This is a genomic window from Mageeibacillus indolicus UPII9-5, from assembly GCF_000025225.2.
GTDB classification, from domain to species: domain Bacteria; phylum Bacillota; class Clostridia; order Saccharofermentanales; family Fastidiosipilaceae; genus Mageeibacillus; species Mageeibacillus indolicus.
The window spans coordinates 1,672,474-1,730,144 of the sequence record NC_013895.2 but is presented as its reverse complement, the minus strand read 5'-3'; the positions used below and the strand labels follow the sequence as shown (position 1 = coordinate 1,730,144).

Here is a 57,671-nt window from a genome sequence, read left to right as displayed (position 1 = left end):
AAGCGGAAACCCTCGGCAAGTTGGATAATCTGGAGACGGCCGACAAAGCGGATAAGACTGGCAAGCCGGAGAAGGCCGACAAGGCGGAGAAGACTGGCAAACTGGAGAAGGCCGACAAGCCGGAGAAGGCCGGCAAGCCGGAGAAGGCCGACAAAGCGGAGAAGGCCGGCAAACCGGAGAAGGCCGACAAGCTGGAGAAGGCCGGCAAACCGGAGAAGGCCGGCAAGGCGGATAAGACTGGCAAACCGGAGAAGGCCGACAAGGCGGAGAAGGCCGACAAAGCGGAGAATTCCGACAAGGCGGATAACTTTCAAAAGTAGGAAGAGCAGGACGGGTGGCACTTAACTTGGCGAAAATGACTGAAAATGATAAAAATAATAGAAGCTTATAAATCATTTGGTTAATTATTTGTTAACTGAAAAGCTAAGAAAAGCTTTTTTATGAATTGACACGTTCAGATATAATGGGTATGCTTTTTATTGACTTAACCGGCGAGGCCGGAATGGAGAGGTAAAACATGGATTCTAAAAATCAAAAGAAAAATGTTGAAGAGTGGAAGCAAGAAACGCAACGACGTGAGCGTGAGGAGCGTATAGCAGCAATGAAGACTGCTGATGGTGATAAGAAACCGATTAAAAATAGAAAAACGGCAACATCGATAATTTTTCCGGTTATCGCTTGTGTGCTTATAATCGCTGTCTTGGCTTGGGGAACTTTTGCGCTGGGCTTGCCTCAAAAATTTATCTCACCGATGAAGGTCGGGAGCAGATCCGTATCCGCATTAGAGTATAGCTACTTTTATAACTCAACATATCAGCAATATTTGCAATATGCTAAGCGCGGCATCATTGCAAGGGGATCTAACGGTCAGTTTGATATGAATGCCTTGACCGGTATTCCTGAGTATGAGAATCTTACTTGGGGTGAATACTTAGATTCAGTAGTACAAAAGCAAATTCAACGCTTAGAAATTTTACTTGCCGGTGCGGAAGCTAAGGGCGTTACGTTGAGCGCACAGAATAAATTGAAACTCGATAAGCAATTTGACCAGCTGGTTAAGAACTATGGGAATTTGAATGATGTCGAGAATGAACTGGTTAAGGTTTATGGGCGTGGCGTTACTGTTGACGGTTTGCGTAAAATTGTAGGAAAAATAATGCTGGCGGAGCAATATGCCGTAAGCTTGCCGGATACAATTGATGTACCGGCCTCAGATGTTGAAAAATACTACAAGGAACATGAGAGTGAATTTAAACAGGCAACATATCGCAACTTCGTTTTTGCGTTGCCTGAACCTTCTGAAGAGGATAAGAAAGCGGCTCCCGGTGTTTTACAGAAAAAACAGGCCGAAAACATGTCCAAGATGAAGGAAAGTGTAGACATGTTTAAGGCAGCTGTTAAAACTGAGCAGGACTTTATAAATCAGGCTAAGAAATTTGCCAAGGAAAAAGATAAAGCCGCCTACGATGACGCGAAGAAGACTTTGCGTAGTAATGTACCCAGTTCGTCTATTGGTAATAAGCAAATTTCTGATTGGTTGATGGCACCGGAACGCAAGACCGGGGACATTGAAGTTTTTGCCGGACCGAATAACTATCAGGTAATTTATTTCTTAAAGGCAGATAAGGATACTAATAAATATCCTGCGGTCGGACGTATTCTGTTCTCTATGAAGACGGATTCTGAGAAAAAGTCGGCGCAGGATTTAGAGGCGAAGAAAAAGGCCCAAGAAGCTTTGGTGGCTACCGCTGAAAAGGTTTTGCCGGAAATTAAGGATAAGGACAGTTTGGAAGCTGTTGGATCTAAGTTGGCCGAAGATGGTGAAAATGCCAAGGCTTATTGGATTCAGCAACAGACAACCGCTAAGCTGGATCAAGCTTTGGCGGCCTGGATCGATGATCCTGCTCGTAAGCCTGGCGATAAAACTGTGATAAAAACTGAGAAGGGCTGCGAAATTTTGTTCTACGGTGAAAAGGGAACAAAAGAAGCTTGGTATGTAGCTGCGGAGCAAGTTATTAAGAGCGAGCGTTTAAAGGAAGATATTGAGAAGAAGGCTAATGATGCTCAATATAAAGTTCATATAAGCAAAATTGGTATGTGTTTTGTTGATAAGTTAGCTAAGAACACGAAGACGGGTGCTGAGATCATAGAGGCCTCAAAGGCTGCAGCAACCGCTGAAAATAATGCTAAACCTTCGGTTATGCCGTCTGCGTCAGCCGCAAATCCTGCTTCTGATGGAGCTGCCAAGGCTTCTTCGACGGCGGCCGGCGGTAACAATTGAGCTTTGAACAAAATTTTACTAATGTCGGACTGAACAACCTTACTGATGTTTTTGCGGTAAGGTTGTTTTAATGTCTGGTTGAATGGATTGGAAAGGTTAACTACTGTGACGGCACTTAATTATACGATCGATTTTGATAAAAAATATGCTACGCAGGATTGGCTCGGTACTAGGTATAATCCTGAAGCAACTGAATTTCGTCTGTGGGCGCCGACGGCGCAAAAGGTAGAGTTGATAATTTACCGAGGCGGGGATAAGTGTATTTACCCTATGCAGGTTATTAATGAGTATGGTGTTTATTCAACTAAAATATCCGGAGATTTTCTTCGGGCAGAATATGTTTTTTTGATTTGCCACGCAGACGGAACGGAGGTTAGCACTGTTGATCCATATGCCAAGGCGGTTACTGTTAATGGGGAGCGTGGCGTAGTTGCTGATCCGAGGCCTACGGATGTGCCGTGGCCGCAAGCGTTGGTTGGCGGTTCTTTGGTCGGTATGGCGGCTCCGTCACCGTCAGTTTCGGCGGATAAGGCGGTTTCATCTGTTCCGGTGACTATCCCGGTTATTTATGAGTTACATGTGCGAGACTTTTCGATTGCAGAAAATTCGGGAATGGAAAATAAAGGCAAATTTTTGGCGTTGATCGAGAAGGGGTGCCGAGCGGCCGGAGGCGTAGATCAAATAACTGGCCTTGATTACTTGAAGTCGCTTGGGGTTACTCATATTCAATTAATGCCTATCGCAGATTTCAGTTCGGAGTCGGTGGACGAAAGTAACATTAAGGCTAAGTATAACTGGGGCTATGATCCTCAGAATTACAATGCGATTGAAGGCTCGTATGTTGCGGATTTATCTGATCCACTCAGCCGGATACGTGAATTACAGACGGTTATCGATATTTTGCACGAAAATGGCTTAGGGGTAATAATGGATGTTGTATATAACCATGTTTATAAGCCGGCTGATCATCCGTTTGAACAGACAGTGCCGGGATATTATTTCCGTCTAAATCAGGACGGGAGTTTTCATGCTGGTACAGGGGTTGGCAATGAAACGGCTTCTGAGCGTTGGATGATGCGAAAATATATGATTGATTCGATTACCTATTGGGTGCGAACTTTTAAGCTGGACGGACTCAGATTTGATTTAATGGGGACTCATGATTATGGTACTATGAATGAAATTTTGCTGGCGGTAAGGGCGATTAATCCGCACATCATTGTTCTTGGGGAAGGCTGGAACATGCCGATGGCTTTGCCGGAGGATCTACGGGCAACTCAGAGGAACGCATCGAAAATGCCGGGAATAGCGTTTTTTAATGACAATATTCGGCAGCTGATAAAAGGGGGGAGTGATGATGCTTCGAGTGGTTTTGTCAGCGGTGCATTTGGGGCAGAAGTTCAGCTTCTAAACAATATTAGAGGCGGGCAAAATATTGCGGAGCCTTATGTTTCGGCTGGGCAGGTTATTCAATATGTGGCGGCGCATGATAATTTGACGCTTTGGGATAAGCTGAGCAAGAGTCGGCCGGGGGAAAGCGAAGATACTCGTTGTAAGCGGCAAAATTTGGCGAATGCGATTGTTTTGTTGGCATTTGGGACAGCTTTTATCCATGCGGGGCAGGAATTTTGTCGAACTAAGGGGGGCGATTGCAACTCTTACAAATCTTCCGATGCAGTGAATCAGTTTGATTGGGAACGAGTTGCAAAGTTCAGCAATGTTGGCCTGTATTTGCGTGAATTGATAAAAATTAGGCGTAGTATCGGCGAATTTGCACTGACGGATTTTAAGAAAATAAATCATATTTTTAAAACAATTGTTGCTAAAAATGGGCTAATAGGGTATAAGATCCTTTTGAATGCGGGATGTGAGCAAGGCGAATTTTCTGCGTTGTATGTGTTTCATAATGGTCGGGAAGAAGCGGCTGAGGTGTTTTTGGCTGAGGGAATGTACAAAGTCTTGGTGCGTGACCAAAAGGCATCCGTCGATGGCCTGGCTGACCTTGCTGTTGGCGGCGGTGCTGTGAAAATTGAGCCGTTGTCATCTTTGGTGTTGCTTAAACTTTGCCGTGACGATGCCGCGGATGGCGAAGGCGCGGATAAGCTACCTTGGTTTGCTAAAGCGGTCGGCTATGAAATTTTTCCATATAGTTTTTATGATTCGAACAGCGACGGCTATGGTGATTTGAACGGGGTAAGAGCAAAATTACCTTATTTGCAGGAATTGGGGATAAATTTGCTTTGGCTGACGCCGATATATGATTCTCCGCTAGTAGATAGCGGTTATGATATTCGTTGTCATGACAAGATTGCGGAAAAATTGGGGACGATGGAGGATTTTAAGCAGTTGCTCATTGAGGCACATCAGCATGGAATCCGAGTTATAGTCGATCTTGTACTTAATCATACATCTGATGAACATATTTGGTTCAAGGAAGCTATTAAAAGTAAGGATAATCCTTATCACAATTATTACTACTTTTTTGATCCCGTGTATAAAGATGGGAAGCGGTATCCGCCATGCAACTGGAAAGGTTTTTTTAGCGAAAGCGCTTTTACCTATGTGCCGGGGCTGGATCAATATTATTTGCATATTTTTGACAAGAAAATGCCTGACTTGAATTATACTAACCCGGCTGTTTTGCGGGATATGGCGGCGATGGCTCAGCGGTATATTGACATGGGGGTTGACGGTTTCAGACTTGACGCAATATCTCATTTATCGAAAGATTTGAGTTTTTCTGACAGTGTGGGCGAAGCAGATGAGCATGGTTTGGTTTATGATCCAAGTCGGTTTTCCAATCGTCCGAAGTTGTTTGATTATTTGAAAAAATTTAAGGAACTTGTGTTTGCTCCCAATCAAATATTTACGATTGGTGAAGTTGGGGGCGGTTGTTCGCCTGAAGATGCTTTGAAATACGCTGATCGAGATGATGGCTGCATCAATATGGTATTCAATTTTGATACTTGCTGGGAAAACGGCGCATTTTGGTCGATTGACAAGACGGATGCGGAGATTAAGCCGAATGTTGTCAACTTAAAGCGTTTATTCAGGCGGTGGTATGAGGCTTGTCATGACCGGGCTTGGATGCCGGTGTATTGGCTGAATCATGACCATCCGAGGGTGGTGTCGCAATATGGGAATGTCGATCGGCGGTTTGAATCGGCTACAATGTTGGCTACGGTATTATTATTTTTATATGGAACGCCGTTTATTTATCAGGGCGAGGAACTTGGGCTGTCGAATGTGACTTACGATTCTTTGGCGGATTTTACTGATGTCGGGGACGTGAATTTTTTGCGCAGCGAAGGGAATAAATATGGGGAAAAGGAGCTAATTCGTTTTTTGCGGCGAAAGACGAGATTGAGTGCACGCGCTCCTATTCCGTGGTCGAAAAAAATGATTGAAGACTGGAAAAAGCATGCGCCGTTGCCGGTGTATAAGCCTAATTCTCGTGATTTTGCGTTCAATGAGGCTGAACAGGAAGCATCGGCTGTGTCTATCCTGAAGTATTTTAAAGCGGCGATTGGGGTGAGACGGGCGCATACAAAGCTGATCATCAGTGGTATGACGGAATGGCCGGCTTTTGAGGATGAGCGGATTTTTGCCGTGCGGCATCAGTTGGACAGTGAAGATTTGCTTATGGTGGCGAACTTTACGGGGGAAGAGGCGTACTTTGAGCCGGTGCCAGATATTAATTTTTCGGAATACGATATTTTGTTGAATAATTGTCCGAGAGATGAGGCAGCTGGCCGAGGTATAAAGTTTTGTGACGGCAAGCTTAATTTGCCGCCATATGCCGTGTATGTTTTCTACAAAGAGTAGGCTGGTATGGCTGTAAGATTAAGTGAGGAGGGGTGTTCTTGACGGGCCAATCCTCACTTTTTGTTCGTTGCGCAGACGAAATATATGCTAAACAAGTATATGAATATCAGCGTTATTTTCATCGTACGAAAAAATTATCAGTATGAAAGATTATGCGAGCAATTGTAAATAAGTCCTTGCTGAGAACATGTTGTAGTGCGCAAAATTATAATCAATAACTAAACTGACGAAATTAAGGGGATATCACTTGCCATGGCACCGCATATATTCGACTAAAAAATTAAAAAACAAAGTTTCCTTCAGCTAAATTATATATTATTGTTTAATTCTTACAAAAAAATCGCCAAAAATGTTGATTTTTTTTGTAATATAGCTTACAATTTAGCCATAAATGCTTTTCTATTGAAGGAGGAGATTCGAATGAAAAAATTACTATCTGTATTGCTTACAGGTGCGATGGTAATGGGTTTGGTTGCTTGTAATAAAGAGCCGGCCAAAGAGGGCGGCGAAGCCAAAGCATCTGCTGCGCCTGCAAAGAAAGAAAAAGTTTCCTTGAAAGTTTGGGGTTCCCAAGACGATCAGGAATTCTTAAAAGAGCGTGTTGAAGCTTTTAAAGCTGCACACAAAGATCAACAGTTTGACATTCAGCTCGGCGTAGTCGGCGAACCGGAGGCCCAGAGCAAATATTTGGAAGATCCGACGGCGGCTGCTGATGTTTTCGCTTTCCCGAACGATCAACTAAAAGAATTAGTTAAAGCAGGTGGCTTATATCAAGTAACCCGTCCTGAAGATGTTAAATATATTAAAGAAGAAAATACCGGCGCAGATGCCTTTACTGAAGATGGCAAACTGTACGCTTTCCCATTTGCTGCAGATAACGGTTACTTCATGTACTATGATAGCCGCGTATTCTCTAAGGATGATGTAAAAGACTTGGATACAATGTTGGCCAAAGCAAAGGCTGCTGGTAAGAAAGTCTTTATGGACGTATCTAATGGTTGGTACATCGCTTCGTTCTTCCTTGGCAACGGCGGTAAGTTCTCCATCGACGACAAGGGAATTCAAAAGGTAGACTTCAACAACGCCAATGGTTTGGCAGCCGGTGAAGCTATTAAAGCTTTCACTGCAAATGAAGCATTTACTACCGGTGATGACAACGTTTTGAAAGCCGGCTTTACTGACGGAACTATTGCAGCCGGTGTTTCCGGAACTTGGAACGCAGCTGATATTAAGGGTATCTTGGGCGACGGTTATGCTGCTACCAAATTACCTGAATACACTGCTGGCGGTAAAAAAGTACAGATGGGATCTTTTGCCGGTTACAAAGGTTATGGAATCAGTGCTCACACCAAGAGCCCTGTTGAAGCTATGGATCTGGCGAGATTCTTGACTTCTGAAGAATCTCAAGCTAAACGTTTTGCAATGCGTGGTACAGGCCCGTCCAACAAAAAGGTTGCTGAAAGTGAACCGGTTAAGAAAGATATCGCTTTAGCTGCTCTCCTTGAACAATCCAAGTTCGCAGTTTCACAAAACGGCGTACTCGGTACCTTCTGGACTCCGGCAGAAGCATTTGGAACCGCTATGGAAAGCAAAGATTACAGCAAGTCTGTACAGGAATTGTTGGATGCGATGGTTGAGCAAATTCAAGTTGCCGACACAGCTAAAAAGTAATGTAACTGTTGAAGCAAGCCTCCGACTCGGGGCTTGCTTCTTCTGTATCAAGAGGGGGCTGGCATTATGGCTAACCGAGCCAACGGGTTCACAAGTGGAATTGGTAAAGTGCTTAAGTATATAGGGAACTTTTTTGCCAATTACGTAAAATATTTTGCCAAGGGAAATTATAAGACTCGCTTATCTTATGTAGTAATGGGTGCAGGTTGTTTCCTGAATAAGCAGGTTGTCCACGGCCTACTATATTTATTGGCGGAAGTCGTATTTATTTTTTACATGCTGTTCTCGGGGGCACATTATTTGCGAATGCTGTCCTCTTTAGGTATTAAAACTCAAGGGGAAGTTTGGGACGAAGCGGCAGGTATTTTTCGAGTTCAGCAAGGCGATAACTCGATGTTGATTCTTTTGTTCGGTGTCATTGCGATTGTAATATGTATTTGTTTCGTTGCTCTACATTATGCGAGCGTGAAGCACGCTTACCAAAATCAGAAACTAATTGAGACTGGCGTTACTCCGCTTAATTTTGTAAAAGAGTGGAAGAGCCTGTTTAATGAAAAATTTCATATAACTGTTCTGTCACTGCCGATTTTGCTGACAACTCTGTTTACGGTTTTGCCGCTGATTTTTATGATTTTGATGGCTTTCACCAATTTCGATAAGAATCACCAACCGCCGGGGAATTTGTTCAGTTGGGTCGGACTGACCAACTTCAAACAAGTTTTTTATGGCAATCCGCTGTGGGCGAAAACCTTTACGCGGTTATTCAGTTGGACGATGGTATGGGCTTTCTTTGCCACCTTTCTTAACTACATTCTTGGCATAATTTTAGCTTTGGTTATCAACAAGAAGGGTGTCCGCTTTAAAAAGTTCTGGCGTACTATGTTCGTCATTACTATTGCTGTCCCTCAGTTCGTATCATTGCTTTTGTTATCAAAACTATTAGCTGATAAAGGTCCGTTGAATGGTTTGCTGTTGCAATTGGGATGGATCAAGGATTTCATTCCGTTCTTGTCTCATGCGACTGTTGCTAAGATAACGGTTATTATCGTTAACTTGTGGGTAGGTATTCCGTATACGATGTTAATTTGTTCGGGGATTTTGATGAACATTCCGCAGAACCTATATGAGGCATCCAGAATTGACGGAGCTAACCCGGTGCGTCAGTTTATCTCGATTACGATGCCTTACATGCTTCAAGTGACTACGCCTTACCTGATAACACAATTTATCGGTAACATTAATAACTTTAACGTTATCTACTTATTGACAGGCGGCGATCCTAAGACACTTGATTTGTTCCAGGCCGGCGAAACGGATTTGCTGGTAACATGGTTATACAAGTTGACGGTTTCAGAGAAAAACTATGCATTGGCCAGCACAATCGGTATTATTATCTTCTTAATTACGGCGATAATCAGCTTGATTACTTATAACCGAACTAAGGCCGTGCGTGAGGAGGAACAGTTCCAATGACCAGTAGCTCTTCATATAAATTAAAAAAAGGTTTTATTAACTCCGTGCTCCACGTTATTCTGGCGGTTTTGTCCGTGGCTTGGGTTTTGCCGGTTGTGTGGTTGATCTTACAAAGTTTCCGCGCGGAGAAGGGTGCGTTCATTTCTTATATTATTCCTAAGACTTGGACGTTGAACAACTATGTAAAATTATTTACTGACGTTAAGCTTTTCAACTTCCCCCAGTGGTTCTTGAATACGTTTATTGTCGCCGTGTTTTCATGTATTATTACAACGGTTTTGGTTTTGTTGACCAGCTACGCGTTTAGTCGCTTGAGATTTAAAGCACGTAAGCCGTTGATGAATATCATTTTGATTTTGGGTATGTTCCCTGGATTTATGAGCATGATCGCGATTTATCATATTTTGAAGTCGTTTGGTCTTACTCAGACGCTGTTCGCTTTGGTTCTGGTATATAGCGGAGGTGCGGCGATGGGTTACTATATTGCTAAGGGTTTCTTCGATACGGTGCCGCGCAGCATTGATGAGGCGGCGTTGGTTGATGGATGTACGAAAAATCAGGTTTTCTGGAACATCATATTGCCGATGAGTAAGCCGGTTGTTGTTTATACGATTTTGACTTCGTTTATCGGACCGTGGGTCGACTTTATTTTCGTGTCGGTAATTATGAAGGATGCATACAATAAGTATACGGTCGCTCTTGGCTTGTATCAGATGCTTAGTCGTGAGAATATCTACAACTATTTTACGGAGTTCTGTGCCGGCGCGGTTATCGTTGCTATACCGATCACGATACTGTTCATTTCGATGCAGAAATATTACGTCAGCGGTGTTACGGCCGGTGGTGCAAAGGGTTAGTTCGTGATTGACAGGCGGTTTTGCTAATTCGGCCAACAATGAGAGTAGTTTATGTCATGGTTTTGCCTTCTTGAGTCGGAGAAATTTTCGGCCCGGGAAGGCATTTTTATGTACCATGGGGGGCGGTGGATGGCCGCGGTGTGGACTGGTGTCGTGGCAGGTGAGGCGGGCAGCGAAAGGCCGAAGCCGGAAGGCGGAAGTCGGAAGGCAGAAGGCGGAAAGCGTAAGTCGTAAGTCGGAAGGCCATGATCATCTGGTTATTGTATTAAGGAGTAATGGCGGTTATGAAAATGAAAAAAATTGTCAGTTTTTTGCTTTGTTTGTGTCTGGTTTTGGCCGGATGCGTGGGGTGCCGGTGGAGTAAGGGCGGTGATTTGCCGCATGATTCTTCTAATATCAAAACACGCTCGGGGGCGGTTTATGAAATTTATGTCGCTTCGTTTAATGACAGTGATGGTGATCAGGTCGGTGATTTGAACGGCATCAAGGAAAAGCTGGAATATTTGCATACTTTGGGTGTGGAATATATATGGTTGATGCCAATTCATCCAAGTCATAGTTATCATAAGTATGATATAGACGATTACATGGCGATTGACCCGGCTTACGGAACGATGGATGATTTTCGTGGGCTGATTAAGGCTGCTGAGGCTTATGGCATTAAGATTATTATGGACATGGTTATAAATCATACGTCTTCGCACCATCCTTGGTTTCAACAGGCTTTAGCTGAGGCGATGAAGGGTAAGATGGACGGGAAGGCAGAGTTTTATAATTTCTCGAATAAGCCGATTCGCAAGTCGACGAAGGTTAAGGATGGTTTGTACTATGAATCGGCGTTTGTGAGTGAAATGCCGGATCTTAATCTCGGGAATCCTCAGGTTAAGGCTGAGTTGGAAAAAATAGCGGCTTTTTATTTAAAAATGGGGGTTGCTGGTTTTCGGTTGGATGCGGCTTTGCACTATTTCGGTACGGACAATAAAGCTAATATTGCGTTTCTAAAGTGGTATGGTGATATGTGCCGTAAATATCGGCCGGATGTGTATTTGACGGCTGAGGTATGGTCGGATAGCGCGACGGTCGAATCGTACTATGCCAGCGGAGTTGATTCGTTCTTTAACTTTGCATTAAGCGAGGGTAAGGGTTTGTTTGCTCGTGCAATTAATGCGGGGCGCGGCGCGGATCTCGCGAAATATTTGGCGGATTATGATGCGAGTATTCACAAACTCAATCCACAGGCACTAAATGCGGTTTATCTATCTAATCATGATCAGGGCAGATCGGCCGGTTTTTTGCCGGAACTTGCTAAAAACAAATTAGCCGAAGCGATGTATATTTGGTTGCCGGGGCGGCCTTATCTTTATTATGGCGAGGAGGTTCGTCTTAAAGGGTCGGGAAAGGATGAGAACAAGCGGACGTACATGCCGTGGAACGCTTCAACTAAAGTGAAAAATCCGGTCGGCACTGATTATGATCAAGCGAAACAGGTAACTGAGACGGTGGAGGCGGCGGTTGCTAATCCGGATTCATTGTTGAACTATATTGAAGAATTATTGGCAGTGCGTAACAGCTATCCTTGGTTGGAACGTGGTGTGCCAACTGCCGTGCCGGCGGATGAGCGTTTGCTTGTCTTGGAAGTGAATGGGCGCAACGGGGAAGGTCGTGCGGTGATCGTGCATAATTTATCGGCGGATATGGTTGAATTTTCGCCGTCGGGTGAGCATTTGAGGCCGGCTAAACTGATGAATAAGGCTGACAAGTTTAACCATGGGTGTTTGCAGCTGGCGCCGTATTCTTCAGCTTTTTTGGTGGAGGTTTCGGGGGAAGGTAAGAAATAAATTCAGTTTTAGGTCGATGTTGGAAAAATACCGAATCGGGTTGGCCGGTTCGGTATTTTTATTTGTAGATAATTTGTACCAAGATATTTTTTAGTCGAAACATTTCATTTAATGCGGTGAGCGGCTGGGTCAGCATTGCTTGGGTGCTCGTTTGGAGAGAAATGAGCGGCTGGGTCAGCTTCGTATTGCTGGCGATATTTCAAATAGCAGCTTGAACAGACTGCTTCGTAGACGACACTGTTTTGGTTATCGATGGAAACTTGTTCGCCGGTGAATACGGGGATGTTATTTATGTAACGGAGGTTGCAGGTGGCTTTGGCACCGCATTTGCAAATGTTTTTGAGTTCTTGAATGGAGTGGGCAATTTCGAGCAAACGGGAGCTGCCGGGAAAACCGTGGTTGAGGAAGTCGGTGCGCAGGCCGAAACAGATGACCGGAATATTATGGAGAACGGCGATTTCGTATAATTGGTCAATTTGGGCGGGGGCGAGGAACTGAACTTCATCTACCAAAATGCAGGCGGCGTCGGTGAATTTACCGGCGCGACAGTCGGCCATCAGGTCGGTATCCGGATAAATGAGGTAGTCTACCTTACGCGCGACGCCGAGGCGGCTAAGGATGGCGCATTGGCCTTTGGTATCAGTTACGGATTTGGCTAAAATAACTTTCATTCCCTGTTCTTCGTAGTTGTGGGCAACTTGGAGCAAGCTGGTAGATTTGCCGCAGTTCATGGCTCCATAGCGAAAATATAGTTTTGACATTGTATCCTCCTCTTGTACAGCCGAATTATTATAGCTGATTTGTCGTGCGGTTAAAAGCGGTAGAGCTGGTGGGACCGCGTCATTTTATTGTGAATTTGAGCTATGTTAAGCAAGTGGCCCCTCTTAACAAGACAGATGTTCTAAGCCACGAGGATGTGTAATTACTATATTGCTAGGCAAAAAAGTGGCAATATTCCTTTTTTTGTTTAAATTATAAATTTCCCGAAAAAATTACTAAAATGTTAAAAAGATTTCAAGTGTGTATACAAACATTACTGTTTATGGCAGAATATAAGTTGAAACTTAATTTAAGTAATAAATAATTGTTTTATGTTTTTGCATATTTGCATAAGGGGAATCGATTATGAGGAAATGGTTAAGGGAAATTGCTGCCGGTTTGAGCGTCGCGGTTGTTTTGACATCGGTTGATGTTAGCGGCCTTATGGCGGTGCGTGCATTGGATGAAACAGGCAGTGGCAATGGCAGTGTCAGTACGGTAGTTGAATCGGCTGTAAGCGGTTCAGCGGCGGGTAGCGATGCTAGTAGTACCAGAGCCACGGCCGACGGCGGTCAGCTCGGCAATAACGGCGGTACAGTCGTGGGGGGCAAACCGGGGAAAGACGAACAAAAAGCTGGATCCAAAACCAGTGGTTTCAGCTGGGTTAACGAAGCCCCTAAATATGATGAAAAATCAGATCTTGAATTGCACGAATCGCCTGATCCGAAAGATAAAAAGAATCTATCAAACGGTATTTACCTAAATGAAAATTTGCCGAAAAAAGCGCGGTTCATAGGCCCGGATCCGGTCGATAAGGCTGCAGCGAATGCGCAAATCGAAAATCCGGCACAACCTAAACTTTACACCTATCAGATGAATATGAAACTAGTTTCTAAGGAGGCCGGCAAACCTGACACCCAAGCGGAATTTTATCAGCCTTATGAAATAACGGTTGGCGAAAAGAATCCGTGGCTGAACGGCGGAGCAAATATTCTGTACGCTTTCCCACACGTGGAAGGTTATATGGATCCGGTATCGGCCAAAGATCCGGCGGGGACAAAACTTGCCGGTGGAGCTGGGGAGGCGCGTACGCTTGTTTTTCAATCCGGTGCCGGCAAAACAGCCGAGCCGGGGAAATACATGTATGAAAATTTGATTGAGCTGGCAAATTCTGCCAATCAGGCGGAAGCTAGAAGCAATCGTTATCGTTATAGTGAGGACTTCCTTTATCAGCCTAACCAGATAAAATTTAAAGTGCGTCATGTTGTAATAGATGAAAAAGGTACTCACAAACTTAGTGAAGCCGGAATAAATGATTTCCAAGGAAAAGCTGATCAAAACGGCTGTGAAACAGTGACTGCTTCGGTCGGTGAACGCTACACCCTAAAAAAACTTGATTTACCGGAATTGAATGAGAAATATGAATGCCTTGATGAAGGAAAAAAGGTTGTTGTCGGGGATAGTGAGGACTTCCAAGTGGATATGCACTATAAGCATAAAATCAAGAAGGTTCTCTTTGACACTGATTGCGAAGAAAAAGTGAATAGTGAAGCTCATTTGGCTGGCACAGCTTTTCGTATCCCTAATAAGCATATTGAAAAACCGGGTTATGAGTTTTTAGGCTGGATGGCGGACAAGGATTTGACTCCTGTCGACAGTGCGCAAGCGAATAAGGCGTATAAGGCTGCAGATCAGAAGAAAAAATATGATGATAAAATTGATGCACTTGCTAAAGACAGTAGTGTATTGCCTGAATCATATAAGACCAAAGATGAGGCTGAAAACAGAATTCGTGCCTTGCAATTGGCGCCGGCGGATGCGGTTGAGTATCTGAAGAAATGTTTGCTTAATGACACGACGCTCGATTATAGTATGCCGGGTGAAGATGTAAAATTCACTGCAATTTGGAAGGCGAACAGAGAAGCCAACTATCGGATAACATATTGGTTGGAAAAGGCAGATTACACTAAGGCAGACACTTTGGAAAAGGATGAGAAGAAGCGTCTTTCCCGGATGTACAGTTTCTTATTTGCTGAATCGAAACATGATGATGTTACGGCAGTTAGTTTTGACAATGCCTACTATAAGAACTTAGCGGATAACTTTATAAAGAATGCCACAATTGTACAGTTCCCAGATGAGGGAACCGGCATTAACGGTCGCAAGAAAGTTTATAGGTATGACAGGGAACAGACGGAATTACTGAATGCGGGAAAAACAAAGGTTGAGGTCGATGGTAGTACCAATATTAATGTTGTTATTCGGCGCAAGCGGTTCATCTTGTTGTTCGGTGTACCAGGAGGTAAGACGGCTAACATAAAAACTGAGCGGCGCGAGTACCGTATGGCCTTGCGTTATACTGATGAAGAGGATCCTGAAGGAAATCGAATCTTGGATAGAACTGCAACCTTGAGTCCATGGATTAAACCTCCGGTAGATTGTTATAAAAAGGATGAAAATGGGGGATTACCAACCAGCTTAGCCGAGGGGGAGGATAAACCCTACCAAGTGAAGGTGCGCTTTGGCCAAGAACTTGACCAGGTCTGGCCTTTGCCGCTCAACACGGCGGAGCTTGTCAGGGGAAATGATACAGATTACTTGGTTGATCCGGTTCGCTTTTTAGGTTGGAGCGCTATGGCGCAAAGCAACGGACATCCACCTTACCGAGATACGCCGCCGTTAAGGGCTGACAAAAAAATAATTTTGTCAGATGCATTTTGTCAGGCGAACGAATGGGGCTATGTGGATGATTCTAAAACATATAATTTTGAGCAAACGGATGATTATAACGGATCGACTTATACTCCGCCGGCTATTCTTGCTTTCACTGGGGATGAAGACAAGGATAATAATAGTACAACCTTAATATATGTTCTCATGGGGGTAAAACGATTAGCGACCGAGCCCACTGAAGACGATGAAGGCAATACAAAAAAAGAATTTGATTATACTTATCGGGATCTTTACTACCGGAAAACTGATACAGCCTTTGATTCCTATGAATTTGAAGCTCCAGAAATAAGGGGGTTAAAATCGGTAGAGAAAAAGAAAAGGCAAGATAAATTTGATGAAGATGAGTTACATGACAAATTCGAAGAAATATATCAGCCCACTGAAGGTGAAGACCCTGACGAATACAAAAATCCTGCCGAAAAGAGATTGCAAAATTGGTATGAATCACATGGTATGAGTTTGGGTGATGTTGATTTTGAATCGGTCGGATTCTTGGATTACACATATACTAGAAATAAATATGATTTGTTGTTAAATCATAAAAAAAGAAACGGAAATTACGAGACTCGACAAGACCCAGTCGAATTTGAAGAAAAAATTGTTTGGGCTCTAGGTCAGGATCAATTCAAGCAGGGGATTTCAGCAGAACAGTTAGGTTACGATCCGCGCTATAAACTTATTGGATATTATATGGATCCGTCCTGTGAAGTTCCGCTATCTGAAAACGCAACAATGCCCGACTATCGACTCAACATCTATGCAAAGTGGGGGGATAACAGCATCTATGATTACACGATTGATCTAAATCCACCTGCCGGTAGCAAGGTTGAGTATGAAGAGCTGGAACAAGGCACGGTTACGGATGCCAAATATAACAAAAAAGACTATACCGAAGAGAAAAATGGGCCAACAGGCAAGTTGACAGAAGGGCATCAGAAAAAAACCTTTAAAGTTAAGGCGGGGGCTAAGATTTTCCCCATATCGGAACCGAAGTGTGAGGGCTACACGTTCCTGCGTTGGGAAAAATACGGCTATCAGCATGATCAGGATTATAAGTATGATATGACAAATCCGCATAAAGTTGCTGATGTATTTGCTTTTGACATCAAAATGGAAGAACCGGCAATGGCGAAGGCCGTGTGGATTAAGAACCCGACTGTGCCGGTGCGCGTGGAGCATCATTTTTATAACAAGCAGGATAAGGAGATCCCTTACAAGGAGGAGAACGGAGTACCGGTGAACGACCCGGAAGACGGCTTACAGGCGGCTGACACTGAGATATACGGTATGCAGGGAACTAAAGTAGGCGAAAAAGGGCGTTTTGCGATCAACAAAAGTTTTATGCCCGATTCCTATGGAGCGGCTTTTGCCACGGAGCAAAACGATCAGTGGATTAGAATTGTGGATCCGAAAACGCTCGCCAAGATCGGGGCGATACCGGATGGCAAATATTCGATTGATAGTGGCGCGTACAATACGAATAAATTTGTGCGCAGTGCTTTGATTAAGCGTTTTGAAAAAGAAGCAGACGGCAAATTCCCGCCCAACCCTAATGTGTTCCGGTTCTATTATCAGCCGTTTAAGAAACGTTTTTACTATAAGAAGTATATTTGCGAAACCACCGAAGATGATGAAGGCGGCGGTGTGGGCAAGCAGGGTAAAATTGGGCAAGAGTCGGATTTTATGATTATGGATCCGATGAAGGTCAAGAATAACGTGCGTGATTTTGATACGACTAACTTTGACGTGATCCCTGGTTTTATGCTGAAAAGAAAAGATAAGGCTCAGCAAACCGTTCGCTTCGGTCTGGATGACAAGGGCGATATTAAGACGATTAACGGTCAGGAAATTCCTAAGGATGGCATTGCGGATATCAAAGGGAAACCGGGCAGTGGTAAACTAGGCGTAGAATTCAGATACGTTGATGTGCGTGTTTTGCTGCGCAATTCTGAAGCGGCGAAGACCCCTGACGGCTATCACCGTGTGGTAATCGAATTACCTAAGGATAATTTGGAGTTTACCGGAGATTTCGTCGGATCGCGGAATCCTAAAAAGGATGATGCAAATCCGGGGGCCGGTGCAGCCGGGGTCAAGGTTGAGCGTAACAAATATGTTGTAGATGTTGTGGACGGTTTTGCCGATGAGAATATTCCGATCCCGGACATCGTCCCGATAAAGAAGCTTGCGGTCAAGAAGATTTGGCTTGATCAGCGTGGGCACAACATATATTCAGATGCGCTTTACAATGATGGCTTGGCTACAGATCAGGAAGAGGATTTGGAGAAAGAATTAGATGAGGCTTTGCCGGGCCAGGCAGAAATGCAATCGCAGTTAAAACCACTCATGCAACCGGCGGCCACTAAAATAAAGTTGGTACCAAATGGTAAGTATAAGGATGCTAATGGGAAAGAAATTCAGCCCAATATGGTTGAAATAAGTGATGCAGATTTGCAGACCCCCGCGGAAGAAACAGAGCATCCTGAGCGTCTTGGCTGGTATTTGGCTAAAAAAACTGAGAATGATGACAGGCGGATTGGCTTACCGCTGGGAACGCCTATGGTGGTGAACTGGCTGAAAATAGAGAAAAACAAGGATGATGAAAACAAACGGAAGCTAGTTTTCGCCGACTTTTTGGCTGAGGACACGCAAGCGGAAGTTGAGGAAGGTAATAAGCCACATGATCCGAATGTTTATCAAGATCCCGCCTCGATTGCCCTTGGTAAGTTCCCGTGGCAGCAGGCAGTTGATGTTAATAAGAAGGTAAGAAAGCTAATCTATAAATACAATGACGATGTAAAGCTGGGCAGTGAAAATTGGCTGACAAATATATTTGAAAAATTTAAAGGGATTGATGGGCGGCCGCACGATTGTTATCAGTACACAGCTACGGAAGATGCAGCTCGTGAGGAAACTGATGGCTACGAGTCCGGAGTGTTCATGTATCACAAGGTGAAGGTGAGAGCGGCCGGACAGGCAGGCGGACAGGCGGCCGGACAAGCAGGCGGACAAGCGGCCGGTCAAGCAGGCGGACAAGCGGCCGGTCAAGCAGGCGGACAAGCGGCCGGACAAGCGGCCGGACAGGCAGCCGGACAAGCAGGCGGACAAGCGGCCGGACAGGCAGGCGGACAAGCGGCCGGACAGGCAGGCGGACAAGCGGCCGGTCAAGCAGGCGGACAAGCGGCCGGACAGGCGGCCGGACAAGCGGCCGGACAGGCAGTCTGGATCGAGAAAAATAAACTGTTTGAAATAGAGCTTGGTGGTATCAAAGAAGGAACGGACAAGGATAATTGGGTCAAGCCTCAATCTGTAGTCGGGAAAGGGATAGCACTTGAGAATTTGAAAGAGTTAGTAGTTTTGAACTCAGAAGTGCCAACTATAGATGTTGAAGTACACAAGTTTTGGTACGGGAAATACGGCCAGCCGCTCGATTTCAACACCCTGTCCGTAGGCTCGGCGGCCAACCCGAAACCATTGACGATGGAAATGCGCTTCTTGGATCCGGTTATCGCTAAGCATTTGTCAACCCGAAGCACGGCGTTGACGGCAGGCGACAAGTGGCATGGCTGGATAGAAGCCGTACGACTGAAATTCCGGCGCACCAGCCCACGCACCTATGATTACAATTTGCACGAAATAGGCGAAGACGGTGGCACGCTCAGCTATGGTGGCAAGAAATTTGACGCGATCTACATCGGGCGCTGCCTCGATGGATTCAAGGTGATCAACCGCGAACAGTCCTACGGCTTCCCACCGGTTGTAGCGATTTGCGACTGCGCCAGAATGGGCATGAACAAGGCTTATACGGTGGCCAACAGAGCCTATACGGCCGTAAGCGAGGCGGCCGGCAAAGCCGGAAGCTACATCAAACGCCAAGTCGGGAAATTCTTTGGTGGAAACGGTAGGCAAACTGAAACGAATGGACAGGGCGGCTGCTCGTCCTGCCATTTGGATTGAGGCGCGATAAGAGGATGACACGTATGGGAAAAACAATAAAAATACTAGCTGGAGCTTTGACGATGACCATGCTGGCCACGAGCGGGGTGACAGCGTTGGAATACACATCATTCAGCCGCGAGGAAGCGAAACTGGTAGATCAGCTTTTTGAGGAACAGAACCGCGGCAAGGCGGCTGAGGCAAACAACGCAAACGGCGCGAATGGCGGAGCGAAAGCTGCAGCTGACCAAAACGGCATGATTGAGCCGAACGTAATATATAAGTCATTTGCTACGCCGGAGTTTTACCGGACGCTGAAAAGATACGATGAAGCGCAAAAATCGGTCGCCCAGGACGCCGACGTGGTTGGTGCGCTCGGCACGGCAAGATGTGTAGCCCAATTTCGTTTGGACGAACTGAATCGCCAAATCTGCGCCACGCGTAAATTGATGGAATTGGCGGAAGGAATCAAACGCATCGACACCTATCGCTATAAACGTTCACGTAAGACTAGCGATCCCAACGAACCGTACCAATTCTACCGCAATCCCGTACCGGTGATTACAGATGCGGTGCTCAGTGCGGCGAGAATATACGCGCTCGACAAAGATGCGCAAGCTCTGGACAAATTGATCAAGACGAATGCTGAGTTGGCTAGCAAAAACCTGAATGAAAAGCCGAAGTACGAGGCGCTTGGCATCGAATACATGGATCGGGTGACCGGGCGCGAGTTGAAAGACAACGTTTTGGCGATTCGCACTCTGATCGACAAAAAGATCATGACCCCGTTATATCGTGGCCTGATCGAGAAACTGATGCTCTACTATGGTAACAAACAAATCGCGGATCACACGGTGGGCGAATTGACCCGGCAAGCCAAGGTCGAGGCGGCCAAGATCCACCTGTTGGAGGCTTTTGCCAAGCAGAAGAAGTTCAGCCTGCGTTCTTGTCCGTTATGCGATTACGGTGCCAAAGTAACGCCTTTGGGAGTCGGGGCAGCGGAATTGGCGGAGAAAATCAAGCAAAAAGATCCGAACAAGGATGATGTGCCGAACACGGCGGCTGCAGTTGTTGCAGTTGCTGCAGCTCCGGCCAAGCGTTTCGCTAACTGAGTGCGTGTTGCTCTGAACTCGACAGCTAATTGTTGGCGACTACCGCGGCTGGATCAAATTTGCAGTTAAAGCTGCGGTGGCTGGCCGATGGCAGTAGATTAATCGGAGTTGACGAAGTTACGCAACTGATTAGTGCCATACAAAATATGTAAGCAAGTGAAAAATCCCTCGCCGGTCTTGTGATATGTACCCTCTTTACTGGAAAAAATCAGTAAGGAGGGTGTTTTTATACGCTATAGTTTTGAATTCAAATTGGAATTTGTAGATCTTTACAAACAAGGTAAATGGGCACCATGTCCAGGATGAAGAATGTGATGTATTATGCAAATGAAAAAGAGTTCTGTTTCTTTAAGGACTTCTCAAAGGCAGTAAGTGAGTATATATATTACTAGAACAATTGCAGGATCCGGAAGAGGACGAAATGGATGCCTCCTGTAAAGTACAGGATGGCTTCCATCTGTTAGCCCCGTGTCAAAACATAATGGTAGAGATTCTGAGCCTTGCGGTCTTTGGCAATATCAACGCCGAACTTTCTTAGCTGTTCGATGTCTTTGCGGAGTGTTCTCGGGTCGACGGTGATATCATATTCTTCCAAATATGCAGATATATAATACGCTTCAGATATTTAGTTGACATTGCGATACTAATATATATAATTATACGTATAATTATATAAGTACATTACTATGCAAAAGAAATTCTACATGAATTTATGATATGTGAAGGAGGGGCTATAATGAACGGTCTAAATTACAAAGAATCTAGCTACAATTTTGAGTTCCCCTATGAGGACGACGAAAGTAAACGCATACTCTATAATTCACGTACAAATGCCCTTGCGCTAATTGATAAAGAAAAGTATATATATTTTCAAAATTTTAAAGAGCGAGGACAGCCTATCTCCGATGAAAAATTATTAGAGGACTTGAAATACGGCGGATATATACTGCGTGATGACATAGACGAATTGGAATTAATTCGATTCAATCTTCTTCAAAGCCGCTACAACACTTCTAGTTTAGGATTAACCATAGCCCCAACTTCCGATTGTAATTTTCGATGTATCTATTGCTATGAAAAGGAGAGCCTTAAACCCGTTGTAATGTCCGAAGGTGTTCAGGAAAAGGTTGTAGAACTTGTTAAGGCCCGAGCGGAATCCATTATGCGACTGTCCGTTACATGGTATGGAGGGGAACCGCTTCTGGCATTAGACATAATTGAAAATCTAACGAATAAGTTTTTGGAGATTTGTGAAGAGCATAAAATCAGATACGATGCTGGAATAGTAACAAATGGCTATCTGCTTACAACCAAGGTGTCCGAACGCCTGAAGGATCTAAGGATTATGCACACACAGATTACGGTGGACGGTGCGCCAGAAGAACACGACAAACGAAGGCCGCTTGCAGGAGGCCAGCCAACATTTCACAAGATTATATCAAACTTACGGGCAGCGAAAGAAATACTGCCTTGCAAGGTAAGCATCAGGATTAACACGGATAAGGATAATGCAGATCAAGTAGATGAGGTTCTGAAAATATTAAAGGAAAACGATTTGAACGATGTGGCTTATCCATACTTGGGTATGGTAGAAAATTCAAACGATTGCTACGCCGAAAGCAGTTGCTACCATCCAGAAGAATTTTCGGCCGTTGAATTTGACTATAGAATACGAAACTCTTCAGATATAAGTAATTCATATCCAAGACTAATAGCAAACTCTTGCGGAGCTGATTCTAACAGCAACCTCGTTATAAATGCGGACGGGAAGCTTTATAAGTGCTGGAATGACATAGGGGTTAAAGAAAGAACAGTTGGCGACTTGTTAGCCCCTGCATCTGATGCCGCGATGGTTCCGCTTTTACAATACTTGATGTATGACCCCACGCACGATAGCGAATGCTCAAAATGTAAATACTTACCTATTTGTATGGGCGGATGCCCTAGCCGGAGATTATTTAGAAAGGACACTCGGTGTAATGTAATGCGTTATAGATTGAAAGACTATATCTGCGTTATATCGTTCTATCTGAAAAATAACAAAATAAAGCCAGCGAATAAAGATGACGATATGGCATGATTCACGTCGTTGTTCCGATACTATTAGAAAATCAGAATGAAAATCAAAGGCAAATGCGCACTATTATGGATTCCAATAAAGTGCGGCAATCGTATGAATATTTGGGCAGTCTGAACAACGCAGGAAGTCGTCTCCAAACAACGGCACCGGAAGACAGACCGGACACTGAGGAAATCGAGCAGTATCTTATCGATAACCAATATATCGCGACAAGGTTATTTGATAACGCTATCGTGGGCACAAGTCCTGACATTGAAGCAAAGGAAGGCCAGACCGCGCTGGAAGTTTGTCTGGAGCAAATTCAAGATGGGATTAGCAGCAATATATAGAAATATATTGATAATATTGCGGGCAGCGTTGCATTATTAACCATAAGACAAAACATCAAATAAGCATAAGCTTAATTTATTTAAAAAGGAGGTGATTTTATGGAATATTTGGTACATCCACAAGATGGCATGATAGATCAATACTGCTTTATAAAGTGTTTGATTAATGTATGCGGGGCAGAATGTGCTTCGTTATGTGGAGCAGACTGTGAAACGCTATGCGCTGCTAACTGTGAAACTTTATGTGCTGCTAATTGCAGTTTGTGTGGAGCCAGAGCCTGCGTTGGTAAAATGGTTCCTGAGCCTTATGGCGGATAATCGCACATCGGATGTCTCTAATGGTTAATAAATAACTGCTGTCCGCAGTATTATACTTAGGATGACCGGAATTTGAAAGGAACCACAAAAGCATGAAGCCATATAAGTTATTTATCTTAGTTTTATCAATGCTAATGCCCCTTTTATGCTCCTGCGATGGATTAATCGCCAATCATAGCATTCCAGAGCATTCTCCTGGAATGCCTGATAAGACTACTACAAACAGGTTTTCTGATTATGACAAATTTCCACTCCCATATGAAACAGAACTGAAAGTTAGTTCAGATGGAGAGCAGTTAATTCTATCTAAACAGCAAGCGCTTGAAGACTATGATGCCTTATGGGAAATGTTGGAGGATAATTACCCATATTTTGAAACGATAAAAAATGAACTGGGGCTGGATTGGAAGGAGGTAAGGGATACTTACCGTACTGAGCTGATAAGTGTGTGTAGGGGACCATCCATACTTCAGGATAATTATATAAATGTAATCAATAACTGCTTGAAGCAGTTTAAAAGTATAGGCCATCTATATGTCATTCAACCGTTTTTGTATCAACGCATGGTCGATACTTTTCGAGCGGTAGTGGAATCGAGCGGAGAAAATCAGAACCACGACAGTAAGGAAGAAGTCGATATGCTATCCAAGATGCTATCCATAATAGAAAGCCAAAAGGTCAAAACTTTTTATGACTATTATAAAAACTTAATGCCAAGCCCCACACCTGCCTCTACCGAAGGTGGTACACAGCTATACCCGCAAGAACAATCATTGTATGAAGAAGTAAGACAAACGATTATAGAGGCTACGGTTGGAGAAGGTATTCCTTACATAAAAATTACAGGTTTCCTTTGGTCGTCTCCAAAATGTACGCCGATTGCGATCAAGATGATTCAGGATTTTTTTGAAGCAAACAGCGAGGCGGATGATATAATCATAGACATACAGGGAAACGGTGGAGGGAACACCGGCGTGTGGAGGGATGGAATCGTATCACACATAATTTGCGAGCCTTTGAAACAATCTGGTATGATCGGTGTTAAGGATGGCAAGTTTAACCGTTTTATGTGGGATGCAGAGCAGCCGTTTCCGTCCGAGTTTAAAGAAATCGATAGCGAGACTTGGGATAATACATTTCCGGATTTAAATATAAAAGATTTCGGCCATCTGAAGTTTTACAATCACGAAAACACTTGCACGCAACACGATAATAGCATTTGCTTTCAAGGTCAATTATGGATGTTGATTGACAGGAGCAATTACTCCGCTTCTGATGCATTTGCTTCCTTTTGCAAGACTACGGGCTTTGCAAGGCTTGTAGGCAAAACAACGGGCGGAAACGGACGTGGGGGGCAGCCATATACATTTGCCTTGCCTAACAGCGGTCTGCTCGTGTACTTTGACCCATATTTTTCTTTAAATCCTGACGGAAGCTGCAACGCCATTGCAGGCACAAGACCGGATATTGAAACTAAGGCAGGAATGACCGCGCTGGAAACTTGTCTTGAAGCGATATGGCGAGATAAAGATTAAACTGCTGAGAATATAGCGTATCGAGGTGGATCGCAATGAAACAGATATTTAACTTTTGTGGCAAATACCTTAATGAAAAGAAGGGAATATTGACACTTTATATACTCATATGTATATTTGCCAGTATGACCACAGTGGTGTTCCCCTATATCTCTGGCAGTTTTATAGACCGACTCATACAGGCAACAGATACGTCTTTTCTCGGCAGGTATATTTTAATTTTTGCTTTATTCAGCATAGTGGGATTGATACTTGGATATGTGAGTAGCCGCCTGTATATGAAGCTACAAACCCAAATTGCATTCAGACTTAATGCAGATGCTATAAAACATGTGCAGAACGTACCACTAGGCTTTATACTGCGTCAGGATACAGCATATTTAAACCAGCGGATCAACAGTGATTCAAACGCTTTGATAATTTTCTGCATTGGAGTAATGCAGCAGATTGTAATAAACGCCGTCATGGTGATAGCTCCGATAGCCTTAATATTTTCGTTTAGTATATATCTTGGAATAGTGCTTATCATCTTAAATGCACTGTATTTTTTGAGCTACAACATATTTAAGAAACCGCTCTTTAAGGTGAGCTACGAATATAAGGAAGAACAATCAAGATACTTTGGGAAGTTAACTGAGCAATTATGCAATGTGAAGTTCATTCAGCTTCATGGAGTCGGGAATGGTTTTTTTAAGCGTCTTACCCATGTGTTTGAGAATTTATTGAATAAAGCATTAATATATCAAAAAACCAACTATCTATTTTCAAGCGTTGATAAAATAATAATGACAGTTGCTAACATTCTGGTGTTTTTGTTTGGTGGCATATCCGTTATAAATGGGAGCCTTTCTGTGGGTTATTTTGCCATTATATCAAGCTACTTTAGTATGATGATGTCAGCTACGAGGTATTTCTTTACCTTGGGGCAAAGCGTACAGGAGAATATGGTTTCTTATAACCGTCTCAGGGAGATATTCGAGATTAATGAAAAAAGCAACGGTAAGGAGGTGCCAAAAGGCATAGATTGTATCGAAGCTAGAAATCTAACATTTTCTTATGGAGATAACTGTGTTTTACATGACTACAGCGTCACTTTTAAAAAAGGTAATATATACGCGCTCACTGGCAAAAATGGTTCCGGTAAAAGCACGCTTATAAATGTGCTGGTTGGCCTGTATATAGATGAATTTACGGGAGAAGTGTTTTACAATGATAAGCGTATATCCTTGCTTGATATGTGTGAGGTGCGAAGAAAATATATAGGTATATCCGAGCAGGAGCCGATGCTGCTCCCTGACACGCTTAGATATAATCTTACCATTGATGAGCAGGCTGAATTAGATGAGAATAATTTCCATGAGTTGTGCAGTTGCCTTGGTCTGGAAGAATTTATTGAATCGCTTCCCAATGGCCTTGATACAATCATCAATGAAAGGGCAAGCAGCCTATCCGGCGGTGAGAAGCAGAAAATCGCCATTTTGCGCGCATTAATGAAAAAACCTGATGTTTTGATATTGGATGAACCTACTTCTGCATTGGACAGAGCCAGCCGCAAGCACTTGAGGGAACACCTGCAATTATTAAAGAAGGAGAAAATAATTATTATATCGACGCACGATAAGGACTTTATTGAGTTTTGTGATGAATGCATTTGTCTTGCGCTGCCAGTTCAAAATTAATAATTGATAAAATTAATTCGTAAAATATGTAACTTCATATTGTTTTGCAATTTCTCTTGCAAGTTGTGAATTTTTATTCTTTTCTATTTTCTCTACACTGTTCCTAGGACAGAACGGTTTACAAATTCCTGTGATGTATTATGGATATGAAAAAGAGTTCTGTTTCTTTAAGGAACTCTCAAAGGCAGTAAGTGAGTATATATATTACTAGAACAATTGCAGGATCCGGAAGAGAACGAAATGGATGCCTCCTGTAAAGTACAGGATGGCTTCCATCTGTTAGCCCCGTGTCAAAACATGTGTCCAGTTTTATGGGTACATATAATTGTCTCGGCAGGGATTTCCTTTATGGATGATATATTTCTGAATTATCCCGCCGAGCCAGAGCGGCTAGTGCGTCCGCATCTTTCGCCGCGTCAATGCGGCTGGCTCAGCGTGCGGCGTATTATTTCGCTGCGTGAGAGCTGATATAAGCATTTGCGAGAATCGTGTATCTCGAGATAAAATCATCGTTGTGAAAATCAACTAATTTTTCGCGCAAATTTCCTTTACAAATTATGAAATGTAGAATGTTGACAACTTGTGTTAAATTTGCATCGCCTTAATTGACAGTGTTTTTTCATAAATGTTATTATGGAAAATGCATTCATACGCCGCTGCAACTGCGGTTTTAGTGAGTATGACGTAAATATAGATAAATAACATAAACTGCGTAAGCAAAATAACAGAGAGGTGAAATGATGTTGCGTTCGATTAAATTAGGTCGCACAGAGCGCATGACGTATTCCAAACTGCGTGAAGTCATTGATATGCCGGACTTGGTGGAAGTTCAGAAAAAGTCATATCAATGGTTTTTGGACGAAGGTTTGATGGAAGTTTTGCAGGATGTATCGCCAATAACTGATTTTTCCGGTGATATTGAATTATCTTTCATTGATAAAGAGTTCGATATAGATCATCCGACCTACGATATTCCTGAGTGTAAAGATCGTGATGCGAACTATGCTGCGCCTTTGCGGGTGAAGGTGCGTTTGCATAACCGCCGTGATGACGTTATCAAGGATCAGGTGATTTATGTAGGCGAATTCCCGATTATGACGGACACGGGTACTTTTATTATCAACGGCGCGGAGCGGGTCATAATTTCACAGCTGATTCGTTCGCCTGGCGCGTACTTTGCCAACCTAAAGGATCCCAAGACTGACAAGGAACTTTATACTTCACAGCTAATTCCTAACCGTGGAGCTTGGCTAGAATATGAAACAGATGCCAACGATACTTTGTATGTCCGTATTGATCGAACCCGTAAATTCCCTCTGACGGTGTTTTTGCGTTCACTCGGCATGGGAACTAATGAAGAAATTATTGAAGTTTTCGGGGATGAAACGCCGATTACCGCAACTTTAGCCAAAGACACTTGTCGGAGTCAGGAAGAGGGGTTGGCGGAGCTGTACCGTAAGTTGCGTCCGGGCGAACCGGTGTCGATTGAAGGTGCGGAAACTTTGCTGCACAACATGTTTTTCGATCCGAAACGCTATGATTTGGCGCGTATAGGTATCTATAAATTAAACAAAAAGCTAGGCTTGGCGGCTCGGCTGGTTGGGCACAAGGCAGCGGAAAATATTGTCGATGCTAACGGGGAAGTTTTGGCGATGGCCGGCGATATTTTGAACGCCGAAGTTGCTAAAGAAATTCAAAATGCTGGAATTAACGTGGTTCCGGTTCATGCAATTGTGGTTATCGGTGAGTCGGTGATGGAAGACGAGAAGGTCTTCAAAATTATCGGCAACAATCGGGTTGACGCAAGACTTTATCTGCAACGCGTCTTGGGGGCGGCGAAAGCGGCACAGGTCGATCTGTCCCCGTTGAATGAGATGGTACGCACATCAGTTTTGGCGGAGCTTTTGGCTGAAGCTGAAGCTTCAGACGATGTTGTGGCTACTTTGAGTTCTTCAATAAAAGCACGCAAAAACGACTTGATGCCGAAACATTTGACAATTGAGGATATCATTGCTTCAATCAGCTATTTCCTCGGACTTGATCACGGCATTGGCGGCACGGACGACATTGACCACTTGGGCAACCGGCGTATCCGTTCGGTTGGCGAACTTCTGCAGAATCAGGTGCGGATCGGTTTTGCGCGTATGGAACGGGTCGTACGTGAGCGCATGGGAACTTTGGCCGATGCGGAATCGGCAACCCCACAGATGTTGGTGAACACAAGGCCGATCAGTGCAGCAATTAAAGAGTTTTTCGGCTCGTCACAGCTTTCGCAATTCATGGATCAGCCAAACGCCTTAGCTGAACTTACGCACAAGCGGCGTCTATCTGCTTTGGGCCCTGGCGGTTTGAGCCGTGATCGTGCCAACTTTGAAGTGCGTGACGTTCATTCTTCGCATTACGGTCGTATGTGCCCGATTGAAACACCTGAAGGTCCGAACATCGGTTTGATCAACTCGTTGGCCACCTATGCTAGGGTAAATGAATACGGTTTTATTGAGACGCCGTATCGAGTGTATGACAAAGAGCGAGGGGTGGTTACGGATGAAGTCCGTTATATGACGGCGGACGAGGAAGACAACTACTATATCGCACAGGCTAATGCTCCATTGGATGAGGAGGGGCATTTCACCTGCAACAAGGTAACGGTTCGTCTGCTTGATAAGTTTTTGGAAGTTGAACCGTCCATGGTCGATTTGATGGACGTTTCGCCGAAGCAGCTCGTTTCGGTAGCCACTTCCTTGATCCCTTTCCTCGGCAACGACGATGCCAACCGGGCTTTGATGGGTTCGAACATGCAACGTCAGGCGGTACCTTTGATTAAACCGGAAGCACCAATTATCGGAACCGGTATGGAATACCGTACGGCCAAGGACTCGGGTGTTTGTGCGGTAGCTAAGCACGATGGTACGGTTGATTATGTCAGTGCGAACAAAATTGTCGTTAACGGCGGCCCGGGGATTGCCGACACGTATAATTTGGCTAAGTATCGTCGTTCCAACCAGAGCACTTGCATCAATCAGCGTCCGCTGGTGGCCAAAGGGGACAAAGTTAAGGCTGGAGATATTATTGCAGACGGTCCATCTACTGAAAATGGCGAATTGGCTTTGGGCAAAAATGTGTTGATTGGCTTCATGACGTGGGAAGGCTACAATTATGAAGACGCGGTTTTGCTTAATGAACGTTTGGTAAAAGAGGATATTTACACTTCTATTCACATTGAGGAATATGAATGCGAAGCCCGTGACACCAAGCTTGGCAGTGAAGAAATTACCCGCGAAATCCCGAATGTTGGCGATGACTCCCTGAAAGATTTGGACGAACACGGCATCGTGCGTATCGGTGCGGAAGTGCGGACCGGCGATATCTTGGTCGGTAAAGTTACGCCGAAAGGTGAAACGGAACTGACGGCGGAAGAGAGACTGTATCGTGCGATTTTCGGTGAAAAAGTGCGGGAGGTGCGTGATACTTCGGTAAGGGTGCCGCATGGTGAGTCAGGTATTGTTGTTGATGTCAAGGTTTTTGACCGTGAGAAGGATGACCTTAAACATGGCGTAAACCGTTTGGTGCGTGTTTATATCGCTCAGAAGCGTAAAATCAGTGTCGGTGATAAAATGGCCGGACGGCACGGTAACAAGGGTGTTATTTCTCGGATCTTGCCGGAAGAGGATATGCCGTTCTTGCCGGATGGCACACCGCTTGACATAGTTTTGAACCCATTGGGCGTTCCGTCACGTATGAATATTGGTCAGCTGCTTGAAGTGCATCTCGGCCGGGCTGCGCGTGAACTGGGCTGGAAGGTGGCGACGCCGGTATTTGACGGAGCAACGGAGGAAGATGTCAGCGAAGCGTTTAAGATGGCCGGCATTGACCCGGATGGTAAAACAGTGTTGTATGATGGCCGCACGGGTGAACCTTTTGATGGACGTATCACTATCGGTATCATGTACTATTTGAAATTGCATCACTTGGTTGACGATAAAATTCACGCCCGTTCAATCGGACCGTATTCATTGGTTACACAGCAACCCCTCGGTGGTAAAGCTCAATTCGGCGGCCAGCGGTTCGGTGAGATGGAAGTTTGGGCACTTAAAGCGTACGGTGCAGCTTACACATTGCGTGAAATGCTCACCGTCAAGTCGGATGATATCACCGGTCGTACCAAGACCTATGAGGCTATTGTCAAGGGCGAAAGCGTGCCGGAGTCCGGTGTGCCTGAGTCATTCAAAGTCTTGGTCAAGGAATTGCAGAGCTTGTGCCTAGATGTGAAGATTTTCATGCAGGATCAGGAAGTTTCGGCACAAAATTTGCCGGAAGATGATGACGATGTTTCGTTTGATTTTGCCCGTCTGGCGGAACTGGATGAAGCGGCCGCAGTCAAAGCCGGGGGCGATGATAGTTTGAATGAGGCCGGTTTCGGGGTCGGCAGGCTGAATTCGGAAGGCAATCTGGAAAATGACGCGCCGGAAGCTGGTTCCGACGCTGACTCGGCGGACGAGTTTTAGTACCGAACAGGAGAGAAGGATACATTATGAGTGAATTGCAGAATATAGAGGCAATCGGCATTACCCTAGCGTCACCGGAAGCAATTTTGTCCTGGTCCCACGGCGAGGTAACCAAGCCGGAAACGATTAACTACCGTACCTTGAAACCGGAGCGCGGCGGCCTGTTTTGTGAAAAAATCTTTGGGCCTACCAAGGACTGGGAATGTCATTGCGGTAAATATAAGAAAATTCGTTATCGCGGTATCGTCTGCGATCGTTGCGGCGTTGAGGTAACAAGGGCCAAAGTACGGCGGGAGCGGATGGGTCACATTAAACTGGCAGCCCCGGTATCACATATTTGGTATTTCCGTGGCATACCCAGCCGTATGGGGCTGATTTTGGACATTTCGCCGCGTAATCTGGAAAGAGTACTGTACTTTGCCAGCTATGTCATCATTGACCCTGGCACGACGGGGCGATTGAAATATGATCTGTTGACCGACAGTGAATATCGGGAATTGCAGAACAAGTACGGGCGCAATTCTTTCCGGGCTTTGATGGGCGCGGAAGCGATCAAGGAATTGTTACAGGAAATAGATTTGAATGTTCTCGCGGATGAACTTCGTACTGAGTTGCAGACGGCCTCCGGTCAAAAGCGGGTGCGGATAATTAAGCGTTTGGAAGTTGTTGAATCTTTCAAAAAATCTAACAACCGGCCGGAATGGATGATTCTGGATGTATTGCCAGTTTTGCCACCGGATTTGCGGCCGATGGTGCAGTTGGATGGCGGCAGGTTCGCTACCTCAGACTTAAATGATTTGTACCGTCGGGTAATCAATCGTAACAATCGTTTGTCCAAGCTCTTGAGCATGGGTGCCCCAGAGATAATCGTGCGTAATGAAAAGCGTATGTTGCAAGAGGCAGTTGATGCTTTGATCGATAACGGCCGGCGTGGGCGTCCGGTTACCGGTGCCGGTAATCGTGCTTTGAAATCGTTGTCGGATTTGCTAAAGGGCAAGCAAGGGCGTTTCCGCCAAAACTTGTTGGGTAAGCGGGTTGACTATTCCGGGCGTTCGGTTATCGTTATCGGGCCGGAGCTGAAGTTGCATCAATGCGGCTTGCCGAAGGAGATGGCGATTGAACTGTTTAAACCGTTCGTGATGAAACGTTTGGTGCAGGACGGGTACGCGCACAATATTAAAACGGCTAAGCGCATGGTTGAACGTGCTAATGATGTCGTTTGGGATATTTTGGAAGATGTAATTAAGGATCAGCCGGTATTGCTGAACCGTGCGCCGACGTTGCACCGTTTGGGCATTCAGGCCTTTGAGCCGATTTTGGTTGAAGGCCGGGCTATTAAGCTGCATCCTCTGGTATGTACGGCTTACAACGCCGACTTTGACGGCGATCAGATGGCGGTACACTTACCTTTGTCGGCGGAGGCACAGGCGGAAGCACGGTTCTTGATGCTGTCGGCTAACAACTTGTTGAAACCTCAAGACGGTAAACCGGTTATGGTGCCGACCCAAGATATGATTCTTGGCTGCTATTATTTGACCTTGCTGAAACCGGGCGAGCCGGGTGAAGGCAGTGCGTACTCTGATTTGGACGAAGCTTTGATGGCTTATCACGAGCATTGTCTGGGCTTGCACGCTAAAATCAAGGTGCGGATGACGAAAATGGTGAACGGAGAAAAGGTAACCGGCTTGGTCGAGTCTTCACTCGGGCGGTTGTTGTTCAATGAAATTTTGCCGCAAAACCTGGGCTATGTCGATCGCGAAGTTCCGGAAAACCGTTTGAAACCGGAATGTGATTTCCTGGTCGGTAAAAAGCAGTTGGCCAAAATAATTGAACGCTGCATAAGAGTCAAGGGGATTACTGGCACGGCGGAAATTTTGGATAAAATTAAATCCATGGGTTATAAGTTCTCTACTCGTTCAGGTATTTCCATAGGTATTTTCGACATGATCGTGCCTGAGGTTAAGAAAAAGTACTTGGAGGAGGCCGAAAAGAAGGTAGATTTCATCAATCGGCAGCATCAGCACGGTTTGTTGAACGAAGAGGGGCGTAAAGCTTCGGTTATCAAGGTCTGGAAACAGACGACGGACGATATCACGGAGGCGTTGAAAGCAAGCTTGGGTGAATTCAACCCGATTCATATGATGTCCGATTCCGGTGCCCGTGGTTCAATTTCTCAGATCAAGCAGCTGGCCGGTATGCGTGGTAACATGGCCGATACATCAGGTGCGACGATTGAAATTCCGATCAAGTCTAACTTGCGGGAAGGCATGAACGTGTTGGAATTCTTTATTTCTTCTCACGGCGCTCGTAAAGCTTTGTCAGATACGGCTTTGAAGACGGCCGACTCAGGTTATTTGACCCGTCGTTTGGTTGATGTTTCGCAGGATATTATTATTCGGGAAGATGATTGTGGTACGGAGGACTTTGTCGAGGTACAGGAACTTTCCGAAGGTGCTAAGAAGGGTTCGCGCCGGGTTGTAAAACCTTTGGAGGAAAGAATTGCTGGGCGTTATGCTGGTAGGGATATTCATCATCCGGTCACGAACGCGATTTTGGCTTATCGCAATGATTTGATCACGGTGGATATGGCGGAAAAAATCGCTGCAGCCGGTATCAAAAAAGTTCCGATCCGTTGCGTCTTGACTTGTCATTCCAGTCAGGGCGTCTGTGCTAAATGCTACGGCTTGAACCTGGCCTCGGGTAAAGAAGCGGTCATCGGTGAGGCGGTCGGCATCATGGCGGCGCAGTCAATCGGTGAGCCAGGAACTCAGCTGACGATGCGTACGTTCCACTCGGGTGGTATCGCTAACTCGGGCGATGATATAACTCAAGGTTTGCCACGTGTTGAGGAATTGTTTGAAGCACGTAAACCTAAGGGGCAAGCAGTCATGTCTGAGGTTTCGGGTGTTGTCCACATTGAGAGCGGTAAGCGTAAGCGTGAAGTTACCGTCACTACCGCCGAGGGTGAAGCAATGACCTACAGTATTTCTTTCGGCGCACCGTTGCTGGTGGTAGAAGGTGAAACGGTTGAGGCCGGGGATTTGTTGACGGATGGTTCGGTTAACCCGCACGATATCATGAAAATCAATGGCGCACGTGGTGTGGAGCGGTACATAATCAACGAAGTTGTTAAGGTCTACAATAACAACGGTGTTGATATCAACGATAAGCATATTGAAATAATTGCGCGGCAAATGTTGCGGAAGTATCGGGTGGATGATCCGGGCGACACCGATTTGTTGACCGGGTCGGTGGTCGACATGTTTACTTACGAAGAAGCAAATCAAAAAGCAGAAGCGGAGGGTAAGCAGCCGGCTGACGGTAAGCGGATTCTGCTCGGTATAACTAAGGCTTCACTTGCTACGGATTCTTTCCTTTCGGCGGCTTCGTTCCAAGAAACGACAAGAGTGCTTACTGATGCAGCGGTTAAGGGTAAGATTGATCCATTGCTCGGCTTAAAGGAAAATGTCATCATCGGTACACTTATTCCGGCCGGTACGGGCTTGAGTCATTATCGTCGTCTGACCCCTGTGCCAGTGATTGATGAGAATGCGGAGATCCTTGCCAAGTATAGTGATGGGAAAGCTTTGAATCCAAAATTTATAAATGCGAATGCGCTTGCGGCTGATCACCCGGTTCATTTGCATATGGCTGGCAAGACGATAGCTACGGAGGACGGGCTGGCTTGTCATTTAGCTGATCTAAACGGCAAGTCGGATTATAATTCTTAAGTTTTTACTGCGTTTAAGCTGTATTCATCGCTCCTAAGCGGTGGGTACAGCTTTTTTGCGTGCTGAGTGCTGGGCGCACAGGTGTGGTGTGCGATCGGGCGTGCCGATTGAGCAGATAGCATGGCAGTAGATGAGTAGTAAAGCAAGCATGATAAGCATGGCAGTAGATGAGCATAGCAAGTGATTAATATTAAGATCAGGGTATGGGCGTGACGTGAAATTTGCAGTTTTAGATTTGGAGTGGAATAGTGCGCCGCCGGGCGGCAAACCGCGGCAAAGAGGCGGGAAGAAACTGGTTTTTGAAATAATGGAGATCGGGGCTTTGATGCTTGACGACCGAGGGACGGTGTTGGGCAGTTTTCATCGGCGTATACGGGCTGAAGTATACCGGAAAATCAATCCTTATATCGCTAAAGTGACGAAGGTGAAAAATGCGGATCTACGTTGCGGTGAGCCGTTTGTTACGGTGTATGCCGATTTTCGGGCGTGGCTGACGGAAATGGCGAACGCGAGTGGCGGGGCCGAGGTGAGTGCGGCAGGCGGTGAAGAAGTGCCAAAGAGCATGCCGAGTGCGGCAGGCGGTGGTGAATTGGGCAGATCGGAAGCGATTGTTTTATGTGCGTGGGGCTGTAACGATATGCAAAACCTAAAGGCGAACTGTGACTTTTTCGGTTGTCGCCCGAAGCTAAACTTTCCTTCTCTAGACATACAATACGTTTATGGTTTGGCGGTCGAAAAAAAGGTCGGGCAGCGCAAATTGGAGGAAGCGGTGGAGCGATTAACAGCGGATTTTGCCGGCACTTGGCATGAAGCCTTGAGCGATGCGGCGGCCGCGGCGATGATTTTGCGTGATCTGTTGGCGCACGGCGTTAACCCGACAATTTTGCAAAGGTACTTTGTTAAATCGCCCGATGTTCCACATAAAACGGCGCACATTACCGCCGACAGCCGAAAAGCATTGACCACTGCGCTGGCGACGAACGAATACCGTTGTCCTATTTGCGGTGGGCCGATGTCTAAGCCGGCTAAGGTGCGCAAAAAAGCTGGGGACATGATGTGGTCATTGCAGTGTTTGCAGCATGGAGAATATGCCGTACACGCGCATATTACGGCCGGGAAACCAATGCCGGGAAATTTTTCGGCCAAACTGATGTGGCGGCGAATTCCACCTCAGTTACCGGATTTTTATTTGAAACAAATACAGCCGAAAGTAAATGAATGATGTATAATAATTACAAATGTAAATAGGCAATAAAATATTGCTTTTCAATTACCAATAATATGGTTGATGGTGTGCTCGGCGGTATGAAGCCGCTAATATGCCGGCGGTGAGTGAGGGCAGGCAGCATCAGAAGCAACGCGACCACGGAGAGGACATGAATATGTTACGCAAAAATAAGCAGCGGCTTGCTGTATCCTTGATGCTAGCGGTGCTTTGGCCAGCCTTGGCGGCGTTTTCGTCAGGTTCATTTTGGACGATTAAACCAGTTTCTGTAGTAAAGGCGGATCTTGATCCGAGGGATAGGGCGGAAGAAGGCAGTCAGACTTTTAATTTGAGTTTTAAGCTGGAGCGGCTACCTTTGACTAACTATGAAAATATGAACGCCGTATATTCTAATTACTGGAGCAATCAGCCGGATAATCAGGTTTTCGATAAGAATAACTGGGAATTGAACGACTTCGCGGTGGAATATGAATTGCATATAGATGGTCAACTCTCAACATACAAGCGAGAGCAGGTTTACCGTAAAGATGGGCGTGAGTTCTCGCCGGAGGTAGTGTTCAGTGAAGTTAGGGTACCATACAATAAAATAGAAACCGAATACTACGTTTCTCCAACTGGGTCATTGGTTGCACCATATTTGCTTCATTATGATTTGTATTTAAAAAAATCTGATAACAAGATGATTTTGCGTGTGCCGCGAATTAAGCCAGCAGACTATTATGAAGGTGATCTGACGCAGGTGAAACTGTTGTCTATTAGTGAGCCAAAATTTGTTGCACTTAACGGCGGTAGTGATGCGACTGCAAAAATATATTTAAACGGTGTTATGGGCAATGATGCCGCTGATGGTAGGAGTGAGGCGACCGCAGTTAAAACATTTGCCAAGGCGAAAAGCCTGGCCGCTGTAGCTCCAAAAGCCGTAAAAATTATTGTTACTGGTACTACTCAGCTTGCAGGGGAGATATCTTTGGCGGGAACTGCGGCGGAGGTTATCAGAGCTGAAAACTTTAATGGCTATCTCTTTGCAGTCTCTCCGGGGAAAAAAGTTACTCTTCGCAATATTGTTATTGACGGAAATTCAGAGAATAATGACGCGATCGAAAGTGCTTTGATCAATGTTGAAAAGGCCGAACTAGATATCGGATACGGGACGGTTATACGAAATAACCGCATAAAAGCGATTAAAAATAATTCTACTCAAGGCGGCGGGATATATGCCACTGAATCAACGCTCAAAATGACAGGAGGGCGTATTGAAAAAAATCGGGCTAATTTTGGGGGCGGTATATGTCTCCGCAAATCGACGATGAATTTCTCCGGGGGACAAGTGAGTGAGAATGAGGCTCCTTTGTCTATACATAAGAATATGTCGCCGCTAGTTTATAGCTCGGCTGGCGGTGGTATTGCAGTGGCTGACGGTTCAACTCTGAACCTATCTGGAGAAGCTGCCGTGCTAAAAAACAAGGCTGCGGAAATCGGCGGTGGCATCAGTCTGGGGACTAATGAGTGGGGAAATGGAAATTTTTTGAATATGCGGGGGGGAGTGGTTGACGGGAACGAAGCCGGCTCATCCGGGGGCGGTATTTTCATTCAGGCTAAGTATTATTACGGCGGCGCATCGGTGGCACGGATTGAAGGAGGCAGAATCACGGCTAATGTTATGAACGGTAAAGGCAAAACGGAAAAGGCCTTTGGCGGTGGCGGCATCTATGTAAACGGGGCCCTTTCGCACTATAATGGACAATATTTAGGTGGGGCCAATGGTGAATTGTATCTGAAAAATGCATTGATTACACAGAATACCACAACTTTTCAAGGTGGAGGTTTGGCAGCTTGCCCTATATCAAAAACGAAAATTTACGCAACGAACGGTGCGGCTATTTTTGGCAATAATGGGCTAAATAAGTTTAATGACATATTTATTTTTTGTCGGCACCAGTTAGGCCTTCATGGCGGGGAACCGGAATACAGTATTTCGTCTCGAATGCTTGGTGGTACGTTGTATAAATGGAAAAACGCTGCCGACGGTTTGTCTTTCCCTTCAGAAAAACTTGCAGGCAAGTTAACAGAGGATAATTCTTATATAGGTTTATACACGGAGGAAAGGATTGATTCCTTGGGGCAAAAACTTGGTCGTGTTATTATAAGCGGCAACCACTCTGCAACACGGGGCGGCGGTATCGGAAGCAACGGTAACATTATAATCGGCGAAGATCCGACGACATCAATTTCGGTTAGAAAAAAATGGGAAGGTAAGCCTTTGGTGGGACAGGATTTCCCGGCAGTTACCGTAGGGCTTTGGGCGAAGGTCGGCGGGCGAGCTTGGTTGATTGAAAAGCGGCAGTTGAGTAAAGATATTAACTGGCAAACGGTTTTTGAGGATTTGCCGGTAAACCTTGACAATCAAGCCGTTGTTTATAGTATATTGGAAGACGCTCTCGACGGTTATAACGCGGAGATTAGTGGCAATACTGCTGCTGGATTTACGATAACGAATAAGGCTAAACCGACTGAGCCAACTGGGCCAACTGAGCCAACTGAGCCAACTGGGCCAACTGAGCCAACTGAGCCAACTGAGCCAACTGAGCCAACTGAGCCAACTGAGCCAACTGAGCCGACTGAGCCAACTGAGCCAACTGAGCCAACTGAGCCGACTAAACCGATTGAGCCGAATATTCCACAGACCGGGGAAAAGGCGGTCGCAAGCGAATTTTCTGTAACGACAGCAATTGTTCTGGTTCTTGGGATCATTGTTGTCGCAATCATCGGGGGCAGCGGATACAGACGTAAAGCGAAAGTTAAAAATTAGGGGAACGATCATGAACTTAGATGAAAAAATCAGAAAGCTTACCGAAGATATCTTTGACCATCCGGAACTCGGATACGAAGAATGGCATACACGTACGGTTGTTTGCGATTTTTTACATGAGGTATGCCCGGAACTAAAAATCACTGATTTTGCCAGAACCGGATTTTTGCTCAGCTTGCCTCACGCGGCGGCCAAGCCCTATCGACTGTGTTTTGTTGCTGAGTTGGATGCGGTTTATCAGCCGGGCCATTTTCATTGCGACCCGGTCACCGGAGCTGCTCACGTTTGTGGCCATTACACGCAGGTGGGTATCGCTTTGGCGTTGTTGGTAAGGCTTTTGGAAAATAGATTATATGAAAAACTCAAGTTCGGGGTGGATTTTGTGTTCGTGCCGGCGGAAGAGTTTTTGGATCTGGCACACCGGCAAGAGTTGAAAGATCGCGGTGAGATTGAATATTTCGGCGGTAAGGCACAAGCGATCAAAGAAGGAGTTTTTGAACCTTATGACTTCTGTGTTTGCACTCATGCTATGGGGGGCGATTACCCGGAGTTCTCGACAGAAATCAATGCGGATCTTGACGGGTTCTTATTTAAATATTTCACTTTTAAAGGGCAGGCGGCGCACGCCGGTTTTGCCCCGTGGCTAGGTAAAAATGCTTTATCCATGGCCAATTTGTTTCAAACGGCACTCGCTTACTTGCGGCAACAGCTCGATGACTCGAAATTGGTTCGTTTTAATCCGGTTTTGCTGGACGGAAATTTCGGCATAAACATAATTGCCGACCGGGCGAAGATTGGTACCGATTTGCGTACCAACGATGTTGACTATATGATTCAAGTGGCTAAACAGCTCGATCAGGCGGCGCAGGGAGCAGCGACGGCCTTGGGCGGTGCGGTCGAAATTGAAACACAAATGGGGTACTTGCCATTTGTGCAGGATCGATATCTCAGCACTTTTGTGAAAAAAGCATTTGCCAAACAGGATAAAATTAAGAAATTGTATGAAAATCGGCCCTCAGCTGCCGCGGGTGATATCGGGGATTTGTCCTTTATCATGCCGGCGATTCAAATCGGTTACAGCGGCTTTACGGGGCGCATCCACGGCACTGATTTCATACATACTGATTTGACGGCAATTCTCACCACTTTCCCCGACTTTTTGGTGCGGGTACTCATGGAAATGTCGGACGGTATAGAGGTAGCTCACTTCTATCGCCGTTCCTTCATTGAATACAAAAAAACTATAGAAAGATTTGGAGTAGAGCATGATTAAGAAAAACATTCTGTATTTGCTTTTCGTTGTTCTGACGATCACGGTTGCCGAATTAATCGGTTTCCGCAGCATTAAGCTAGGGGCAATTAAATTGAACTTTTTGCCGCTGGTTTTTGCCCTGATCATTACCATGGTGGCCGGCCTTAAGGTGTTTCGCAAAGGTATTTTGGCGAAAATTTATACCAAAGAGCACATCCATTTTGCGGGTAAATATCTGATCATCATCATGTTGCCGTTGATGGCTAGGTACGGAGCGGATGTTGCGCCGCGTATCAAAGAAATATTTTCTATCGGCTGGGTATTTTTGTTGCAGGAAATAGGCAATCTAGGCACCGTTGTTTTGGGTCTGCCGATAGCCATATTATTGGGTTTGCGTGAAGAGGCGATTGGCTCGACTCTGGGAATCGGGCGTGAGGGTGAACTCGCTTTTATCAGCGAAAAATACGGACTTGATTCAAAGCCGGGGCGCGGAGTTTTGTCAATGTATATTTTCGGCACACTTTTCGGGGCGCTGTTTTTCTCGATTGTCGCGCCCATCTTTTTGAGCTTTGGTTTCCGGCCGGAGGCTTTGGCCATGGCTTCGGGTATGGGGTCGGCTTCGATGATGGCCGGTGCTTCATCGGCTTTGGCGGCAACTCTGCCGCAGGAGGCTGGCATGATTTCGGCTTATGCGGCCGCTTCGCAACTTTTGACTTCATTTTTAGGTACGTTCACGATGATATTCCTGGCAGTCCCGCTACAGCATTTTATGTACAGGAAACTAACCGGAAAGGAAATTTAAATGCTTAAAGAACTAAGAAAAAATGCCTTGATTCTGCTGCTCAGCTTAGCTTTAATTTTATTCACTCAATGGATAAAAAATGTAAAAAATCCCGGCTCGGCGCCGCTGACTTGGGATACTTTGGGAGGGCTTTTTTTACTCGGCCTTTTTGCTTTAATCGGAATTTTAGTTAAACATTTGTTGAGCGGGGTGAAGATTAAGTTCATTCGCGACTTCCCCGTTCTTGGCTGGGTTTCCATAACGTCATTGATCATGTGCATGATTTTCCCGACGGCAATCAAATGGATCAACGGGGTGAATTTTTTGGCTATCACTACGCCGATTTTAACTTTTGCTGGTATTTCGGTCGCGGATCGTCTAACTGATATTTCAAAAATGAGTTGGAAAATAGTTATTGTCGGAATTTTCGTCTTTTTGGGCACTTACCTCGGCAGTGGTATTCTCGCGCAGGCGGCTCTGTATTTAAGCGGCAAGTAAGGCTTAACGGAAGAAAGAATTAACAGCGGATAAATAAATCAGCAGATAAATCAGCGGATAAATAAATCAGAACAAAGGCTGAGGCCGATAGGCGATACTTCATGATCACTTATCGGCCATTTCTGCGTAGCTTATCGCCCGTTTCTGTCGTCTGTTGCTTCTAATGGATCAAGATACGAGAACCTGGCAGGAACGCATGGTCTCGAGGGCGGCGAGATGCTTAGCGGGGGTAACACCGGCGCAGCAGTCGGCGGCAACTTTGATGGTAACTTCGGGCAGCATTGCCTTTAGAATCAGCGCATTGGAAACGACGCAAATGTCGGTACACAGTCCTACTAGCTCAAGTTCGATCGGCTCAGTGGCCGCTGTTTGTTTTAAGTCACGGGCAAGTTCAAGGCTGCCAAAAGCTGACTTTTCATATACTTTAGCGGCGGTGAGCAGTCCTGCGATGGTGGGGTGCAGCTGCCAGCCGGCAGTTCCTTTTATGCAGTGGGGTACGGGAAGCAGGCGACCTTCTTGGGTGGACAGGTAATTGTTGTAGTGAGTGTCCATCGTAACGATTATGTCGTTTGACGGATAACTGAGGATCTTAGCTTTTACTTTGGGCAGTATCGCTTGTGCCTCCTGCGTGCCTAAAGCTCCATCGATAAAATCATTCTGCATATCAATTACAATTAAAATTTTGCGCATATTTGTTGCCTCCTTGCCGCAAATCAGAACAGTGTGACCGGTGATCCATGACCGATGATCCATGTTCAACGCTCAACGTTCAGTATAATGCCGTTTGCAGCAGATGTCATTATCGCTCGCCCGGAATGGCGATAGTTTTACGAAGAATCAAACCTAAAGCGAGTAAAGGTAAGCCGCCGATGAGTGTTAAAGCTGCCCACCAGGGAGGAGCAGCTTCTCCGGTTTTGGGCAGCGGCACGCCGGCGGAACGCGGCGGCATATTTCTACCAGAAACTTTCGGCAGATCAGGCTCGGTAGGCGGCGCGATAGGTTTAAAAGATGCCGGCGGTGTTATGAGACCGGGCTTGGGCGAAGAGACGGCTTTCACCGTAAGGCTAATGACATCGTCAGTTGTAGCGATGGCATCTTTCCCGTCCGGCCATTGTTCTCCCTGCCATTTAAAGGCGAAATATTTTACCTCGCCGCCGGCGGAAACAGCAGTCGCCGCAAAGCGGCCGTTTACCTTCCCGATTATGGTAAAATTCTGATCGAGCGGGGCATCGTTTTTAATCTTCAAATTAGGTACGGTGAGCCTCATCCAACCGCTTTCACCTCCTGCCGGATCGACCACCTTTTCCAGATCAGTATAGGTTCTAACATCTGCCGTATTGTTTAGGCTAAACTCTAAAGTGACAGTTTGACCATTGATATTAACCGAATCGACCTTAAATCCGGTACCGAAATTTTCGCACTTAATATCTGCCGGTGACAGGCTGCGCGGCAAACTTATATCATCAGGAGCTGTAAAGCTCGCGGTAAAGCCAAAGTCGATATCCGATAGAGCAATTTGATCGTGCTTTTCCCCGGGATAGGCAGCTTCAATTTTGGCCATTTGTTCGTGGATCGGTTCTACCTGTAAAGCGCCGGTCAAAGGGAAGGTAGCTCCGGGAGTGAGCTCGATTACGGCATCATGCTCGGTGTTATTATTAACCGCCATATCGGCTGGCAGAGGTAGCTCGAGCGGATAAAGACAGCGGAAAGTTTGCGTTATTCCGGGTTTGTTAGTATCTTTGGCCTCGGTAATTTGTTCGCCTTTCCAAGTGAATGTAAACTTTTTGGTTGCGTTAGAATTCATATCAGTAGCGTAAGCGGAAAAATTGCCCTCGACTGTGCCGGTTGCGGTAAATTCCTCCAAGTTGGTAAACTTACCGGGCGCGCAAGTGAGTCCTGTCACGGTGAAAGTCAGGGGTTTGGGCATCCAGGGATGATAGCCGGGTTGGGGCACCCCGGTTGACTCTACGGCTTCTTTGAGCTGCTTATAGTTGCTGATGCCTTGTTTCAGTTTAAAAGTCACGTCCAGCGTTGCCTCGGGAGTTGAACCGGCTTTAACTGAATCTACTTCGAAACAATTGCCGAGGCCGGCCGCTTGCACGGTGGGGTTGGCCGGCAGAACAACCCCGACTGGCAAAGTCAGTCGCGCTTTGAACACGGAACTGAGTTGAGTTAACTTGATTTGCGATAAATCGCTAATGTTTTTGGCCAATTCCCCTTCGAGAGAGTTCATCTGATGGACAATTTCGGTGGCATCCACGGCACCGGTAATTGCAAAAGATCCTGAGGTATTTAAATTTTTGATCCTGGTGGTCTGGCCGGGATCTTTGCTCCACATGTCGGCAGGAATCCGGCACTCTGCGTTTATGGTTGGGATGTTTGGATTTTGTTGCCATTTCAGGTAAAAGGTCGTATCATCAGTCAAAGCTGTATCCTTGCTGAGATCGGCGCATTGCTTGCCATCCGGGTCGTTAAACCAGTAATAATAATGTTTTCGCAAAAAAAATCCGACCTGTTTATCAAAAGTGCCTAAAATGTTGTATTGGCGTGTAGCAATCTCTTTTAAAACTTTGTCATCCGGATCATTCGTAAAGCCGACAAGCCCCGACTTGGCTAGGTCGATTGTTGGATCAAGGGTTTGCAAAAGGCTGACTAAAGACATTTTATCGACAACGGCAGGGGTTTTCTTGATTACGGCAACTTCTCCGCCAGCAGAATCTTTATCAATGGAAAAAATGTCCGATCTGGCCTTAAAAATACTTTGTTTAGTAAAAATGCCACCGTTGGCGGAAAATTTAACCGTAAGCAGCTTATTTTCCCAAATCGCGTATAAGTTATAGATGTTTTTAGCTCCGGGCAAGGTTATGACCTTGCCGGCAGCCGTCTCGGGGGCGGCGGCATCCGGCCTTGTTGCCCAGCCTCTAAATACTTTGCCGTCCGGAACAAAAGCAGGGCTTTGTGCTTTCACCGCGGCGAGGGAGAGGACTTTGAAAGTGCGCTGAGGATTAGAAAAAGCCATGCTCAGCACCTTGTTGTCGGCAGCCGCATTATTGTACTTGATCAGGTAGGCATTTGGATCTTTTTCCCACTTGGCATACACGTCCAAATCCTTCGGGACTTTAATGGCTTCATTGAACGGCTGCTCTGAATTATCGGTAAGATTTTTGTAAAACCAGCCTTTAAACTTGTAACCGGCAGCTTGGGGCTGGGATGGGAGCTGGGTATTGCCACCTGCTATTTTAACGGCAGCGTTAAGGGGGTAACCGCGCATGGCTGATGCGGTTTTGGCGGTAGTTGAGCCGTCGGAGAAGCAGACGTCTTTTACAGGTGCGGCAGAAGTGGGGTCGTTGAGATAAAACTGTACTTTAGCGGCCGGAACCCAGACGTGCTTTTGCCCGTCGCTTGAAGGCTTGGTCACGGAATAGTCGTAGGGTTTGCCTTGGCGGTTTAACGGTTGCAGTAATGTTTGCGTCGGATCGCTTAAGGTAAACAGAGATAAGGGTTCATTGCCGTTTGCGGCCCCGTTATTCGGAATTGTGCTGCCGTCACCGGCATGATAGTCGGGTGCATAGGTCACTAAGTATGAGCCACCGAGTACAATGTAGGTATTTTTGTTTTGGGCACTGCCGGTATGTGCAGCTTTGTTTGCAGGGGTTTTAACCAGACAATTGTCTTTGAAAATTATTTCGCCGTTGCCCTGAGCCCCGAATACAGCGCCGGACTGTTTGCCGTTGCTTATTATGGTTGAGCTAATCAGTTCAACGCTACCGGTATTTATATTTAAGCCACCGACTCCACTGTTATTTAATTCCAAGGTTGAGTCTTTGAAGGTAATTTTTTTCTTTTTATCGGATAAACCGATGGAAATACCGGCAGTTGTTCCGGCATTTACTGTAATTTTTGAGTTGCGTACAGAACTTTCTTTGTCTTTGTCGCCCTGAATGGTAAAGCCGGTGGGGCAACGCCAACCGGAGCCTTTATTGACGGTTAAAGACGAATTTTCCATATCAAGAGTACCAATGTAGTAACCCATCCCGAAGCCGGCGACGGTAAAATCAGCGTTTTTGAGGGTTAAATTACGGGCATCGAACCAAGTGCGCTTCTGGGAGTTGACGTTTACAATGCAATTTTCGAAGCTACTGCCATCGTTATAAAAATCGGTGGAGCATATATCGTTTACCATGATGCGTAATTTATTTTTGTCGCCAGAACCTTTAACTTTGCCGCCGAAACTCACCCCGGTTCCATCTTCCACTCCGTTATCCTGAAAGTTGTAAATCCCGTCAGTGATTAGTGAGCCCGCCTCTGCTGTCAGAGCGGTCGCAAATCCTCGCATTTGCATTTCGCCGCTACCGGTGAGGGTTGCGCCCTTGCTTAAAACTATTCCCTTAAGCTTATTTCCGTCGGCACTAAAAGTTGCCCCGGCGGCGGTTACCGCCAGCGTGATGCCGTCCGGTATGATAATGGTTTTGTCCAGCTTAAATTCGCCGGTGATGTTGATGCGTCGCACTGTTGGCTCGGCGGCAGCCTTGGCAAGAGCCGCTTCCAGCGTTTTTAATTCAGCGTTTGCCGTGCCTGCGGCTGTGTCGTCACCGGTTGATGCGTTGACCCATAAGGTATCGGCCGCTGCCCGAGTTGTCATCTGCCCTATTTCTGCATCTGCCGGCGATGGGCCTGGCTGATTGGCAGCGGTAACGGTTGGCACTATGCCGATGGAGAAACCGGCAAGTAAAGCGGTGACCAGAGCGATGACGACGGCCATTTTCAAAGCGGCTTGGCCGGAGCAACGAAAAACTTTATACATAAAACACATGTATCCTTTCTGCCTTTGCAGCAACTGAAGTGAATTGTTGTAAAAGCCTCAGTAAGCAAAATTATAATTCCGAATAAAAAGTTTTACCATAAATTAATTATAATATATGTTATCTGTATCCATACGGCAAGGTAAAGACAGAAACTGTAACCATTTGTTATTTATTTGAAATATAGTTTTTGCTAAGGTGAAATATATCTTGCCCGGCCAGAAAAATATACGGTTACAGCCGTTGTACCGGCCGCGATATGTGATAGAATAGCAAGACGATCTCTTAACATTTTAATATGCGTACGTGGCGCCGGTGGTAGGCTGTTCTAGGGACTCGTACGCCAGTGAAGGCGAAAATATGAAGATGGACAACAAAAGAAAAGGCATGCTGCTGGCGGCACTGGGGGGATGCTTGTGGGGCTTTTCCGGTGTTTTGGCGCAGTTGATATTGGATTGCGGTATAGGCTCGGAATGGCTGGTCAGCTGCCGGCTGCTGCTTGGCGGCTTATGTATTTTAGTTTACAGCGGAATTTTTAAGCATGAGCATACTTGGGCCATTTTTCGCTCGCGCCGAGCCGTAATTAGGCTCGTCTGTTTTTCTTTCATCGGCATGAGTTTGGTACAATACGCTTTTTTCAAAACGATTGAGCTAAGTTCGGCAGCTTTTGCTACGATTATTCAGTTTATTTCTCCGGTTTTATTGTATGGATATGAGCTGGCGCGTGGAATTAAGCGGTTGCGGCTGCTTGACCTGAGCCTGATAATAGCGGCGATTTTTGGGGTAGTGCTGGTGGTTACAGACGGGGAATTCAGTCGATTGCATGTTTCGTTGCCGGCGTTGTTGGTCGGGCTTTTGACTGCGCTCAGTGTGGTCAGTTATACGGTTTTGCCGCAGCCGTTGATCAAAACCTATGGGGCCGCGCCTACCGTTGGTTTCGGGATGTTCATTGCGGGGGTTTGTTTTCAGTTTTGGCATCCGTTGTCTGGTTTGCCGGTGCATCTTGATGCCAAAGTTTTGTTCTACTTGACTTTGATGATCATTTTGGGGACGGTGGTTGCTTTCCTGGCCTATTTGCAAAGTACAGTATATATTCCGGGGAGCATGGCCTGTCTGTTTACGGCGTTGGAGCCGCTTTTGGTTTCAATTCTGTCTGTTTTTATTTTCGGGAAGCGTTTCAGCTATGGGGAAGTGATCGGAATTGCGATTATTATGGTGTCGATATTGTTGTTTTCCAAGGTCAGCAAAACGCAGGCGGAAACTAGGCCTAAGCGGTGAATGAGATGAAATCTAAGAAGTGAATGCCGGACGCAGGCGTAGGCGGCCGGCGGCGACAAAAAAGTCTGCTCGATGGGGAGCAGACTTCAGTTCTTTATGGTCGGTGCAATGAGCGGATGGCGGTATGCCGATACGGCGCGGTAGGACGTGCTGCTCAGGCATTATTGCAAATGAGATCCCGGAGCTGCGAGGTGAGCAACACGCTCGGACAAAACCAGGCGTTCATTAAATCTTTCCGAGGCGAGGGCGCATTCCGCCGCTGTCGGGTGACTTTTGAACAGTTCATAGCGCAGCCCCTTTTCCGGCGTGTAGGCGTGTTCGCGTGCTACAGCCCCATCGCCCATGGTTTTTGCTGCCCGCTTAAACTTTTCAATCATTTGCGGGTCCAACGCACCGTTGCAAACGTAACTGCCGATGACCTCAGCTCCGGCCGCCTTGACCAGGTTTACGCCATTGCGAATTGCCGTGAAAGCGTGCTCAGAATCAGCGAAATAAGCGAGTGTACAAAAAACGAATACACGTTTGCCGGCTAAATGCGGTAACCAAGCCTGGAACTGTTCGTCCATTGAACCCTGCGTAACATAGTAGCCTAGGGCGACGTAATCAGCTGCCGCACACTCCGGTTTTTGTTTAAAATCCAGCAAGCGTTTTTCGGCTACCGGTATATCAGGCCATTGTTTAAGGCTGTCTAGTCCGTCGTATATAGCTTGGGCCACTTTTTTTGTGCAGCCGGTTAGTGAGTGATAGATAATGTCGATTTTCATATATAACCTCCTAAAGTTAAGCTTTTTAAGCTTTTGAAAGCAAAAATTATATTATTTCGCTTCTACATAATGCGCTCTTTGATTAAGTAAGCGTAAACCTGTTCCAAAATAAAGTCCATGCCGCGGCTGCCCATAAAAGGCAGGTGTGTTGCCAAAACTTGCGTACTGTACCACGGAAAACTTATTAAAACTTTGCTGTTACTTGCAGCTGCCAGATCAAGGCTTTCCTGATCAGCGAAGATGAGGCCGTTTGACCAGGTGGCGATTGCTGCCAGACGTTCGGCTTCCGGCGCGGTCGGTTCGAGCTGAGCCGTAAAGTGCAGACCTAACGGCTCCAAGGCGGCGGCAAGGCTGGTGTTCACTTCAGCGTGGGCGACACTGTACAAAAGAACTGGTGCAGTCGCACGGCGCAGAATATAGGGCAACATGGCACATCGTTTGATTCGCGCATTTAAATGGTTTTCGACTGAGGCATTTACCGTGATGCCCAACTGAGTGGCGATTGCCCGCAAGGCGGTCAGACAGGGATGGTAGCCGTAAAAGTTTGGCTCCAAATAAGGTATATTAAAACGGGCTTGCAGGGCTTGCGCCAAGGGAAGGGCTTCCGGCCGCAGTACGAGTGAAATGTCGGCGCTCGCTGCCATCGGCAATTTATCTATAGCTCCGTTGATCGTGAACGATGAAGCCGGCTCCAAATTGAGGCCTTCCTTGAGCAGCCGTTGCACCTCAAACAAATCGGAAAGGCTACGAAAATGATCAGGTGAAAAGCCGAGCAAGTTGTAGGTAAGTTTGTGCTCTGGCGGCGTAGCAGAAATTGGAACGGCGTCAGCGGCAATGCTGGATAAGCCGGCCGTCAGATTTGTACCGGTCGTTACTGGAGGGCTGTTTAGTGGGATTTCTTCGACCAGATCAGCCAGAAGACGATAAACGGCTTCGGTTCCTACCCGATAATTGCCGCCGAAACCGCCGGTGTTGTGAACATGGAGACGAGCTTGCACATCTCTTTGTAAGTAATGACAAATTCCGTTCAAATCCGCCCCAATGGTCGTAGAAACTGAAGATCCGACGACAAAAATATGCTTAGGCTTGTAAGTCAGATCAATTTCCCGGACTGCTTTTTCCAAGTTTTTACTATTCCCCATGACGACATCCGTTTCCGTCATGTGGCTGACAAAATAGCGGTTGTCGGTTTTGAGATCCAAATCACCGATCAGTCCGAGCCCGTAATGCGTCGTGCCGGCCGGTCCGTATTCTAAAATACAGGCATCCGACAAAGCCAGAAGATTCCACAATAAACCCATACGGTCTGACGGCGTCGGCAAAAGCTTAGTCAGCGACATTTTGTGCTCCTTTCACCACTAATGATTGGTACATTTCAATGCTTTCTTCCAGAAATAAAAGAAGTTGAGTATTTAGTTGGAATCCGTAGGCTTGCCCCAGCCTGTCCATGGCGCGTTGGACTATACCTTTTTTCAGCAGACGTTCAAAATATTCGTGGCCGAAGTAAAATTCGGGGCGCAAAATATCATACATGTCTCGTAGTGGGGCGATGTTGGCGTTGCGAGTCACATAGGGATTATATTTGGCCAAAATGCGATTCACGGCGGTGTCATCTGCCGTTGTCCATTGAGAAAGTTGAATGAGTTTGGGCTGAAGCCCGAGCTCGGTAAGGTAGGCGTTCAATTCCAGTTGCGGCAGAGGCGTATTGCCGTAAATGTATGAATATCCTTGGAGCTTCGGTGTTACACGTTCGGCGATGCGCCGGGCAGCGGTTTTTTTGCTGTTTAACCATTCCTCCATTCTCTGCCTGGTTTCCGGTTTTAAAATTTTATCAAACAAATCTAGGTAGGCATTTTCAATTGTGCGTGGGGTGACAAAGCGGTCAAAATATATGTATGGTAAGCTGAAACGGTCTAACATCGCTTGGGCTAAGGGAAGTCCGATCCGGTCTGTTACTAGATTCAGCCGTGCCGCCGGAGCTTTGACGAGATCGGAAATATCGCAATCGGAGGGGAGAACTAAGTTAATCGGCAGACCGATCGTGTTCAGGCATTCGGCCAATTCGCTCTGGGCAAAGTTATCATGTCGTGGCCCTAAAATATTGACGGCTAACTGCGGCGGCTGCTCGCGCATGACAGGTAGGCAAGCGGTAAGGGCAGCTTCCATTCCGGCAAGGTGATTTTCGGAGCGGTAATGCTCGGTGTGGATGACGGTGACGGCGATATTCAGTCTGGCGGCGGCGCGAGCGCACAAGCTGTCAAAGTCGTCTCCGATCAACTCGACCACACAGGTGGTAATTACAAATAGCAGCTCGGGCCTTCCTTGGGCGGTAATTTCTTCTATGGCGGCGTTTAGTTTGTCACCGCTGCCGAAACTGATATCTGTAGGCTGTAGGACGAGGGAATAGCAGCGTTCGGCCAACGTCCCGAAATCTCCTCCTGCCATGGCGGACGACTTTGCATAATAAGTACATTCATCCGTCCCGACAACCAGACAAGAGGCATTGCGGATGCGTCTAATAAGCATTAAAGAGCCGAACAGCGGACAGTGACTACCGGGAAAGACGGCGTGAGAAAGCGGTTGGATATCTTCAAGAGATTTGACCTGGGCGAGTCGCTTGATCGGCGGACTATTTTCGGGACGGCTCAAGCCGGAAGGGCTTTGACACCGTGGTTGAAGCGATGGCGAGGCTGAAAAAGTAGACATAAGTTCTCCTTCGTATATATGGTATACAAATTTATTTTAATAATGTTGTTTCCGCTTGATTTTGCTGCTCCGCGACAAGGCGGCAGACCCGATCGAAAGAAATCACCGGCCGGCGACGATCTTGTACCGGCACCAGCCGACACCCGACTCCGTATACTTCACGCAACATTTCCGGTTCAATAACCTCATCCGGCGGCCCTTCGGCGTATTTTTCCCCGTTGCGTAACACGATAACTCGATCACTCATATCGAGAGCTTGACTCAGATCGTGCAAAACCAAGACGACACCCAAGCCGTCTTCGTAGCAAAGCTTTTGCACCAACTCAATCATTTCCAGCTGATGACAAATATCCAAATAGGTGGTCGGCTCATCCAAAAACAAAATTCGCGGCTGTTGTGCCAATGAACAAGCCAACCATACCCTTTGCAATTCGCCTCCTGACAACTCTTTGATGTGCCGATCAGCAAAAACTAGAGTACGCGTACGTTCCATAGCGTGAGTGACGATATCATGGTCGGAGCTGCTGTCCGGACGGAACATTTTTTGATGCGGCATCCGCCCATAGCTTACCAGCTCACGCACGGTAAAATCGCCGGGAGCATGATGTATCTGCGGTAAAAGAGCAATCTTTTGCGACACCTCTTTCGGCTTGCAAGTTTGCAATTCGCGCCCGTCTAAAAAAATTTCCCCGGATTGATAGGGTAAGATCCCGATCAAAGCTTTTAAAAGAGTTGATTTACCTGAGCCGTTGGGGCCGATTAGACAAAGAATTTCTTTTTCGCGTAAAGTGGCGGAAAAATTATTGATGATTTTTCGCTGGCCATAACCGACATTTAAATGATTGATTCTTATTTCCATAATTTCCTCTGTTTTCTCTATTTGCGGCAAATCTTACCATGACTGTGAGAACGCAACAAATATAGGAAAAACGGCCCCCCGGCTACGGCCATGACTATGCCCAGTGGCAATTCCATACCTTCAATCAGCACTCGTCCGACCGTGTCGGCAACCAAAGCGATCAAGCCGCCCATCAGCATCGAGATTGGCAGCAGACGCCGGTAATCAGAGCCGATGATGATACGCCCAATATGAGGTACGACCAGGCCGATGAACCCGATGATGCCGACCGTGGCTACAGTAGAGGCCGACAGGAAAGCGGCCAAAGCGGAGATTAAAATTCTGGTCAGGGTGACGTTGAACCCGAGATTGACGGCCATTTCATCCCCAAGCTGCAGGGCGTTGGCTCCACGAATGGTGAGAAAGCTCAAGGCCAGACAAGGCACTCCGTAGGCCAGGATCAGTCGAACAGCAGACCAGGTGGAGGCAGCGATCGAACCATTAAGAAAGGCCAATACACCGGACAGACTGTCACTGTACATAATTTGTAGCAAAGCGTTAAATCCGCCCAGAACCGTGTTTATGGCGATCCCGGCCAGAACTATCCGCACCGGATTCATTGTGCCGTCATAGGCCATTATGTATATCAGTCCGCAGGTCAAAAGTGAGCCGCAAAAAGCGAACAGCGGAACAGAAGTGGATACGTTCGGCCAGAGTAACATTATAGCTGTAGCTGCGGTACCGGCCCCCGCTGAAACCCCGATTATGCCGGGATCCGCCAGCGGATTGCGCATAACCGCCTGTAAAAGAGCCCCAGCCGTTGCCAGACAGGCACCTACAATGATGGCGACAATTACTCGCGGCAGACGTAAATAAATCAAAATATTCCGTACGGTAGGTGAGCCTTCGCCGAAAATTGCTTCGACGATTTCCCGCAGGCTGTAACCGGCACTGCCTATGCGAAGGGAAATGAGGGAAAAGAGCCCTAGCAGGAGAATAAGAACTCCTGCCAGGCCCCAAAGGGTAAGCTTGCGCACGGCTTTTCGCTGTTGCGGTGGTTGTCGCTGTGATGTTTGCCCTTGCATTGTTTACCGTTTCCCTATTTACCTAATTTTTCGTTTAGCAAATCAATTAATTTTACAAAATCGGGGACTACTTCCAACCCTTTGCTGGTGGTGTAGTTGCCGGGGAGAGCGATGATTTTGTTATCCTTAACGGCCTGAATGGCTTCATAAATTTTGGGATCTTTGGCCTTGGCGTCGTTAAAAGCATCGAGCAAGGTTTGGGGATCATAGCCGGTGGGCGGAGCAATGAGGAAAATGACGGCCGGATTTTGCTTAGCCAATACTTCCAAGCTTGACGGTAGAACTCCGGAGCCCTTGGCATTGATCGGATCGGCGGCATTTTCAAAGCCGAGCAGTTTTAATTGTTGTCCGAAGAAACTGGTTGAGGTGGCAACCATAACGCCTTTACCGCCGGGCCCGAAGATAACCATTGCACTTTTGGCGGCGTGTTCCTTGGCATAGGCCTCAGCTGATTTGCGCATGGCTGCATATATGGCCGTTACATCCTCTTTGGCTTGGCTGCCGCCGAAAGCTTCGGCCAGACACTCGGTTTCCGCCTGATTGACGGCCAAATTCACAATCGGGCCTTCACTGGTGTAATAGACGGGAATGTTCAACTTTTCAATTTGGCTGCCGAATTTTTCTTTCATGCCGCCGCTCATGATTACCAGATCCGGTTCCATGGCAATAACAGCTTCGGTATCGACACTGCGCATGCCGGAATCAATTGTTTTAACGTTTTTGTAATATTCAGCGGCACGAGTGTTTTTTACAGTGCGGGAGACGCCGATCAAATCTACTTTTAATTTGGACATCAAGAATAAGGAAGAGGTGGACAGATTGACAATCTTTTTAGGATAGGCCTTAAGTTCCAAAGCTTTGCCGTGTTTCTTCCACACTGCTTCAGGATAGTTGATAACGAATTTACCGGTTTTGTCGAGATTGCTGCGGATGGTAAGCTCGTTCAGGTCGACGGTTGCACTTTTCCCGGCCGTATCGGCGGTAGCGGCGGCACCGGTGGCACCGGCGGCAGCCGTAGAAGATGCTGTACCGGTTTCCGACTTGGTTGTTCCCGGCGTTGAAGCGGCAGCTGATCCCTGTGACGGAGTGTTACCGGTTTGACAACCGGCGAGACAAAGTGCCAGTGCGGTGACGGCACAAAGTGAGCGTAAAACTTTCATATAAGTCCTCCTATAAATAAATTTTGCTTGCTTGTTTTTCCCGCCATCGGTGAAGTGCTGGAATCGGCGGTTTCGGGCGAAGTGACCATGATTTTGTTGGCCAGTTCAAGATAAACATCACGCATACGTGACGTCCCCGGGGCAAAGGCCTCAAAGACGGTCATACCCTTTGCTTCGGCGGTTTGAATTTCCGGAGAGCGCGGAATTATCTGTGTTATTTCCGTGCCTATTTCCGGCAAAGCCCGGCGCGTCAACTCGATTTCATCGGCGATGTTTTTCGAGTTGAGAATAAGCCCTTTCAACTCGGCGTAACCACGCTCCTTGAAATTTGCCACGGCTCGAGCGATATTGTGGGCGGCGTAAAGACTCATCATTTCCCCTGAAGATACGATATAAACTTCGCGGGCATAACCGCTGCGAATAGGCATGGCGAAGCCGCCGCAAACGACATCGCCCAAAACATCATAAATGATGACATCGGGGTGATAGGCGGTAAAGGCGTGCAGTTCCTCCAGTTTTTCGAAAGCGGAAATGATTCCGCGCCCGGCACAGCCTACACCGGGGGCAGGGCCGCCAGCTTCAACGCACAAAACGCCGGTCTTGCTTTTGAAAACGATATCGTCAAGTGTTATGGACCTGCCCTTAGCTGAAATCTGATCCAAAACGGTGGGAATTTGCTGCCCACCCATTAAATTTTTGGTGGAGTCAGCCTTGGGGTCGCACCCGATTTGCATCACTTGCAGGCCTTTTTCCGTCAATGCGGCACTGAGATTAGAAGAGGTGGTAGATTTACCGATACCGCCTTTTCCGTAGATTGCAATTCTTTTCATCGCAGAGTAAATACCGTCCTTTGCCTTGGCTAACTTTATGTTAGCATTAGTTTACTTTGTCGTGTTATCATTCTTTTTTTGTTAAATATAAAATTATTACGATTTTGGGCGGGGGAATAGTCAAATGATTTTCGTGTGTTAAAATTGTAGTTAACAGATGCTAACAATGCGTGCGAGGTGATTTTATGGCGAATGAACAGACCGATGTTGCCGATGAACGTTTATATAGATTCCAAGAAATATGCCAGCTTACTATACGGGGACGAGAAAAAGAAGCATACCGAAAAATGGTGCAACAAGCCCTGTTTATCAAGGGGGGCGGCGAAGAGGTTCGACTTTTTCGAGTGTTTTTGAATGCTATGAATCAGGCACATTACCATATTTTGCTGTATACGTTTGAAGCCTCGTTCCACCAGTTGTGTTATCGCCACGGAATTTTGTTCCATGAGGTTGAAAATTGGAATGAATTTTTACTGGTCGGCAAGCAGATTATAAATAATTACGCTGCCGCGGCAAATTCAATCCACAATCGTTATAAAGGAGCAATTAACACGGTTATCAACTACATACGCGAGAATATTGACCGGCCGCTGACATTACGGGAAATAGCGGATCAAGTTTACTTGAGTCGTTCTTATCTTTCGTCGATTTTTAAAGAAACGATGGGGGAAAATATAAAAGATTTTATTTACCGTGAGCGCATGCGCACGGCGCAGAATCTCTTGCTGTCAACGGATGTCGGAGTGCAGGAAATATCTTGTCGTTGCGGCTATCAGTCTTTTGCGTATTTTTCGGCATCTTTTCGGCGATATTGTCACATGAGTCCGACATCGTTTCGTCAAAGAGCTGTAGTGAAGTGATACGTGGCATTCTTATATTCGGCTCCAGCATCATGCACCTAGCAGAGTTGGGCAGACCGCAAAACTATAGCTTATAGCTTCCGGGCGGATTGATGCTTGAGTATACCATCTTTTATCCTCTGCATGGCGATGGCGAGAGTTTGCCGTGGCAGAGCTAAATTCAGGCGAACATAGCCTCGGGCATTGCCGACAAACAAGTTATCGCCGCCCTCCAATAAAATTCCGGCTTCATAAGCAAAAAATTTCGGCAAATCTTCCACATCATCCAGATAGGCATTGAAATTCACCCAGGCCAGATAAGTTGCTTGCGGAATGGAAAATTTAGTTAAAGGCAGCTCGGCTTGCAAGAACTGCTGAACAAAAGCAAAATTTCCGTCCAGATAGGCTTTGAGTTGGGACAGCCATTCATCGCCTTGATCATAGGCGGCTTTGTGGGCAACAATGGACAGAGGGTTGTAGAAACCGACGTTTTTGTCACGTTCTTTGAAAGCTTCGCGCAAAACTGGATCGCGGATGATGATGTTGGAGAACTGCAAACCGGCCATGTTGAAAGTTTTGCTGGCGGACATGCAAGTGACCAGCTTCGGGTAGTCGGTAACTTTGGCCAAAGGAATGTGCTTAACGCCTTGCCGGAGCAGATCACAGTGAATTTCATCAGAAATCAACCACAGATTGTTGGCGGCAGCGATGGCGGCTACTTGACGTAGCTCGGCTTCCGTCCATACCGTACCGGTCGGATTTTGTGGATTGCACCAGATAAGCACTTTCATGCCGGGTTTGGCGGCGCGGGCGGCCAAGTCGGCAAAATCGACTTTAAACTCAGACCCTTTAACCGACAGTGGCGAACATTCATAACCTATGTCATTGTAATCAACCGCATGTTGGAAGAACCCATAAGCCGGCGTGACCATTAAAGCTTTTTCTCCCCGATTACACATAAGCTCGACCAGCTGATACAAGGCCGGAATTACTCCGGTGCTGAAGCAGAGCCGCTCATAAGGCACGCTCCACCCGTATTTGCTTTCACACCAATGATTGAAAGATTGGTGATATTCTTTATCCAGCGACATGATGGTATAGCCGAAGATCCGCCGCTCAATACGCCGTATGATCGCTTCACGAATCGGCTCAGCACAGGCAAATTCCATATCGGCAATCCACATCCTGATGAACTCGTCATCGGCGTAAGGAAAAGTCATCTCCGGGCCGGCGTGAAAAATAAAATCACGAAATCCGTCAGTATTGATTGAATTGGTATGGCGGCGATCGATAATTTCATCAAAATTGTATTGCATGGGATCCTCCGACTGAGCTAAGTGCTCATGTGTTATTTGCCTAAATAATAGATGAAATGAGCCGGCAAAAAAAATTGTTGAAGTTGCCCGTTTTTAGATAAAGAAGCAATAAAGTTTCCTGATAATTGATTTTTGGCCGTTAAAACGCTATAATCAAGGCGAAATTATGCGAATGAACAAATTTACAAAGAAAAGTTGATTTTTAGGAGAGATAGGATGACGAATTTAGGGGCGAATCCCGATATCAGCCCGATTATAGGTGACAATATACGTTTTTTTCGCAAACGTCTCAAACTTACCCAAAGTGATCTGGGAAGCCTGATAAATAAGGGCAAGGCCACGGTGGCGAAGTACGAAAGCGGCCAAATTATTTTGGACGTTCAGACATTGTACGAAATCGCGCGAGCACTGGGGGTTAATTTGGAGCAGCTCCTGTATGTGCCGGCTCCGACGGCCCGAGTGCCTTCACAGGCTGAAATACCGGCTTTTTTTAAGGACACGTATAAGTTCTATGTCTATTTTTATGACGGGCGCAACAAAAAGCTGACCGAGTCGGTGATGGTGATTAATCCAATTCCGCGTGAGGGGGAAGCCTCCCTTGAAGCAAAACTTTTTTATAACGTTGAAGATGCGGAGCGGTATCAGCTTTGCGAATTCACCTTCGTTGGAACCCTCCAACATTATGATGTCATCAGCATTTTTACTTTGCAAAATAAGTCGATGGCGATGGAAGAGTTGAAGATAAGTATTCCGACGACATATAACGATGCTGAGGAGAAATTCGGCCATTTTGCCGGTATATCGTCTCGGCCACTGATGCCGGTTACGT

Annotated in this window: 36 protein-coding genes (2 of these 36 only partly in view); 25 read left to right on the top strand and 11 right to left on the bottom strand. The window is 46.1% G+C overall.

Annotated features, from left to right (window positions below; genetic code table 11):
• From HMPREF0868_RS07315 to HMPREF0868_RS07280, 8 genes are all read left to right on the top strand, one after another.
• Positions 1–320: the end of a hemolysin family protein gene (locus tag HMPREF0868_RS07315; protein ID WP_012994101.1), read on the top strand. Its footprint begins 1,558 nt before the window's first position; the window shows 320 of its 1,878 coding nt (coding positions 1,559–1,878); its start codon lies off the left edge, out of view; the stop codon is at positions 318–320.
• Positions 321–517: 197 nt separating this feature from the next.
• Positions 518–2,281: a hypothetical protein gene (locus HMPREF0868_RS07310; protein ID WP_012994100.1), complete on the top strand. Its 1,764-nt coding sequence runs from the start codon at positions 518–520 to the stop codon at positions 2,279–2,281.
• A gap of 105 nt (positions 2,282–2,386) precedes the next feature.
• Positions 2,387–6,106 carry a type I pullulanase gene (pulA, locus tag HMPREF0868_RS08130; protein WP_012994099.1) on the top strand — a complete coding sequence of 1,240 codons (3,720 nt, stop codon included), beginning with the start codon at positions 2,387–2,389 and terminating at the stop codon, positions 6,104–6,106.
• Positions 6,107–6,526: 420 nt separating this feature from the next.
• On the top strand, positions 6,527–7,777 hold the full coding sequence (locus HMPREF0868_RS07300; RefSeq protein ID WP_012994098.1) for an extracellular solute-binding protein: 1,251 nt from the start codon (positions 6,527–6,529) through the stop codon (positions 7,775–7,777).
• A gap of 66 nt (positions 7,778–7,843) precedes the next feature.
• Positions 7,844–9,250 (top strand): carbohydrate ABC transporter permease, encoded by a 1,407-nt coding sequence (locus HMPREF0868_RS07295; RefSeq protein ID WP_012994097.1) that lies wholly within the window; start codon positions 7,844–7,846, stop codon positions 9,248–9,250.
• Positions 9,247–10,107 carry a sugar ABC transporter permease gene (locus HMPREF0868_RS07290; RefSeq protein ID WP_012994096.1) on the top strand — a complete coding sequence of 287 codons (861 nt, stop codon included), beginning with the start codon at positions 9,247–9,249 and terminating at the stop codon, positions 10,105–10,107. Before HMPREF0868_RS07295 ends, HMPREF0868_RS07290 begins: the two co-directional genes overlap by 4 nt.
• A 51-nt stretch (positions 10,108–10,158) precedes the next feature.
• A complete protein-coding gene (locus HMPREF0868_RS07285; RefSeq protein WP_012994095.1) occupies positions 10,159–10,341 on the top strand; it encodes a hypothetical protein in 183 nt (60 codons plus the stop codon).
• A 50-nt stretch (positions 10,342–10,391) separates the two neighbouring features.
• The gene (locus tag HMPREF0868_RS07280) at positions 10,392–11,945 is read left to right on the top strand and encodes an alpha-amylase family glycosyl hydrolase (RefSeq protein WP_012994094.1); all 1,554 of its coding nucleotides are present in this window, start codon (positions 10,392–10,394) and stop codon (positions 11,943–11,945) included.
• Positions 11,946–12,049: 104 nt separating this feature from the next.
• Here HMPREF0868_RS07280 and HMPREF0868_RS07275 read toward each other — a convergent pair whose 3' ends face one another.
• Positions 12,050–12,706, bottom strand: coding sequence for a thymidine kinase (locus HMPREF0868_RS07275; RefSeq protein ID WP_012994093.1), 657 nt, complete (start codon positions 12,704–12,706; stop codon positions 12,050–12,052).
• A gap of 364 nt (positions 12,707–13,070) precedes the next feature.
• Between HMPREF0868_RS07275 and HMPREF0868_RS07270 the strand changes: the two genes are divergently transcribed.
• From HMPREF0868_RS07270 to HMPREF0868_RS07200, 14 genes are all read left to right on the top strand, one after another.
• Positions 13,071–19,391 carry an InlB B-repeat-containing protein gene (locus HMPREF0868_RS07270; RefSeq protein ID WP_012994092.1) on the top strand — a complete coding sequence of 2,107 codons (6,321 nt, stop codon included), beginning with the start codon at positions 13,071–13,073 and terminating at the stop codon, positions 19,389–19,391.
• Positions 19,392–19,414: 23 nt separating this feature from the next.
• On the top strand, positions 19,415–20,482 hold the full coding sequence (locus tag HMPREF0868_RS07265; protein WP_012994091.1) for a hypothetical protein: 1,068 nt from the start codon (positions 19,415–19,417) through the stop codon (positions 20,480–20,482).
• 736 nt (positions 20,483–21,218) lie between these two features.
• Positions 21,219–22,562, top strand: coding sequence for a radical SAM/SPASM domain-containing protein (locus tag HMPREF0868_RS07260; protein ID WP_012994089.1), 1,344 nt, complete (start codon positions 21,219–21,221; stop codon positions 22,560–22,562).
• Between the two features lie 65 nt (positions 22,563–22,627).
• Positions 22,628–22,891 (top strand): hypothetical protein, encoded by a 264-nt coding sequence (locus HMPREF0868_RS07255; protein WP_146024629.1) that lies wholly within the window; start codon positions 22,628–22,630, stop codon positions 22,889–22,891.
• Positions 22,892–22,990: 99 nt separating this feature from the next.
• Entirely contained in the window at positions 22,991–23,209 is a 219-nt protein-coding gene (locus HMPREF0868_RS07250) for a hypothetical protein (RefSeq protein WP_041705724.1), read from the top strand.
• Between the two features lie 92 nt (positions 23,210–23,301).
• Entirely contained in the window at positions 23,302–24,744 is a 1,443-nt protein-coding gene (locus HMPREF0868_RS07245; RefSeq protein WP_012994088.1) for a S41 family peptidase, read from the top strand.
• A 35-nt stretch (positions 24,745–24,779) separates the two neighbouring features.
• Positions 24,780–26,423 (top strand): ABC transporter ATP-binding protein, encoded by a 1,644-nt coding sequence (locus HMPREF0868_RS07240; protein WP_012994087.1) that lies wholly within the window; start codon positions 24,780–24,782, stop codon positions 26,421–26,423.
• A 740-nt stretch (positions 26,424–27,163) separates the two neighbouring features.
• On the top strand, positions 27,164–30,928 hold the full coding sequence (gene rpoB, locus HMPREF0868_RS07230; RefSeq protein WP_012994084.1) for a DNA-directed RNA polymerase subunit beta: 3,765 nt from the start codon (positions 27,164–27,166) through the stop codon (positions 30,926–30,928).
• Between the two features lie 26 nt (positions 30,929–30,954).
• Entirely contained in the window at positions 30,955–34,659 is a 3,705-nt protein-coding gene (gene rpoC, locus HMPREF0868_RS07225) for a DNA-directed RNA polymerase subunit beta' (protein ID WP_012994083.1), read from the top strand.
• Between the two features lie 214 nt (positions 34,660–34,873).
• Positions 34,874–35,881 (top strand): 3'-5' exonuclease, encoded by a 1,008-nt coding sequence (locus tag HMPREF0868_RS07220; protein WP_012994082.1) that lies wholly within the window; start codon positions 34,874–34,876, stop codon positions 35,879–35,881.
• A 154-nt stretch (positions 35,882–36,035) separates the two neighbouring features.
• The gene (locus tag HMPREF0868_RS08125) at positions 36,036–38,693 is read left to right on the top strand and encodes a Cna B-type domain-containing protein (RefSeq protein WP_012994081.1); all 2,658 of its coding nucleotides are present in this window, start codon (positions 36,036–36,038) and stop codon (positions 38,691–38,693) included.
• 10 nt (positions 38,694–38,703) lie between these two features.
• Positions 38,704–39,966: a M20/M25/M40 family metallo-hydrolase gene (locus tag HMPREF0868_RS07210; protein WP_012994080.1), complete on the top strand. Its 1,263-nt coding sequence runs from the start codon at positions 38,704–38,706 to the stop codon at positions 39,964–39,966.
• Positions 39,959–40,747 (top strand): DUF3100 domain-containing protein, encoded by a 789-nt coding sequence (locus HMPREF0868_RS07205; protein ID WP_012994079.1) that lies wholly within the window; start codon positions 39,959–39,961, stop codon positions 40,745–40,747. Before HMPREF0868_RS07210 ends, HMPREF0868_RS07205 begins: the two co-directional genes overlap by 8 nt.
• A complete protein-coding gene (locus HMPREF0868_RS07200) occupies positions 40,748–41,224 on the top strand; it encodes a hypothetical protein (protein WP_012994078.1) in 477 nt (158 codons plus the stop codon).
• Positions 41,225–41,392: 168 nt separating this feature from the next.
• Here HMPREF0868_RS07200 and HMPREF0868_RS07195 read toward each other — a convergent pair whose 3' ends face one another.
• Both HMPREF0868_RS07195 and HMPREF0868_RS07190 read right to left on the bottom strand, forming a co-directional pair.
• Complete coding sequence (locus HMPREF0868_RS07195) at positions 41,393–41,914, bottom strand: cysteine hydrolase family protein (protein WP_012994077.1); 522 nt, start codon at positions 41,912–41,914, stop codon at positions 41,393–41,395.
• Between the two features lie 109 nt (positions 41,915–42,023).
• The gene (locus HMPREF0868_RS07190; RefSeq protein ID WP_012994076.1) at positions 42,024–46,028 is read right to left on the bottom strand and encodes an InlB B-repeat-containing protein; all 4,005 of its coding nucleotides are present in this window, start codon (positions 46,026–46,028) and stop codon (positions 42,024–42,026) included.
• 364 nt (positions 46,029–46,392) lie between these two features.
• Here HMPREF0868_RS07190 and HMPREF0868_RS07185 point away from each other — a divergent pair, with 364 nt between their 5' ends.
• The gene (locus HMPREF0868_RS07185; protein WP_197028485.1) at positions 46,393–47,304 is read left to right on the top strand and encodes a DMT family transporter; all 912 of its coding nucleotides are present in this window, start codon (positions 46,393–46,395) and stop codon (positions 47,302–47,304) included.
• 161 nt (positions 47,305–47,465) lie between these two features.
• Here the strand turns inward: HMPREF0868_RS07185 and HMPREF0868_RS07180 are convergent, their stop codons facing one another.
• From HMPREF0868_RS07180 to HMPREF0868_RS07150, 7 genes are all read right to left on the bottom strand, one after another.
• The gene (locus HMPREF0868_RS07180; RefSeq protein ID WP_012994073.1) at positions 47,466–48,068 is read right to left on the bottom strand and encodes a flavodoxin family protein; all 603 of its coding nucleotides are present in this window, start codon (positions 48,066–48,068) and stop codon (positions 47,466–47,468) included.
• Between the two features lie 62 nt (positions 48,069–48,130).
• On the bottom strand, positions 48,131–49,408 hold the full coding sequence (locus tag HMPREF0868_RS08120) for a nitrogenase component 1 (RefSeq protein ID WP_012994072.1): 1,278 nt from the start codon (positions 49,406–49,408) through the stop codon (positions 48,131–48,133).
• On the bottom strand, positions 49,395–50,774 hold the full coding sequence (locus HMPREF0868_RS07170; RefSeq protein ID WP_012994071.1) for a nitrogenase component 1 oxidoreductase: 1,380 nt from the start codon (positions 50,772–50,774) through the stop codon (positions 49,395–49,397). The genes HMPREF0868_RS08120 and HMPREF0868_RS07170 overlap by 14 nt, the downstream gene beginning before the upstream one ends.
• Positions 50,775–50,805: 31 nt before the next feature.
• On the bottom strand, positions 50,806–51,633 hold the full coding sequence (locus HMPREF0868_RS07165; protein ID WP_012994070.1) for an ABC transporter ATP-binding protein: 828 nt from the start codon (positions 51,631–51,633) through the stop codon (positions 50,806–50,808).
• A 17-nt stretch (positions 51,634–51,650) separates the two neighbouring features.
• Positions 51,651–52,697 (bottom strand): FecCD family ABC transporter permease, encoded by a 1,047-nt coding sequence (locus HMPREF0868_RS07160; protein WP_012994069.1) that lies wholly within the window; start codon positions 52,695–52,697, stop codon positions 51,651–51,653.
• A gap of 14 nt (positions 52,698–52,711) precedes the next feature.
• The gene (locus HMPREF0868_RS07155; protein ID WP_012994068.1) at positions 52,712–53,857 is read right to left on the bottom strand and encodes an ABC transporter substrate-binding protein; all 1,146 of its coding nucleotides are present in this window, start codon (positions 53,855–53,857) and stop codon (positions 52,712–52,714) included.
• Positions 53,854–54,687, bottom strand: coding sequence for a nucleotide-binding protein (locus HMPREF0868_RS07150; protein WP_012994067.1), 834 nt, complete (start codon positions 54,685–54,687; stop codon positions 53,854–53,856). The genes HMPREF0868_RS07155 and HMPREF0868_RS07150 overlap by 4 nt, the downstream gene beginning before the upstream one ends.
• Before the next feature lie 185 nt (positions 54,688–54,872).
• Here HMPREF0868_RS07150 and HMPREF0868_RS08115 point away from each other — a divergent pair, with 185 nt between their 5' ends.
• Positions 54,873–55,547, top strand: a complete 675-nt coding sequence (locus tag HMPREF0868_RS08115) for a helix-turn-helix transcriptional regulator (protein WP_012994066.1) — start codon at positions 54,873–54,875, stop codon at positions 55,545–55,547.
• Between the two features lie 71 nt (positions 55,548–55,618).
• Here HMPREF0868_RS08115 and HMPREF0868_RS07140 read toward each other — a convergent pair whose 3' ends face one another.
• Complete coding sequence (locus tag HMPREF0868_RS07140; RefSeq protein ID WP_012994065.1) at positions 55,619–56,842, bottom strand: MalY/PatB family protein; 1,224 nt, start codon at positions 56,840–56,842, stop codon at positions 55,619–55,621.
• Between the two features lie 216 nt (positions 56,843–57,058).
• Between HMPREF0868_RS07140 and HMPREF0868_RS07135 the strand changes: the two genes are divergently transcribed.
• Positions 57,059–57,671: the 5' portion of a helix-turn-helix domain-containing protein gene (locus HMPREF0868_RS07135; RefSeq protein WP_012994064.1), read on the top strand. Its footprint extends 119 nt past the window's final position; the window shows 613 of its 732 coding nt (coding positions 1–613); it begins with the start codon at positions 57,059–57,061; the stop codon falls past the right edge of the window.

What these genes read in the sequence shown, in the direction of transcription:
- HMPREF0868_RS07290 (WP_012994096.1), top strand. Translation starts at nt 9,247, where the DNA reads ATGACCAGTAGCTCTTCATATAAATTAAAAAAAGGTTTTATTAACTCC.
- HMPREF0868_RS07295 (WP_012994097.1), top strand. Translation starts at nt 7,844, where the DNA reads ATGGCTAACCGAGCCAACGGGTTCACAAGTGGAATTGGTAAAGTGCTT.
- rpoC (WP_012994083.1), top strand. Translation starts at nt 30,955, where the DNA reads ATGAGTGAATTGCAGAATATAGAGGCAATCGGCATTACCCTAGCGTCA.
- HMPREF0868_RS07275 (WP_012994093.1), bottom strand. Translation starts at nt 12,706, where the DNA reads ATGTCAAAACTATATTTTCGCTATGGAGCCATGAACTGCGGCAAATCT.
- HMPREF0868_RS07300 (WP_012994098.1), top strand. Translation starts at nt 6,527, where the DNA reads ATGAAAAAATTACTATCTGTATTGCTTACAGGTGCGATGGTAATGGGT.
- HMPREF0868_RS07180 (WP_012994073.1), bottom strand. Translation starts at nt 48,068, where the DNA reads ATGAAAATCGACATTATCTATCACTCACTAACCGGCTGCACAAAAAAA.
- HMPREF0868_RS07150 (WP_012994067.1), bottom strand. Translation starts at nt 54,687, where the DNA reads ATGAAAAGAATTGCAATCTACGGAAAAGGCGGTATCGGTAAATCTACC.
- HMPREF0868_RS07265 (WP_012994091.1), top strand. Translation starts at nt 19,415, where the DNA reads ATGGGAAAAACAATAAAAATACTAGCTGGAGCTTTGACGATGACCATG.
- HMPREF0868_RS07140 (WP_012994065.1), bottom strand. Translation starts at nt 56,842, where the DNA reads ATGCAATACAATTTTGATGAAATTATCGATCGCCGCCATACCAATTCA.
- HMPREF0868_RS07205 (WP_012994079.1), top strand. Translation starts at nt 39,959, where the DNA reads ATGATTAAGAAAAACATTCTGTATTTGCTTTTCGTTGTTCTGACGATC.
- HMPREF0868_RS08115 (WP_012994066.1), top strand. Translation starts at nt 54,873, where the DNA reads ATGGCGAATGAACAGACCGATGTTGCCGATGAACGTTTATATAGATTC.
- HMPREF0868_RS07210 (WP_012994080.1), top strand. Translation starts at nt 38,704, where the DNA reads ATGAACTTAGATGAAAAAATCAGAAAGCTTACCGAAGATATCTTTGAC.
- HMPREF0868_RS07170 (WP_012994071.1), bottom strand. Translation starts at nt 50,774, where the DNA reads ATGTCTACTTTTTCAGCCTCGCCATCGCTTCAACCACGGTGTCAAAGC.
- HMPREF0868_RS07195 (WP_012994077.1), bottom strand. Translation starts at nt 41,914, where the DNA reads ATGCGCAAAATTTTAATTGTAATTGATATGCAGAATGATTTTATCGAT.
- HMPREF0868_RS07310 (WP_012994100.1), top strand. Translation starts at nt 518, where the DNA reads ATGGATTCTAAAAATCAAAAGAAAAATGTTGAAGAGTGGAAGCAAGAA.
- HMPREF0868_RS08125 (WP_012994081.1), top strand. Translation starts at nt 36,036, where the DNA reads ATGAATATGTTACGCAAAAATAAGCAGCGGCTTGCTGTATCCTTGATG.
- rpoB (WP_012994084.1), top strand. Translation starts at nt 27,164, where the DNA reads ATGTTGCGTTCGATTAAATTAGGTCGCACAGAGCGCATGACGTATTCC.
- HMPREF0868_RS07165 (WP_012994070.1), bottom strand. Translation starts at nt 51,633, where the DNA reads ATGGAAATAAGAATCAATCATTTAAATGTCGGTTATGGCCAGCGAAAA.
- HMPREF0868_RS07250 (WP_041705724.1), top strand. Translation starts at nt 22,991, where the DNA reads ATGGAATATTTGGTACATCCACAAGATGGCATGATAGATCAATACTGC.
- HMPREF0868_RS07185 (WP_197028485.1), top strand. Translation starts at nt 46,393, where the DNA reads ATGGACAACAAAAGAAAAGGCATGCTGCTGGCGGCACTGGGGGGATGC.
- HMPREF0868_RS07260 (WP_012994089.1), top strand. Translation starts at nt 21,219, where the DNA reads ATGAACGGTCTAAATTACAAAGAATCTAGCTACAATTTTGAGTTCCCC.
- HMPREF0868_RS07245 (WP_012994088.1), top strand. Translation starts at nt 23,302, where the DNA reads ATGAAGCCATATAAGTTATTTATCTTAGTTTTATCAATGCTAATGCCC.
- HMPREF0868_RS07270 (WP_012994092.1), top strand. Translation starts at nt 13,071, where the DNA reads ATGAGGAAATGGTTAAGGGAAATTGCTGCCGGTTTGAGCGTCGCGGTT.
- HMPREF0868_RS07155 (WP_012994068.1), bottom strand. Translation starts at nt 53,857, where the DNA reads ATGAAAGTTTTACGCTCACTTTGTGCCGTCACCGCACTGGCACTTTGT.
- HMPREF0868_RS07190 (WP_012994076.1), bottom strand. Translation starts at nt 46,028, where the DNA reads ATGTATAAAGTTTTTCGTTGCTCCGGCCAAGCCGCTTTGAAAATGGCC.
- HMPREF0868_RS07240 (WP_012994087.1), top strand. Translation starts at nt 24,780, where the DNA reads ATGAAACAGATATTTAACTTTTGTGGCAAATACCTTAATGAAAAGAAG.
- HMPREF0868_RS07160 (WP_012994069.1), bottom strand. Translation starts at nt 52,697, where the DNA reads ATGCAAGGGCAAACATCACAGCGACAACCACCGCAACAGCGAAAAGCC.
- HMPREF0868_RS08120 (WP_012994072.1), bottom strand. Translation starts at nt 49,408, where the DNA reads ATGTCGCTGACTAAGCTTTTGCCGACGCCGTCAGACCGTATGGGTTTA.
- HMPREF0868_RS07285 (WP_012994095.1), top strand. Translation starts at nt 10,159, where the DNA reads ATGTCATGGTTTTGCCTTCTTGAGTCGGAGAAATTTTCGGCCCGGGAA.
- HMPREF0868_RS07280 (WP_012994094.1), top strand. Translation starts at nt 10,392, where the DNA reads ATGAAAATGAAAAAAATTGTCAGTTTTTTGCTTTGTTTGTGTCTGGTT.
- HMPREF0868_RS07255 (WP_146024629.1), top strand. Translation starts at nt 22,628, where the DNA reads ATGGATTCCAATAAAGTGCGGCAATCGTATGAATATTTGGGCAGTCTG.
- HMPREF0868_RS07200 (WP_012994078.1), top strand. Translation starts at nt 40,748, where the DNA reads ATGCTTAAAGAACTAAGAAAAAATGCCTTGATTCTGCTGCTCAGCTTA.